We start from the raw sequence: 56,162 nt of genomic DNA on the forward strand, positions 1-56,162 counted from the left end.
TCCTGGTCCTCGACGAACTCGTTGAACTGCTCGTAGCGGTACAGCTTGCCCGCCCAGGTGTTGTCCTTGGCCGGCATCATGCGCGGGACGATGGCCGTGAGCGCCGCGTCCTGCGTCTGCAGGGTGCTGACGGCCGCCGTGGAGAAGGCGGTGTTGCGCGCGTTGATGTCATCCAGGATGGTGAGCATCACGCGCTTGAGCTCGCTGGTGCTGCGGGCCGCGAAGAACTTGCCGCCACCCAGCCGCGCCGTCTCTTGCAGCAGCTTGCTGTCCGTCACGTCCTCGGAGAAGCCGATGGTGTACGTGGCCACGCGCTGCTGGCCCGACATGTCGAAGCGCAGATCCTTGTTCCACAGGAACTTGGCCACCTTGTGCAGCTGGCTGTCCGAGCAGCCATCGCACGGCGTGTTATCGCTGGTGATGGCGGACGGGAGGGGAACCACCTTCTGCTCGCTGGAGGGCTCGCCGTCCGTCAGCAGGATGACGGCGTTGAAGCCGCACTCGAAGCAGACGCCATCCGCCGCGGTGAAGTTGGAGCTCGTCGGGTGGCTGCCCAGGTAGGAGGAGAAGGGCGTGGGGGAGGCCTTGGACTGGAAGAGGTAGCCCGCCGCGTAGAGCGCATCCGCCAGCGGCGTGTTGCAGTCATCCCAGTCGAGGCCGTTGCTGTTGTTGGTGTTGACGTTGGTGAGGTCGTTGAGCACCGAGTTGCGGTTGTTCTCCACCGAGCTGTTGTCCAGCGGGTAGGACTTGGCGCACGTCGGGCCCATGGGCTGCTGGATGCAGAGACACTGGGCGTTGGTGCCCTGCTTCTTGCCCCAGCACGTCTTGGCGGCGCGGGTCTGGAAGCCCATCACGCCGAAGCGCACCTCGCGCAGGTCGTGGATGACGTCGGCCATCACCTTCACGGCGCCCGAGTCACGCGGCGCGTAGAAGTTGAGGAAGTTGCCCTTCACCCGCCGCGTGGAGGCGTCGTGGATGTAGTAGCCCTGCGTGTCGAGGCACGTCTGACAGGTGTTCTGGTCCTTGGCGCCGATGGCGGTGATGGACTTGCACGCGTCGGCCGCCGTCGACCAGCTGGAGGTGTTCTGCGGGGCATTGCCGAAGATGACGCCGTACCCCTTGGTGGGCGCCTCGTAATACTTGGTGTTGGCGAACCAGTCGTTGGACTGGCTGCTGATGCCCGTCCACATCCGGTCGTACGGGGTGTCCTTGTTGTAGCCCAGCCCGTTGAGGAAGGAGTCCGAGCAGCCTCGCGGGGTGGTGGGCCAGTCCTTCGGCCAGGCATGCATCGACGAGGAGGTGTCGATGATGAAGAGGATGTTGGGAGGCCCACCCGGGCGCGAGAAGAACTTCTCGTCGCCGCCTCGGGTCGGGTTCATCAACGCGTCCAGCCGGGACGTGGTCGGCATGCAGCAGGCCGCCTGATCGATGGCGGCCGCCGTGTCCGCCCGCAACAACACCACCAGGAGGGCAACGAAGCTGAGCGTCAGCTTGCGGAACATGGCGCCTATCCTCACAGACCGTACCGGAAGAGGAACTCGACCTCGGACTCACGGCCCGAGGTCTCCTTGCACTTGACGACCACGCGGTAGTACTGGCCGCCCATGAAACCGCCCGAGGCGGGAACGGTATTGGCGATGTCGCGCACCTGGCGGCCGGACGCGCCCATCAGCACCGGATCCACGCCCACCACCGTGGCCTGCGCGGTGGTGTCCGTCTTCGAGGCGGAGTAGTGGCCGGTCATGATCCGCGTGCGCGCGTTCGGATCCGGATCATCGATGAGCTTCGTATCGAGGATCTGCAGCTCGCTGGTCGCGCGGAACAGCTTCAGGCGCGAGAGCAGGTGGCGGCGTGCCGCGTCAGCACACGCTCCGACCCGGTCTCCCCGCAGCTTCTCCGACGAGGCCTCGCGGTTGTAGTTGGTGAACTGGATGGCCCCCCCCACCAGCAGCAGCAGCACCGCCATGGCGATGACGGTCAGCATGAGGGCGTTGCCGCGCGGAGCCCTCTTCTTGAGGTGCATGGTGGATCAGCCTCCCCACACGTTGAGTCCGGAGGATTCATCACCCACCGGAGGATTGAAGGTCGAGCGCGACAGCATGTTGGGAACACGCACCGTCGTGGTCATGTTGGTCCGGTAGTAGCCGTCCGCCGGTCCCATCTCGCCCGAGTCCTCCAGGTCCTCGCGCTCGTAGGCGCGGCGCCCATTGGGCTCGGGGCTCGTCGAACGCATGCCGATGCTCAGGCGCACGGCGCGGATGTTGGCGGGGTGCCGGTTGTAGCGGGCCGGATCCTCGTAGGGCACCTTGAAGAGGGGCTCCGGCTCGGCCTCCGGATCCGGGATGCGGTCCGTGTCCGCGCTGCCAATGTCCCCCAGCACCCAGTTGGCCACCGGAGAGCTGAAGTCCACGGGCTGCACCGCCGCGTTGGGACTGTCCGGAGCCGGCCGGTTCATCACATACGCCACCTGGAAGGACTCCACGTCCGCGGCCAGCGGCACGGCGCTGGACATGTCCAGCTCGTCCAGGCCTTGGAAGGCCATCAGGAAGGGGCGGCCCTCCAGGTCCATGATGCGGATGCGCAGCTCGTGGATCAGCATGAGGTAGGGGGCGTTGTTCCCCTCCCTGGCCAGGCACGGGGCGTTGAGCGGCGCGGACGACAGGTGCTCGTCCAGGGTGAAGTTGGCGGACGTGTTGCTCTCTCCCGACACCCCCGCCTCGCCCACCCTCAGCACCACGTAGTCCTTGCCCCCCACGCACGACACGAGGAGCCGCTGGCCCTTGGTGAAGCTCATGCCGAACGTGCTCTTGGGGTCCTCCAGCACGACGGTGGCGCCCGCGAGGTGTCCCCGGCGCATCCACGCCGCGTCCCGGTAGCGGAAGGCCAGGTCATCCGTGACGGACTGGGGGACGGAGCCGCCGAACACCAGGGAGTAGTTGGACTTGGCGCCCGCCGGGAGCGCATCTCCGTCGAAGTCGAAGGCGAAGCGCGGATCCACGCCATAGCCCGCCAGGCGCAGCCGCTGCTCGATGAAGTTCGTCGCCGTGCGCAACCCCTCCACCGCCACCTTGACGCGCGACTCGCGCTGGAAGGCACCCTGCACCCCCACGAAGGCGGTGGCCACGGCCGCGAGGATGATCGTCGTCGTCGCCGCTCCCACCAGGAGCTCGACGAGCGTGAAGCCGCGCGGTGCGTGGGTCAGGGGGGAATTCGAATGGGCCATTGTTGACCGATCAGATCTCGACGTTGGTCTCGTTCCCGAAGGGACCGGAGTCGTAGAAGCTCACGTACTGCCGGACGTACCGGCGCTGGGCCAACTCCGTCCACGACACCACGATGATGACCTGGTGGATGGGCACGCCCGTGACCTCGTCCGGCTTCTCGATCATCGCCAGCACGCGCCGGTAGCGGCCGAAGTCCGCCTCCGCGTAGCCGGGCAGCAGCCGGTTGGCGCCCGTGGCCGAGCGCTCATAGGCGTCCAGGTCGAAGATGCAGTGGACGGACCAGACCTCGCCGGTGGCGGGCTTCAGCTTCTCCAGACCGTCGGTGAGCTCGGCCACCTCCGCGCCGGGAGCGCAGGCCGCGCCGGACAGCAGGCCGTCATACCCCGGCACGCCGATCACCCGATCCCGCCCCAGCGTGTCCAGCGCCCCGCGCACCTGCGAGGCGATGCCCGAGGCGCGGGTCGCCAGGTTGGCGCTCGAGTTCTGCCGGCTGGCCACGATGAGTCCCTGGAACACGCCCATCAACCCGATGAGCAGCACCACCGAGGCGGTCATTCCCTCGATCAGGGACACGCCACGCTGGGCGGCGCGGGGGCTGCGGACACGGCGGCGGGAAGTGGAGTCCACGGCGGTTCCTCCGTTCTAGGTCTTGTCCGGTGAGAAGGTGGCCATGTAGCCAGAGGGGCCCGAGATGGCGAACAGGTACTGGCCCTGGCCCTCCACGCCGCTGAAGGTCAGCGACTGGTTGTTGGTGGAGATCCACCGGCCCAGGCCATCCGCGAAGTGCGCGCTCCCATCCGGGTAGAAACCGATGGCGCCGCTCGGGCTGCCGGTGTCCGCGCAGAAGCTGCACGTGCGCACCTCGAGCCCCGTGAAGGGCGCGCCGTACAGGTCCGTGCGCCCGGGCGTCAGCGCCCCGAAGCGCACGCTCTGGCTGTAGTCGTCCAGGTAGTAGATCGCCGACACGGTGCCGGTGTTGCCCTTCACGTCCACCTTGAACGGCAGCGAGAAGAGCCGGACCGGGTTGCGCGCGTAGAGACTGTTGCGATCCTCCACCACCACGAACGCGCCGTTGCCAGCGCTCAGCGTCCCGCGGCCACCCTTCGGGTAGAAGACGACCCAGACCGGGTAGCCCGCCGACGAGGCCCGCGTGCGCGCCGTGCTCAGCACGCCCTGAAGATCGAACGCGGCGTTCTGCAGCGCCCCACGCCGCCCCACCGAGTCGTAGGCCACCATGGCCAGCATGGACAGCACGCCGATGATGGCCACCACCACCATGACCTCGATGAGGGTGAAGCCTCCCTGGCGCTGCTCCCTCTTCGCTGGATTTGCAAGGTAGCTCATGCCGCCATCTCTTAATGGGAGAACACGGTACTCCGGTTTACAAGAAAAGCAAACTATTCCCGGCCCATCAAAAGACCGGAAGCCGACACCGCCGCTGAAGGAATGGGTCCCAAGCTCCGGACCTGGGCCCGGTGCTGGGAAAATCACAAAAAATTCCGACGCCGTCGATTGACGGACGAACCAGCGCCCGGCCGCACGCGCCCTCTCGGGCCACTGGCTCGGAAAGACACACTGGCTTTCGGGCGGGCTGGAAAACTTGAAAGCGCCGGTTCACATACGAGCACCAAGCAATAGGCAGGCCGCCTGCCAACCCCCTGAAATGACAAGTGTCGGGAAGTCGTCAGCGCACGAGTTGCGGCCCGCCACCTCGCAAACTTTGCGAGGTTCGCAAAATGTAGCCGGGTCCGGGATTAACCGGACAGCTCGGACAGAATCTCCAGGTAGGCGGAGCGGGCCCGGGCGATGTCGCCGGCCTTGAAGCTGATGGCGGACACCACGGGGTGACCGCCGCCGCCGTAGCGCGAGGCGATGGCGGCCAGGTCATGCCGCCGCTCCTGGGGGCGCCACGGGTTGGAGCCGAGCGACACCTTGGCGCGCGAGGGCCCCTGTCCCACCCAGAGGGTGTAGCGGGCCTCGGGGTAGAGGGCGTAGGCGATGAACTTGTTGAGGCTGTCGACGCCCTCGTCCGCGAGGTCGAAGGAGACGACGCCCTTGTCGTACCGGGCCTTGGAGCGCACCAGGTCGATGTGGCCCCGGTGGCGCTCGAGCAGCGGCGCGAGCGGCCCGGCGATCAGCGGCGAGGCGGCGATGGACGCCAGCGACTCGGTCTGCATCCGCGCGATGACCTGGGGGATGAGGGCTGGGTCCTTGTTGGCCTCGAGCACCGTCATGATGCGCAGGGCCGGCTCCTCCAGCGCCACGGCCATTTCCGGGTTGGGGAAGAGCGCGCCGTCGATGATCTCCGCCCAGTGGAGGAGCTCGGCCATGGGCGACGGGTCCCACCCGAAGCGCTCACGCGCCACGTCCGCCAGGTAGCAGGTGCAGCTCTTGCGGTGGGCGTCGTGGAACTTGTGCCCACTGGTGTCGGCACGGAAATGGGCCTCGTCCCCCGGCTGCTGGAAGGCGGAGACGTGGTGGTCGAACCACCAGGTGAGCCGCGGATCCTGGCTGTAGCGGAAGTCGACGATGACGTTCTCGTCCCCGGAGAAGACGGCCGCGTCGATGGGCGCGCCTCCCGCCTGATGCGACAGCCCCCGGTAGGTGAAGGTGGCATCCGGCCGGACGCGCTCCCGGTAGAAGCGGGTGAAGACCGCCGCACTCGCGGCCCCGTCGAAGCAGCTGTCGTGGAAGAGAACCTGGACGTTCATGGGGTGGGCTTACCCTGACTCACCTGTCAGATGTGGACGAAAAGACTCAACGAAACGAGGCATGGGCCACTGGAAGATTGAACGAAGTTTGGAATCCCTCCCCAGGGTCTGAGACGAATGGCGACTACAAGTCCCTGATTTCCTGGAGAGGGCTGGCGGACGAGCCCTTGGCATGCCGCATGCAAACATACAAGCCGTATCAGTCCATCACCCCACGCGGTGCGGGCGGGAGGACACAATGGTCAAGACGGCGACACGCAAGCGCGGCTCAGTCCAACGCCAGGGGAGACGGGTCATGCCCGCCCCCCGGAGGGCCACCCAACGCAAGGTGACCCCGGCGCTGACGGTGGGAGAGCTCATCGCGGCGGCCTACGACACGGCCGGCGGGGAGAGCGTCGAGGTGCTCAAGCTCGTCACCTCGCCCCAGATGACGCGGGCCCTGGGCCGGCGCATCGTCCTGGTGGGCTGAGACTCCCCTTCCCCGGTGATGGGGGAACGAGGTGAGCCCGCGCGGAGGCGCTCAGGGCGCGTCCGTGACGGAGATGTACTGGTTTTTCGTCGGCTCCCCGGCCAGCAGCCGCGTGAAGTCCTCGGCGTTGTTGGGGTGCACGAGGAAGGTGCCCGCGGGCGTCTCCATGCGCACCGGCTCCGGCAGGACCTGGGAATCCCCCCCGGGGCCACCGCCGCCGGGCACGTCGACGAGGGCATTGGCGCCCCGTGACGGAACGGTCGCGCAGCCAGCGAGGGCCAGCAAGCAGAGCGCGGCGTGGAGCTTCATTCCGAGTCCTCCCAGGTGAAAGCGGCCCGCGAAGCGGGGGGCGCCTGCGTACGTCGCTTCGGGCTGGGAGGCAAGTCCTCGAGCGCGGTGGAGGGACCCAGGACTGTCCATGAGACGACGCCCGCGCCCCGAGCTTCCGGGACGCGGGCGCCGGGCCCTACCTCGCTCTACAAAGGACTACGGGCCGCGCGGCTGCCAGCGCGGGCGGTCGTCATCACCGCCGCCCGTCGAGACGGTGCTGCCAGTCCAGGTATGGATGATGGCGTCGCCCACCTTGAGCGAGGCCTCGTCCGTGGCCTCGGGGTTGATCCGCTGGACCCGCAGCCTGCCCCCGGAGGAGTAGGCGATGAAGCGCCCGTCTGGAGAGAACGACGGCAGGGTCGCCTCGTTCGCCAGCAGCAGCTCGCCGCCCGTGGGCTTTCCATCTGTCCCGATGCCCCGCACGTAGATGGCATTGCCCTGCCGCCCCCCGCAGTCAGCGGTACCACTGCAGATGACACCGCCCGCGGCCGTCTTGACGTAGAAGACCCGGACGTAGGCGACATGTGTCCCGCCCGGCGACCAGGTGTGGTTGGCGATGTACGTCCTGACCGGCCCGGCGGCATTCGTGGCATCCACCTCGGTGGTGGCCGCGATGAGCTCGGGCGTCCCGCCGCTGGCGGCGATGGTGTAGAGCTGGCTGAGCGGCACCGCGTCCGTGCCGAACTGCTCGGTCTGCTCCGCCGCCGGTTTGCTCGTGTCCACGGACAGGTAGAGCAGGATGTTGTTCGCCGCGTTGTGCAGCGGCTGCTCGCTCTGCGCGCCCGCGCCAGTGACGGGAGTGCTCGAGGTGGCACCGGCCGCCCGGGTCAACAGGCCCACGCCACCGGAGCTGTAGGCGAGGCTGCTGCCATCCGCCGACCACGAGGGGAACACGCCGGCGGTGGTGACCGTCTGCACGTCTCCGCCCGTCCCGAGGATGGTGGAGATGCCCGAGACGCTCGCCCCCGTCTGCGTCGCCCAGGCGATGGAGGCCGAGGGCGCCCACTCCATGTAGCGGAAGTCCGAGGTGCCGGCGGCGGTGGCCGTGGTCAGCTCGTTCTTCTGCGCCGCCACGAGCGGGATGTTCCGGGTGACGAGCGTCACGGTGTTGCCAGACGCATCCACGAAGGCCACCGCGGTGCCGTCCTTGTTCCAGCGCGGGGACCGGCTCTGGCCGGTGCCCTCGCTGAGCTTCGTCACGTCGGAAGTCCCGGTGGCCGGATTGCTGCCGGGGGTCTTGTAGCGCACGACCACCGCCTCGGTCGTGTTCGTGCCCGTCAGCTTTCTCGTCACCGCGATGTGGAGCGGCTGGCACGTCTTGGAGCCACCCGAGCCGTCGCAGTACAGGCCCGCCATGCAGCTGGTGGTGTTCGTGCAGGCCTCGCCCTCCTGGAGGGTCATCGTGCCCGCGTCCGTCTGCGTACCGGCATCCGTCTGCGTGCCCGCGTCCGTCTGCGTACCGGCATCCGTCTGCGTGCCCGCGTCCGTCTGCGTGCCCGCGTCCGTCTCCTCCTCGGGCGGAGTCGTGACGTCCCGGGCGACACACTTGTTGTCGACGCAGGCCCACTGCTTCCCCTGGCCCGGGGTCCCCTTCTCGCTGGTGCAGTCGAACTGATCGACACACTCCTCGGAACAACCCGTCGACACCACCATCAGCGCACCCACGAGTGCGCCAAGGACTCCACGCTTGGTCATATGATCCTCCGAAACATCGGCGTGCGTCGTATAGGTTCGCTTCGCGCCCACCGGAGGTGGCGCGTGGCACCCACACTGTTCCCGCTGTCGCGGGCTGAACGCCGGATGCACCGGGCACCGCCGGACCTTTCCGATGATTGACACCCATTGCCACCTCGACGCGACTCGCTTCGATCCGGACCGCCACGAAGTGCTCGACCGGGCCTGGGCCGCCGGGCTGCACGGCATCCTCGTGCCCGGCGTGGGCCCGGAGAACTGGGAGCCCCTGCTCGCCATGTCCCGCGCCGAGCCGCGCCTCCAGGTGGGGCTCGGCATCCACCCCCAGCTGCTCCCGGACCTCCCTCCCGAGCAGGATGAGGAGCACCTCGAGCGGCTGGACGCGCTGCTCGCCCGGGGCGGCGCCATCGCCGTGGGCGAGTGTGGATTGGACGGGCCCTCGGCCGCGGGCGCGCCCATGGAGCGGCAGGTGGCGGTGCTGAAGCGGCACCTGGAGCTGGCGCGCAAGCACGGCCTGCCCGTGCTGATGCACTGCTTCCGCGCGCACCCCGCCCTCATCGAGCTCTTCAAGCAGGAGCCCCTGCCCGAGGCCGGCGTGCTGATGCACAGCTACGGCGGGGGCGCGGATCTGGCGCGCTTCTACATCCAGAAAGGCTGCTACTTCTCCTTCGCGGGCCCCGTCACCTGGGCCGAGGCACGCAAGCCGCTGGACGCCCTGCGGGTCATCCCCCCCGACCGGCTCATGGCGGAGACGGACGCCCCGGATCAGGCCCCCACCCCCCACCGGGGACAGCGCTCGGAGCCGGGCTACCTGCCGCGCGTCATCGAGGGGATGGCCCGGGTGCTGGGGGAGCCGGTGGAGGCGCTCGCCCAGCGGACGACCGAGAATGCCCGCCGCCTGTTCCGGGAAGCCTTTCCCCCTCCTTCGCTGTAGGGGAGCGGTCGCGCTATAGAGGCACTCCATGAATCCGCAGCCCACTCCCCCAGAGAACGTCCCCGCCACCGCTGGCACCCCCGCCCCCTCGGAGGCCAGGCCCTTCAAGCTGCACCGGCGCTTCGACCGCACCGGACGCCTGCTCGGTGATTCGGCGATGGAGCGGCTGTCCAACGCCCGCGTGGTGGTGTTCGGCCTGGGCGGCGTGGGCAGCTATGCCGCCGAGGGCCTCGTGCGCAGCGGCATCGGGCACCTGACGCTGGTGGACTTCGACACCGTGTGCGTGACCAACGCCAACCGGCAGCTCCACGCCACCGCGAAGACGGTGGGCAAGCCCAAGGCGGAGCTGATGGCGCAGCGCTGCAAGGACATCAACCCCGACGCCAACATCGAGGGCCTGCGCGAGTTCTACCGTGACGAGCTGGCCGATCAGCTCCTCGCCCCGGGCAGCTATGACTACGTGGTGGACGCCATCGACAACGTGAAGGCGAAGCTGCACCTGCTCCACCGCTGCGTCAGCCTGGGCATCCCCGTGGTGAGCTCCATGGGCGCGGCGGGCCGGTTGGACCCGACGTCCATCCGCGTGGAGGACCTGTGCGAGACGCACATGGACCCCTTCGCCAAGGACATCCGCAAGCTGCTCAAGCGCAAGTACGGCGTGCCCACCGAGCGGCCCACGGGCATCACCGCCGTGTACTCCATCGAGGCGCGGAGGGATCCGGTCTCCCTGCGCTACGACTCGGACGACGGCTTCATGTGCGTGTGCCCCAACGAGAATGACTTCCACTCGTGCGAGCGCCGCACGCAGATCGACGGCAGCGTGGCCTTCGTCACCTCCGTGTTCGGCATGAACGCGGCGGGTGTCGTGGTGCGTCGCCTGTCGCTGGGGCGTTGATCTTCCCCGGGCGAGCCAGCCCCAGGAGGACCGGGTAGACTCCGGGGCCATGGACCCTCGTGCCCACCGGCTGCACCTGCTTCTCCTGCTGCTGTCCGGGCCGGGCCTGTCCGCGTGTCGCGGTGAGTCCGAGCAGGAGCGCCAGCAGAAGGCGCTCCAGAAGTCCGTCCAGCAACTGCTGACGACGCGGGAGTGCGCGGGCTGCGATCTCACGGGCGCCCAGCTCGAGGGGGCGGACCTGCAGGGAGCACGGCTGGCGGGTGCCAGGCTGGAGAACGCGAAGCTCTCCCGGGCCCGCCTGGGCAACGCCGACCTGAGCGGCGCTTCCCTGGGGGGCGCCGATGCACGGGGGGCCGACCTGCGCGGCGCGCGGGTGGACGGCGCTTCCTTCGGGGCCGCGCGGCTCCAGGGCGCCACCCTGGAGGGCGTCGATCTGCGCAAGGTGACGGAGCTGCCCTCGGCCAACTTCGAGGGGGCCAACCTCCGCGCCGTCAATCTGGAGGGATCAAGCCTCACGGGGACGGGCGGAACCTACCGTCGCAGCGAGCCCTCACACGCCTACTCCCTGTCGGCCGGAGGTGGGTGGCTCGCGCGCGCGGACTTCACCGGGGCGAAGCTCCGCTTCACCGTCCTGGCCCGGTGCAACCTCGAGGGGGCCATCTTCCGGGACGCCGATCTGCGCGACGCCGACCTGACGCACGCCAACCTGAAGAACGTGGAGCTCCAGGGGGCCCGGTTGTCGGACGCCATCTGGGAGGATGGGCGCACGTGCGCCGCCGGCTCCCAGGGCAGTTGCCGCCCCCGGTCCCGGTGAGGGAGCACCCGGCCCCGGCGCCCCTACTTCGCGAGGGTGGTGAATTGCTGCTTCAGCACCGTCTTCACCTCATCGTGGAGGGTCTGCCGGCTGGTGGAGTGCGTGACCCTCGTAGAAGGCGGGCTCGCCCTCGGCCCCGCATAGCCGGTTGGCGAGGTAGGCCCCGGAGATCGTCCGGGCCTGCACCGAGTTGTCGCCCGTCCAGCCGTGCGCCTCGAAGACGTGCAGGTTGGTGTACTGCTTGCGCAGCATCCGGAGCTCGTTGCGGAACTGCCAGTTCTCCTCCCAGTACCAGTTCTTGTCCTTCGCCTTCTTCGACTCGGACGCCGGCTTCTGGGCTGCCTTCTGCTTCGCGTCGGAGTCCTCCAGGGGCACGAGGCTGGGCGCGGGGTAGCTGACGGAGCGAAGCACCGGATCCAGGTTGACCGGATCGACGGTACCGCTCACCAACACCACGATGTTGATGACGTTCTCCTTCGGCATGACGGCCTCCGCCGGTGCGCACACGGCGCACGACTGTCGGAAGTCCAACGCACGCCGTCTTCCACGAGAAGCCAGGCCCCCGCCTGGGCTCAGGCCACCTTCGCCGCCGCCGCCTCGCGGCCACAGGGGCGGCGGAAGGCGCAGCGGGTGCACGAGGACAGGTCCTCCGTCTGGGGGAAGGCCGACTCGTCCTTCGGCGTGTTGGTGGCGGGGTTCACCAGCAGCTCGCGCATGCGCGCCACGCTCTGCGCGAAGCGGGCCTTGAAGCCCTCCACCGCGTCGCGGTCCACCTGCACCTCGTGCTCCACCCCGTCATTCAGGTACACCAGCGACGCGCGCACCTTCTCCAGCGGCAGCCGGTAGCGCTGGGACACGTACAGCGCGTAACCCAGCACTTGCTCGTCGTACCCGTCCCGCGCCTTGCCCGTCTTCCAGTCCACCACCACCGGCGAGCCGTCCGCGTCCACGTAGGCGAAGTCCGGAATGGCGAACACCTTCACTCCGTCCAGCGTGAAGGTGGAGAACTCGGCGCCCGCGTCCACCTCCAGCCACTGCGCCGGCTTGAGCCCCCGGGCCAGCGCCGGCCAGCGCGAGGCGAAGAACCACGCCAGCGCCGAGCGCACCGTCTCCGCGTTCTGCTTCCACGCGTCGTCCGGCACCGCCTCCTCGTACTCGTGCTCCACCAGGCCCGAGAACGTCTTGCGGTACTTCTGCGTCCGGTACCCCTTCTCGCGCGAATAGCGGAAGTCCTTGCGCATCAGCTCCAGCGCCCGCGCCTCCACCTTGGACGGCTCCACCTCGCGCCCCGCGCGCCAGTCCAGCAGCGCGTCCTTGATGGCGTCGTGCACCACGCTGCCCGCCCATGCGTAGCGGTTGCTCAGCTTCTTCAGCACGTACAGCTCGCGCACCTCGTTCGGCGCGCCCGACTCCCAACCGCCCCAGGAGCGGTAGTAATAGAAGTAATACGCCCGGGAGCACTCCTGGAGCTTCTCGTGGCGGCTCTTGGACCAGGAGAAGTCGTTGCTGAAGGTACGTGCCATGGCGGACGCGAATACTAGACGGGGGCTCGCTCCGCCAGAAGATGGACAGGCGAGCAGGCACTCCCCCACAGGTCCTTTTCCAGTACCGGCCAACCGCTAAGGTGCGCTCCGCCATGGCGACCAGAGACTTCCAGGAGAAGGTGGTGCTCATCACCGGTGCCTCCAGCGGCATCGGCCGCGCGGCGGCGAAGGCCTACGCCGCCCAGGGGGCCCACATCGTGCTCGCCGCCCGCCGGGAGTCCCAGTTGCTGGACGCCGCGCGCGAGGTGGAAGCACTCGGCGTGCGGGCACTCCCCGTGCGCTGCGACATCACCCGCGAGGAGGACGTGGTCCGTCTCGTGCGCGAGACGGAGGCCGCGTTCGGCGGGCTGGACATCCTCGTCAACAACGCGGGGCTCGGCCTCTACGGCCCCGTCGAGGGCTTCAGCGAGGAGCAGCTCCGCCAGGTGTTCGAGATCAACTTCTTCGGACTGGTGCGCGTCACCCGCGCCGCCCTGCCCCTGCTGCGCAAGCGCGCCCCGGGCTCGCAGGTGGTCAACGTCAGCTCCGTGCTGGGCCACCGGGGCCTGCCGCTGCTCGGCGGTTACGGCGCCTCCAAGGCCGCGGTGAACCTCCTCACCGAGTCCCTGCGCGCCGAGCTCTCCACCGAGGGCATCTCCGTGCTGCTCGTGTCCCCGGGCCTCACCGAGACCGAGTTCCGCGACGCCCGCCTCAACGCCGAGGGCTGGAAGCAGGACGCCATCCCCTTGAACGCGATGAGCTCCGAGGCCGTGGCCGCGGCCATGGTGCGCGCCAGCCGCCGCAAGCGCCGGGAGACCGTGCTCACCCTGCCCGGGCGAGTGATGGTGCTCGCCAACCGGTGGATGCCCGGCCTCTTCGACCGCGTGGCGCGCCGCATCGCGAATCCCGCGAAGACGCCATGAGCCCCCAGCGCAAGCGCAAGGAGCCCGCCTCCGCGCCCCTCGTCGAGCCCGGACGCCGCGCGTCCCTGCGCTCCCGGCTGCTCGAGTGGTACGACCGGCAGAAGCGGGACCTGCCCTGGCGCCGCACGCGCGACCCGTACGCCATCTGGCTCAGCGAGGTGATGCTGCAGCAGACGCAGGTGTCCACGGTGATTCCGTACTGGGAGCGCTTCCTCCAGCGCTTCCCCACGGTGGAGTCCCTCGCCGCCGCGCCATTGCCGGACGTGCTCGCCGCGTGGCGGGGGCTCGGCTACTACTCGCGCGCGCGCAACCTGCACCTCGCCGCCCAGGAAGTGGTGGCCCGCTTCGGCGGCAAGCTGCCCTCCACCGCCGCCGAGCTGCTCACCCTCCCCGGCTTCGGCCGCTACACCTCGGGCGCCGTGGCCTCCATCGCCTTCGGCGAGCCCGCGCCGCTGGTGGATGGCAACGTGGCCCGCGTCCTCTCCCGCATCTTCGAGGTGGAGGGCGCTCCCGGCGACCGCGTCCGCGAGGCCCGGCTGTGGGCGCTCGCCACGGAGCTCGTCCACGGCGAGCGGCCCGGAGACTTCAACCAGGCCCTCATGGAGCACGGCGCCACCGTGTGCCGCCCGGAGAGCCCCCTGTGCCTGCTGTGCCCCGTGCGCGAGGAGTGCCTCGCGTACCGCCACGGCCGCGTGGACGAATTGCCTCCCGCCCGGGTGCGCGCCGCGCCCAAGCGGATGACCCTCGCTGTGGCCGTCTGGGCCCACCAGGGCCGGCTGTTGCTCGCGCGGCGCGCGGAGAAGGGCCTCTTCGGTGGCCTCTGGGAGCTGCCCGCCGCCGAGGTGGAGGACGACATGCCCGACACCGGCTCCGCCGCGAAGCTCGCCGAGGCGCTCGGCGTGGACCTCGAGGTAGGAGAGCACCTCGGCACCGTGCGCCGGCAGCTCACCCACCGTGCGCTCTCACTCCGCCTGCTGCGCGTGACGGGGCCGGCGCGCCCCTCCCATGCGCCCGCCTTCCGTGAGCTGCGCTGGTGCACGCCCGACGAGGCCGCCTCGCTCGGAATGAGCACCGCCATGCACAAGGCCCTCGAGGCCGCCGTCACCGCGGGCGCCCTCGAGGGCTGAGCGCACTACTCGAACACCCCCGGCGCCGACAGGCTGACCCACCAGTTGTTGCGCAGGTTGAGGGCCCGCATCTCCACCGTCCCCTGGTTCCAGTCCCCCAGCAGCACGACGAGGTGCGGCCGGGCCACCACGCCGCCCTTCAACGCCTTCGCCGGACCGGCCGCCGCGTCCCGGATGCCGTAGTACATGAAGGCGTTGTTGGACCCGTCGCGGCTGAGCGGCGCGTTGAAGGGGACACCCGTGGCGGGGCCGGCGATCGCCGCGTACTTCGCCCCCTGGACGACGCTCGTGAACGTGTTCCCCCTGGAGCCGTCGCTGGCGACGTCGAAGTAGCCGAAGTCGACACCCTGCGCGGGAGCATTCATGGAGACATCGACGAACCGCACCCGGGCGTCCATCGCGTCCGCCGGGAAGCCTTCCGGGATGACGGTCAGCCGGGGCGCCAGGGCACCCGTCTGGCCCTGCTTGCCGTTCATCACCACCAGGTAGCGGCGCCCGGCCTCGAGCGGCCCGGTGGGGGCGGCGTCCAGCACCACCGTGCCGTCATCGCCATCCAGGGTCACCTTCAACGAGTGGCCCGTGGCGGTGACCGGTAGCTCGCCGATGGTCGGGTCGTACCCGTAGTAGATCTCCGCCGCGACCTTGCGATCGCCGTTGAGCACCTGCAGGGGCACGGGGTCGTTCCCGTCGACATCGGGCATGACGGCGTGGAGGAAGTAGAGGAGCGGATCCCTCTTCAGCCGGAGGAAGTCGCGCTTGCCTGCGGGAATGAGCAGCAGCGCGGCCTCGCCCTCGTCGGGGAGGGGGCGCCGGTCATCACCCGTCAGGATGGCGAACCAGGAGCCCGCCGAGGCCAGGGCCTGGCTCGGGAGGGAGAAGGACAGCCTGCCGCCCTGCGAGGGCACGTAACGATCCGGCGGGGGCGCGGAGACCACCAGCCGCTGCACGGACTTCGGCAGGGAGGCGCCCTGGGCCGAGTCGGCGGAGAAGGGAGCGAGGGTGACGAAAGGGGACTGCCCGTCCACCGCGAGCCGGCGCGTCTGATCCGAGGTGACCGCCCGGCCCGCGGTGACGAAGCGCAGCCGGACCGAGTCCTTGTCCGCGGCGGCGAACTCCTCATCCTTCAGCACCAGGAGCCTGGGCTTGTCGAAACGATCGTCGCCCGAGGCATGAAGGAATCCGACGCCCACCAGCGTGACATGGGCGTTCTCGGCGAGGGAGAGCACCTCCGAGATGGCCACGGGCGAAGCCGAGGCGGGAGCCTCCGTATCGCGCACCTCGAACCTGAAGCTCGTGCCCGCGGGCACCTCGACGTAGTCGGTCACGGCCTCATCACCCGCTTCCACCGACGCGGAGAACAGCTTCGTTCCCCCCTGGTACACATTGACCTTGAAGGGCTTCCACGGCGCGTCCTCGCTGTCACTGGGATTGTCCTTCAACCCGAGGAAGGCGTTGACGAAGCGCACGTGGGCCAAGGCAGTCCCCGCATCCCCACCGATATTGCCGGCGTCTGGATTTCCGGCGTCCGGATTGCCCGCATCAGGATTGCCAGCGTCTGGATTGCCACCCTGACCCGCGTCCACCGTGGGCTCGCCCGGCGGATTGTCGTCACACCCGGCGCCACCCACCAGGCACAGCCCCATCATCAATACCCATACACCCAACGCACGTCTCATCGAACATCCCCTCCAAAAGGAATCGCCGCGTCCGGACACGATCTCCGCTCCCGGACTCATCGCCTGTCGCACTCGCTGCGCAGCGGGTAGATGCGCCCCTGGGACAGCTCGTCCCGCAGGTAGAAGTAGGCCATCACCCCCGCGTTGAACTGCGCGCGCTGGAGCCACTCCGCGGTCGCGGCGGTGTCGGTTCCCTCGCGGATGGCATCGGTCAGCGGATTGTCGAGCGTGCAGATCCGCGTCCACATGGTCGTGCCGCCGATGGCCAGGATGTTGCCGCCATTGGGCTCGGCGGAGCCGGTGCCGAACTTGCCCACGCGGATGAGGTCGCACGCGCCCCGGGCCGCCCCGAGCATGTTGGCGCCCCAGCGCTCCCAGTCCTTGGGCTCGCTGGAGAAGTCGATGTCCACCTCGCCGTACTTCACCCAGGCCTGCATGAAGGCCTCGGAGAACTTCACCGGCGTCCCTCCCGAGGCCATCCACGCCAGGTAGCGCGCGGCACCGTGCTCGCCGAGCTCCGGCTCGAACATCTTGTAATGACCCTCGCCCGTGCTGGAGCGGCCGAACAGTCCGCTGACCAGGTTGGCCACGCGCGCCCCGTTGAGCGCGACCAGCGTCTTGGCGGCACCACTCTGCCCGTCTCCCGCGCGTCCATGACAGTTGGAGCAGATGCCCTGGAACACCGTCGCGCCGGGCGTGGACTCGTAGAGCTCGCCCCACGGTTGGATGGGGTCTCCCAGGTCATCCACCATCCAGCGCTCGACGGTGGCGGGCCTGGAGCGGGGCTCGAAGGAGCACCCGGGCTTGGGCCGCCAGAAGTTGGTCGGGAAGCGCTGGTGCGCCAGCTCCGCGTGCTGGCTCGTGATGGGGTAGCGCGTCAGGTACTCGAAGGGCCCGGAGCCGATGTTCGTCTTCCACGCCGTGTTGCGCGGCTCGTAGGGGACCTTGTCCGTGAAGTCCTCGGAGATCCACCGCACGTCCGGGGGATTCTGGCAGGTGGCGCCCACCACGGCCTCCGCCTTCCGGATGCGCTCGCGCCGGGCGGCCTCCTTCTGCTCCGGGGTGGAGCCGTCCGCCGGCCAGTCCAGCGAGCCGATCCACCGGGCCACCAGCAGGGTCAGGCGGCAATCCGTGCCAGGGACGTTGGCGGGCATGTGGATGTACTCCGCCGTCGTGTCCTGGGCGACGCGCTGGTAGAGCGTGCTCGCGGGCGAGCGGCTCTTCAAATCCAGCTCGAAGTCGGACACCTGGGTGTTGACGTAATACTTCAGCCCGTTGCTCTCCTTCAGGCGGGTGTCGAACTGGAACAGGATGCCGCCCGCGGAGAAGTCGAGGCTCGAGATCGCCGGGTTGCTCACCACGGCGAACCCCTTGGGGTTGTGGCACTGCGCGCAATTGCCAACCATGTAGGCTTGCAGCTCGAGCTCCTCCTTGTTGCGAGGCTTTCGCTCACCCGCCGAGGTCTCGAGCCTCGGCAGCTCCGCGCTCGAACCGATGCCCTTGAGCACGCCGTAGCGGATGAGCCGATCCACCTGCGAGAGCTCGTCCTCGAGGATGTCGACGTTCGCATCCAACCCGCCCTCACCCCTGGCGCGGCGGTTGACCTGAAGCGGGGTGAAGCCGAGGACAAAGTTCTGCCCCTCGGAGCCGGTGTGGCAGTCGATGCAGCGGTGGCGGCCCGGGATGGCGTAGTTGCGCGTGGCGCCGGTGGCCTCGTCCGTGCGGTAGACGAGCACCCGGTCCGAGAAGCGCGCGCCATCGCGGTAGCGCAGGTCATGCAGCTCCGCGACCGTCCCCGCCTCGTTCCAGATGTACGTCCCGAAGACCGCGTCCTGCCAGCGCGCCCGGGTGACGATGAGCCGCGTCTCGATGCGGCGGTAGCCCACGTTCCCCTGGGCATCCTTCACCGCCTTGAAGAAGGTCTTGTAGAAGCGGGTATTGGGCGGAATCACGAACCTGCCGCTGGCGCGGTCGTACTCGATGGCCTGTCCGGCCGGCACGTGCACCAGGCGCAGCTTCTTCGCGTGGTCCGAGAAGAGCTGATAGGTGGGCGCGAACGCGAAGGTGCCGTGCCGCGCCAGCTTCTCCGCGTCCAGGGTCATGATGTCGGTATCGGTCTCGGACAGGTAGCGGGGCAGCTCGGTCAGGCTGGCGAAGTACGCGTCCTTGTCCGGATCGCTCCCCAGGCCCTTCTCGGAGGGGATGCAGTTGCCGAGGTCCGTCATCGCCTCCGCGACGGCCGGGGTCACCTCCGTGGTCTCCCCGAGGGACGGGTCCTCCGTCACGGTGAAGCCGCCCTCCGGAGTGCCCTGCTCGATCCAGGACGAGAGCGCCCGGCCCAGGGCCACCGCCTGCTTGAGCTGCTCGGCCGAGGCCAGCGGAGGCATCGCGCCCTGGGAGGCCTGCCAGGCCATCCGCGCCCCCACCTCCTTCAGGCCCGCGTGGCTCGAGGTGTACTGGAATCCGCCCGTCGCCGCGGGCGCCTGGTGACAGGAACCACACTGCGCTTCGACCCGCACCAGCAGGTTGTCGAAGGTCTCCTGGGAGGTTTCCCGCGTGGCCGCCAGGCGCACGGGGAGCCGCTCATTCGAGCGCGCCGGGACGCAGACCACGGCCTCCGGCTCCGGAGCGGGCGGCTCCTGCTTCTTGGGTTCGCAGCCACTGGCCAGCCAGGCCAACACCATGCACAACGCTCGGCCCTGTCCAAGCCGAGGACGCATCATCCTCATTCCAGATTCCTCCCCACTCGAGTCGGGATCGACCACGCAATGCCAATCGCGCGGACGGAGTACCGGGCCAGGGAAGCGGTGGCTCCCCCAGCCCGGCGCGCCGTCAGCGCGGATATCGCAAGGGATTCAGGTGCTCAGATGCCCTGGCAGGCGCCGGCCTTCTTGCCGTCGTTGTTCGGGCCACCGCACTTGAGCGGACCGGTGGTGTCGCAGGAGATGAAGCCCTGGCCGGTGAGGAGGTTCTGGAAGGACTGCTTGTTGTTGTAGATCCAGTTGTAGAGCGTCGCCTCCTTGGGGTCCTTGGTGAAGTTGACGTTCTCGTTCAGGAAGAGCTTGCGCGCGAGCGGGTAGGCGGTGGCGGGCGCGGAGATGAGCTTGCGGACGTTGGCGGCGGTGGGCGCGATGCCGTCCACGCTCAGGGCCTTGTTGGCGGTGCCCTGCTTGGCCGAGTCACCGGCGTAGCCGATGGCATTGGCGCTCAGGGTGGTGTCGGTGCTGGCGGTGATCTTCCCGATGCAGGAGGTGGCGCTGTCGCTGGCCGAGCACGGGGTCGGGTGGGCCGGATCCGTGAAGAGGGCGGCGTTGGCGCCGTCGACGACCACCTTCACGTCCGGGCAGAACGCGGTGCAGCCGACCAGCGACTTGAAGGTATCCGTCGTGCCGGACGCGTCATCGCGGCGGTACTTGACCCAGGTGGTGGCCGCGCAGTTGAGACCGTCACCGGCGGGGCCACAGAAGAGCGCCTTCAGGTTGCTCTTGGTGAGGTTGGTGGTGGCGTTGGAGGCGCTCACCCAGGCGTTCACCGCGTCGAGCGCGATGACGTTGCTCTGCTCACCCGCGCAGCAGGCGCCGGTGGAGGCCGAGCCATTGGCACAGGTGCCCGCCTTGAAGTCCCGCGACATGGGGGAGATCGCCTGCTGGCGGCCCACGCAGCTGGTGCCGGAACCGGCGCGCATGCAGCCCTCGCCCACGCCCGAGCCCAGGCCCTGGATGGACAGGCCCGCGCTCGCGGCGGTGTTGGCTCCGATGAAGGCCGACTTCAGCGTGTCGGACCCGAACAGCTTGTTACCGTCGGTCAGCTCGGCCGCCACCCGCGCGGTCTCCGCCGACTCCAGCTCCTGACCTCCGCAACCCACCGCCCACACCGACACCATGGCCGCGGACATCACCCAGCTCATCTTCTTCATGAGGTGCTCCTCCGAATGGCAATTGATTGCTAGCGCTGCGTTCCACCCGGGCACTCCTCCCGGGCGAAATCCATGGCCCCACGCACGAGGGGTGGGCCGTCAACGCGCGGCAAGGTGCATCAAATGCACAGACGGTTGGTGCTCCAAAATCGTCAAATCCAGGCCAGCATCCGGTCACATTCCGTCGTTTGATAACGGAATGTGTCTGGAGCGACACGAGAGGGATTCCCGCGAAAGCGTGTCACCCAATGGACAGGAGCCGGGCCGTCATGTCGACACCCGGACGCAGGTCCCCGGGTCCAAGTTCCCTCGACCCGGGCACATGCCGATGCTGCGGGCCGCAGTTTCCACAACCACCAGAGGAGCCCCCTGATGGCACGCACCCAGTCCAAGACGAACCCCCCTTCGTCCCAGCAGACGCCGGAGTCCTCTCCACGCAATGGCGCGGCCTCGCGCAACACTCCCACCTCGGAGCAGATCGCCCGCCGCGCCTATGAGCTCTTCCTCTCTCGCGGTGGCCAGCACGGCTTCCACGAGCAGGACTGGAGCCAGGCCGAGCGGGAGCTGAGGCTCGGACGCTGAGTGCTCACTCCAGCCCCATCTCACGGACGACGGGGGTTACGACCGATGAGGACCCCCGCCGTGCGCGAGCAGCCCACCCGGGCTCCCATGCTCAGTCGATACGCGTCCAGGTCGTGCCATCGAAGGCCCTGATGTCCTTGGCTCCGAACGACCAGAGGACACCATCCGCGGTACCGAGGTGGTAGCAGGTCCGCGGGCTGTCATCCCCAAAGGCAACGGGAACCAGCTTGTTGGTGGGTCTCCGGTGAGCCTTGTGGCGTGGAGATCCTCTCTTCATTCTCCTTGCCGCCGCCGAACAGATTGACCTCACCGTCAGGAGAGAGCGCGATCATCTGCTCATGCGGGTGCTTGCATACGGCAATGCTGACCGTCGACCAGGTCACCGCACCGATGTAGCCGAGGTTGCCTCGGTCGATTCGAGGAAGGGGCCCTTCGAACCGTCGCCGTGCCTACGCCTCTCCGTAGGTCTCGATGAACTCGTCGATGACCTCGACGATGTGGGTGGAGAAGTCCCGGAAGCGCTCCGCATCCTCGCCGCCCAGGAGCTGGGGCAGCGCGAACGTCTCGTCGTGGTAGTAGGCCACCACGCCCAACTCCCCCTCCGGGCTCCGGTCGCGCGGATTGAAGCACCAGAAGTTCTCCACCGAGTCGGAGTCGATGCGCTGGAAGAACAGGGCCTCTTTGATGGCCTCCTCCACGTCGGGGTCATCTCCGTCCACCGCATCGGAAGACTCCGGCGCCGCCACATGCAGATAGTCCGGGCGCTCCATCCCGATGAGCTCCGCGCCGCCGTACATCACCGTGAAGGTGCCGTGGGTGCGGAGGAAGTGCACGTAGCTGGGCGGGAGCTTCAGCTTGTATTTCGCCTCCAGCTTCTGCACCTGCTCGGCGTCGAGGGGCGTCGAGAACTCCACCGACATGTCCTCCTTCTCGCTCGCGAATGCCTCGAGTCGCTTCACCGCCTCGGCCACCTCGCGCTCACCCAGCTTCCGCGGGCTCGCGCTCGACTTCGTCGACGACATGCACACTCCCTCTGCACCAGGGGGATACCTGGAGAAGCGCGGCACGTTAGCCCAGCGCGAGCACGGGCTCGCGAATTCTGTACACCGCGCACGGGTTCTCAACCCCAGGGGACGGATACCCTCACCCCCGTCCCCTCTCCCGGAGGGAGAGGGTGGTGGTGGTGGTGGGACTCAGCTCACGTAGGGGGGCCGGAGTGAAGGCAGCTCCGCCACCAACGCCTCCCGCAGCTTGCGCTGCGCTACCTTGAGCTGTTCGAGGACGCGCTCGGCGTCCACCACCGTGCGCATGGCCAGGCCACACGCCGGTGTCAGCAATACCTGCGAGCCCACCCGCGGGAACGAGTGTCCCGGCGGCAGCGCCGCCTTGAGCGACACCTCCACCGCGTCCACCAGTTCCCCCACCTGATACGTGGACGTCAGGTCCGTGGGGATGATGCCCAGGCTCAGCGTCGCCCCCGACTCCAGGAAGCGCGCGAACGCCACCGACTCCTCCAGCACCGCGTCCAGCGACAGCCGCACGTCCAGCGACAGCACGTCCAGCCCCGCGTCCAGCAGGCTCGTCCAGTGGGTGTTGCCACAGCAATGCACGCCCACCAGCGCGCCCTCCCGCTGAAGGGCCACCACCAGCAGCCTCAGCTCCTGCATGGCCAGCAGGTGCCGCGGGTTGGCGCGCTCGAAGGCGTACAGGCCCGGCTCGTCCAGGAAGAAGAGGGGCGTCGTCCCCGCCCGGCGCAGCGCCTTCACCATCGCCAGCGAGCGCGCCAGCACCAGCCGGAAGATGGCCTCGTCCAGCCCTGGCACGTCCAGCGTGGCATGCCCCTCGCTCGTGCGCGCCACCGAGCGCACCGTGAAGGGCCCCGCCATCTGCGCCTTCGCGAAGGCCAGCTTCCGGTTCTCCACCTCCCAGAGGAACGGCCGCCACGCCCGGCAGCCCTCCAGCGAGGGCTCGAAGGCCTCCAACGCGCCCGAGGACAGCGCCGTCTCCAGCCGCGCCTCGAAGTCCGCGCGCCCCGCCGCCCAGGCTCCGAGGTCCACCGTGCACATGCCCTCGTCGTCCCACCGCAGGCCCGGCAGCCCCTCGAGCGCCTGCGGAATCATGAACTCCGAGGGCCGCCCCACCGGCAGCTGGGGCAGGAAGGGAATGTCCAGCGCGAGCGCGGCCTGGAGGCCCAGCTCGAGCTGCGTGTGCGGAAGGCTCCCGATGCCCGTGGTGGCACAGGTGGGCAGGAGCTGGATGGCCCGGCGGATGTTCGGCGCGCTCATGCCACCAGTGTACTTCAGGAAGCGCGCGCCACCTTCGCTTCCGTCTCCAACGCGGCGCGTCCAGCACCGTCGAGCCACTTCTCCACGGTGGCGATGAATTCGTCCGGAATCTCCATCATCGGCGTGTGGCCGACGCCGGCGTACTCCACGTACGTCCAGTCCGGCCTCACCCGGGCCAGCTCGCGCGAGTTGGCCACCGGCACCAGCCGGTCCTCCGACCCCTGGACGAGCAGCGTGGGCACTCGAATCCCCCGCTCCATGGCGCGGAACGCCTTCTTGCGCAGCAGCAGGAACACCAGCGAGCGCGCCGCCTGCACGAAGGCCTCGTTGGCCCAGGGCATCCGCTCGTGCCGCTCGCGAGCCGCCTCCAGGTGCGCCCGCACCACCTCCGGCGGGAAGCGCTCCAGATCCCTACAGCACAGCTTGAGCATGCCCCGCGCCGTCCTCTCGGGTCCCAGGCGCTCCGCGCGACGCCTCACGAAGAACTCGCCCACGCCCGGAATCGCGTAGAGGGCGAACAGGGCGAACACCTCCCGCTCCATCCGGGTGTCCTCGGCGCTCGGCTGCGCGGGGTTCACCAACACCAGGCCGGACACCCGCTGGGGGTTGCGCGCCGTCTGCAGCACCGAGATGGCCCCGCCCATGGAGTTGCCCATCAGGAGGACGGGCTCGGAGGGGGAGATCGCCTGGATGAAGCGATCCAGCAGCGCCTGGTTGGCGTGCACGCTCGCCGAGCGCCCATCGAGCGGCGTCAGGCCGAAGCCCGTCAGGTCCACCGCCACCACCCGCGCATGCCGGGCCAGCTTCTCCCCCACCATCATCCAGTTGTGGTGCGAGCCGCCCAGTCCGTGGACGAGCACCATCGTCGGCCCGGAGCCGCCGTAGTCCATGTAGTGAACGGGTCCACCCAGGTCGAGCGTGCGAGAAATCATGGCCCCTTCCCTATCACCAGGTCACGTCGAGGTCGAAGTCCCGCGCGGCGCGCATCGACACCGTGACGGAGGGGACGATGCCCGTGCGGCGCAGGCCCGACTCGACGAGGCCCGCGAGGAGGTCCGGCTTGGCATCCGGATCGCTCCGGAAGCTGACGCGGTAGTGGTGCCAGCCGAGCTGCGTCACCGTCACGTCGTAGCGGAAGGTATCGAGCGCCACGAGGCTGGGAATGCGGGCGATGAGGCGCTCCGGGCCGAGCATCGGCAGGCCCATGTCCACCACCTTGCCCATCCAGGTCTTGAGGAAGCCCTCGCCCAGCTGGCGGCCCAGCTCGCGGTACGCGGACTCGCGGGACAGGCCGGGGTAGCAGTGGCGCCAGGCCACCTCGAGCGCCTCGTTCCAGACCTCGATGGGGTAGATGGCCCTGGTCTTGTTCACGTCGAAGCCACAGGCACGCAGCGCGTCCGCGAAGGACCCGCTCGCCTGGAGCGAGTGGATGAACAGGCCTTCGAAGAAACTGCCCTGTGTGACACGACCGGAAGGAGAGCCCTGCATGATGCGCGTGGGGACTGTACCGGAAGTCAGCTAGCGTCGCTCGCACGTATGCTCGAGCTTCCCGCCCTACCGCCATCTCTCGAACGCTGGCGCGAGCGCATCGAATCCGCCGTCGCGCCCTGCGTCCTCTTCACCGCACGGGACATGGAAGATTCCGACGTTCCCGGATGCCGTTACGGAGGACACCCGCTCGTGCCCGAGGGCACCGAGTGGCCCCGCTCTCCCGGCGGCCCGCTGCACTTCGTGGGTCAGCTCGATTTCGCCGAGCTGGCCGCGTGCCACGGTGAGGCCCTGCCGGACCTGCCTCGTGATGGCGTGCTCGCCCTCTTCTACGACGTGCAGGAGCAGCGCTGGGGGTATGACCCGAAGGACAGCGCCTTCTGGAAGCTCGTCTGGACGCCGCGCAGTGAGGAGGCGGTACCGCTCGCGCCTCCGGCGGAGCTGGTGGACGCGGGCCTGGCCTTCGACCTCCCCTTGAAGCTGACGCCCCGGCTCGGCATGACCCTGCCGGACCCGTGGGACCGCGGCGGGGGGATGATCGCGCAGGATTGGGGCGAGGCCGAGGCGGACGACTACGCGGTGCTGCGTGAGCGGCTCACGGGCGGCGAGCACACGCACCAGGTGGGCGGCCATCCCTGGTGGGTGCAGAACGACGCACGCCTGGAGGCGCAGCTCGTCTCGCATGGACAGTCTTGCGGCGACTCGCGCGGCTACGACTCGCCCCTGGCGCGCAAGCTGATGCCCGGTGCCTCCGAGTGGAACCTGCTGTGGCAGATCGGCTCGGACGACCAGACGGGCTTCTCGTGGGGCGACTACGGCAACCTGTATCTGCTCATCCGCGCTCGGGACCTGCGCGCCCGCCGTTTCGACAAGGTGTGGTTGGGTCTGCAGTGCAGATGATGCTCGGGTTGCGCATGCTCCCTCTCCCCCTGGGAGAGGGCGGGGGGTGAGGGTAGACCCCGGGCGAAGACCCTCACCCTAGCCCTCTCCCAGAGGGAGAGGGGACATACACGGACCTGTCAGGTCACCGAGAAGTAGCTCGCCTGCGGGTGGTGGAAGACGAGCGCGGATACGCTGGCCTCCGGCTCCATCATGCACCCGTCCGTCAGCTGCACGCCGATCTCCTCCGGCCTCAGCGCCTGGAACAGCAGCGTCTGGTCCTCCAACCTCGGGCACGCCGGGTAGCCGAACGAGTAGCGCTTGCCCTGGTACTCCGCCCGGAAGCGCTCCAGCATCGTCATGTCCGGCTTGTCCGGGAAGCCCCACATGCTGCGCAGTTGCGTGTGCAGCATCTCCGCGTACGCCTCGGCCGTCTCCAACGCGAGCGCCTGCACCGCGTGCATCTTCAGGAACTCGCCCTTCGCCTTGTACTCCTCACTCAGCTCGCGAATCCCCTGCCCCGCCGTCACCACGAACATGGCCAGGTTGTCCCGCGGCTCCCCGCCCTCCAGCGGCCTCACGAAGTCCGCCAGGCACAGCCCGCCCTGCTTCTCCTGCCGGGGGAACTCGAACACCACCCGCTGCTCACCCGTCTGCCCATCGAAGAGGGTGATGCGGTTGCCGTCGCTGGCCGCCTTGAAGAACTGGAACACCGCCTTGGCCTGCATCCGCCCGTCGCGCAGCGAGCCCTTGATCAGCTCCACCTGCTCCTTCAACGCGAGCGCCTTGCGGCCCTCCTCCGTCTTCGCCAGCTCCGCCTCGGCCGCCGTGCCCAGCGCGCGCGACGCCGTGCGCAGGCCCAGGTGCCGCCCGTACAGCATCACCGGGTTGATGAAGCGCCAGATGGTGTCCAGCGGCGTGTTCGTCAGCACGTGCCGCACGTAGTCCGGCGCCGGTGGCACCTGCTCCAGGATGGGGATCTCCGGGCTGCGCGCCGCGGACACCACGACGCTCGGCTTGGGCCGATCCTTGTCCTGCTGTGACAGCTTCGTCCGGCGCTCGGCCAGCTCGCCCTTCAGCTTCTCGTGCGCCGCCGGATCGACGATCTGCTTGGCCAGCTCCAGGCCGCTCATCGCGTCCTGCGCGTAGGCCACCGTGCCGCCCCCGTAGGCCGGCGCGATGTTCCGGTCCACGAAGTTGCGGCTCAGCGCGGCGCCGCCCACCAGGATCGGCACGTCCACGCCCTGGCGCTTCAGATCCTCCGCCGTGGCCACCATCTGGTGCGCGCTCTTCACCAGCAGGCCGCTCAGGCCCACGATGTCCGGGTTGTGCTCACGCACCGCCCTCACCAGCTGCTCGGGCGGCACCTTGATGCCCAGGTTCACCACGTGGAAGCCGTTGTTGGCGAGGATGATCTCCACCAGGTTCTTCCCGATGTCGTGCACGTCTCCCTTCACCGTGGCGAGCACGATCTTCCCGCGCGAGGCCGCCTGGGCCTTGCTCATCCTCGGCTCCAGGTAGCTCACCGCCGCCTTCATCGCCTCGGCGCTCTGGAGCACCTCGGCCACGATGAGCTCGTTGGCACCGAAGAGCCGGCCCACCTCGTCCATGCCCTTCATCAGCGGGCCGTTGATGATCTCCAGCGGCGCGTACTTCTCCATCGCCAGGTCCAGGTCCGCGTGGAGGCCGTCGCGGCTGCCCTCGATGATGTAGCGCTGCAGCCGCTCCTCCAGCGGCAGCGTGCTCACGTCCGCCTTCTTCGGCTTGCGCTCGCGGAAGTGCGCGGCGAAGGGCGTCACCGGATCTCCTCCCCGGTTGTAGAGCAGGTCCTCGGACAGCTGGCGCTCCTCGGCGGGCAGCGACGGGTAGCGCTCCAGCTTCTCCGAGTTGACCAGCGCCATGTCCAGGCCCGCCTGGACGCAGTGGTAGAGGAACACCGAGTTGAGCACCTCGCGGCCCGCGGTGGGCAGGCCGAAGGACACGTTGGAGATGCCCAGCACCGTCTTGCACTGGGGGAAGCGCTGCTTGATGAGCCGCACGCCCTCGATGGTCTCCACCGCGCTGCCCGTGTACTGCACGTCACCCGAGGCGCACGGGAACACGAGCGGATCGAAATACAGGTCCTCCGCCTTCATCCCGTACTTGCGGGTGAGCAGCTCGAAGGAGCGCTCGGCCACCTCCAGCTTGCGCTGGCGCGTGACGGCCATTCCCTTCTCGTCGATGCAGCCCACCACCAGCGCCGCGCCGTACTGGCGCGCCAGCGGCACCACCTTCTCGAAGCGCTCCTCGCCGTCCTCCAGGTTCACCGAGTTGATGATGGCCTTGCCCTGCGAGTACGTGAGCGCCATCGCGATGACGCGCTCGTCCGTGGAGTCGATCATCAAGGGCACGCGCACCTTCTTGACGACCACCTCCAGGAACTGGCGCATGTCCTCGAGCTCGTCCCGGTCCGGGTTGGCCAGACACACGTCGATGACCTGCGCGCCGCGCTTCACCTGGGCGCGGGCGACCTCCGAGGCGTCCTCGAGCTGCCCCGCGACGATGAGCTCCTTGAACTTCTTGCTGCCGATGACGTTGGTGCGCTCGCCGACGATGACGGGACGCTCCTCGTCGCGCACCTCCAGGAAGTCCACGCCGGACAGGGTGGAGCGCGACGGCGGCACGTCGCGGCGCGGCACCAGGCCCTTCACCGCCTGGGCGATGGCGCTCACGTGGCCGGTGTGCGTGCCACAACAGCCACCCACCACGTTGAGCCAGCCCTGCTCACAGAAGCGGCGCAGCGAGCGCGCCAACATCTCCGGCGACTCCAGGTAGTGCCCGTTCTCGTCCGGCAGGCCCGCGTTGGGCACGCACGACACCGCGAAGGGGCTCATCGCCGCCAGCGAGCGGATGTGGTCCGTCATGAACTCGGGGCCCGTGGCGCAGTTGAGCCCCAGGTAGAGCAGCTCCACGTGCTCCAGCGACGCCGCCAGCGCCTCCACGGACTGGCCCGCCAGCATGGTGCCCATGGGCTCGATGGTGCCGGACACCGCCACCGGCAGCTTCCACCCCAGCTTGCGGAAGGCCCGCTCGCACCCGAGCAGCGCCGCCTTCACGTTGCGCGTGTCCTGGCACGTTTCGATCAGCAGGTAGTCCGAGCCGCCCAGCGCGAGCCCCTCCGCCTGCGCGGCGAAGTTGTCCACCAGCTCCTCGAAGGTGATGCCGCCCGTCACGCTGATGGCCTTGGTGGTGGGACCGATGGAGCCGGCCACCCAGCGCATCCGCCCGTCCTTCGCCTCGGCGGCCTCGGCGGCGTTGCGCGCCAGCTTCGACGAGGCGATGTTGATCTCCATCGCCTTGTGCGACAGGCCGAACTCGCCCAGCACCAGCGGCGTGCCGCCGAAGCTGTCCGTCTCCGTCACGTCCGCGCCCGCGGCGAAGTAGGCCGCGTGGATGCTCTCGATGATGTCCGGGCGCGTGAGCACGAGGTACTCGTTGCAGCCCTCGTACTCGGGCCCGCCGAAGTCCGCGGCCTTGAGGTTCCTCGCCTGCAGCTGCGTGCCCATGGCGCCATCCAGCACCAGCACGCGCTCGCGCATGGCGGCACGCAGGGCCTCGACACGACGACCGTTCTCACCCGGGGGCGGAGGAAGAGGGGCGGGAAGATGGCTGCTCATCGCTGTTTGACTCCGGTGAGGAGAAAGACGCGGAAGGGGTTCGCCCCCTCGCGTGCATGCGTTTCGCGCGTGAGGACGTCGAAGCCCACCTCGCGCAGTGAAGTCTCGAGCGTCTCCGGCGCGAAGCCGAGGTGCCGGTGGCCCAACCGCTCCAACACCCAGCGCTCGTCGTGGGGCATCAGCTCCAACACCACCAGCTTGCCCCCGGGCTTGAGGATGCGGGAGGCCTCGGCCAGCACCGCCGGTGGGGACTCCACGTGGTGGAGACTCTGGGAGATGACGACCAGGTCGCGCTCGCCCGCCGGCAGGGACAGCCGCCCCAGGTCCTCGCGCAGGAAGGTGATGTTGGAGAGGCCCTCGCGGGAGGCGCGCTCGCGGGCCTGCGTCAGCGCCGCCTCGTTCTGGTCGATGGCCCACACGCGCGAGGCCCACCGCGCCATGGACACCGAGAGCAGGCCCGTGCCGCACCCGAAGTCCGCCACGTCCAGCGCCGGCAGCAGCGAGGCCAGGGCCCCGGCCCAGAGGAACCAGGACTGTCCCGGCTCCAGCAGCCGCTCGTTGAGCGCCTGCCGGTCCGCGCGCATCCGCAGCAGGTCCTCGAGTCGCGCCAGGTCGCCCTCCTCGTCCTCCGCCTCGCGGGCCAGGCGGATGAGCGGCCAGCGCGCGTCCACCGGCCCCAGCGCCAGCGAGTAGTAGGTGAAGCCGGCCTGCCGCTCCTCGCGGATGAGCCCCAGTCCCTTCAGCTTGCCCAGGTGGTGCGACACCGAGGACTGCGCCACCCCCACCAGGGACACCAGCTCCGACACGTTCAGCGGCGCCCGCGCCACCAGGCGCAGGATTCGCAGACGCGTCGGGTCCCCCAGGGCCCGAAAGGATTGGGACAGCTCCTCCATATCGGTGAATCTACATATATCGATGCGCGACGAAAAACCAGAGAAGACCGACAGGCCGACGCGGCGCGTTGCCATGTGGGGAAGGGTCGTCTAGAGACGGGCCATGCCCGCTCCCACCCTGCACCAGCTCCTCGAAGGCAAACGTTTCGGACTCGTTCTCTCCGCCGGGTACTTCGGCTTCTACGGACACGCCGGCTTCCTCAAGGGGCTGACGGGCGCGGGGCTGAAGCCCGCGGCGTACGCGGGGACGAGCGCTGGAGGGCTGATCGCCGCCTATGCGGCCGCAGGGGCGAGCGTGCACTCCATCGAGGAGCTGGTGCTCAAGCAGACGCGGCAGGCGTTCTGGGATCCGGACCCCATCGGGGCGGTGATCAACGGCCTGCCCGCCGAGGGCCACGGAGCCACCGGCCTGCTCAAGGGTGAGCGCTTCCGCCGGTTGCTGGAGGAGACGCTGCCGGTGCACAGCTTCGAGGAGCTGCCCTACCCGCTGCTGCTGGCGAGCGCCAACCTGACGCAGGGCACGCACGAGGTCTTCACCTCGGGCGAGCTGGCGCCACGGGTGCACGCCACGTGCGCCTACCCGGGCCTGTTCCGCGCGGTGCGCCTGGGGAGGGACCTGTATTGGGACGGAGGGCTGGTGGACAAGGCGCCCGCGCTGTCGATGCGGGAGAGCGCGTTCGGCAAGGACCTGGACGCCATCCTCGTGCACTTCCTGCCGAGCCGCACGCGCACGATGCTGGGCGGGCCCATGGCGTACGCGCAGGGCATCGCGGCGGGCTCGGCGGCGCTGCGGCACGACCACTTCCGACTGCAGCTGGCGCTGCTCAAGGAGCGCGGCTTCCCCGTCCACGTGGTGGTGTCCACCCTGCCGCCGGTGTCCCCGTCCCAGATGGAGCGCGGCTTCGATGCGCTGCACCAGGCGAAGCTGAGCGCCGAGCGCGCCCTGGCCCGGCCTCCCGTGCCCTTCGAGCAGGTGTGAGCTAACCGGTGGAGCGCTCCGCGTAGCAACCCTGGAGCTTGAAGTGCGCGCGAACGCGCCGGGCGTGAAGCGACAGCCCTTCCGCTTCGAGCCGCCCGGCCGCCCAGCCCACCGCCTCGTGGAGGCCGGGGGCGACGAAGTACGGCACGGGCAGCGGCTTGACGTGCAGGAAGGCCCTCATCGACAGGAGGAAGAAGGGTGAGGGGAAGATGAAGGCGCAGCCCATCGTCAGCGCTCGAAGGGGCGACTCGTACGCCTCGAGCCAGCCGATGTGCTGCTTGCGCCTGTTGGGCAAGCTCTGACCGCGAGCGAGCCTGGCATCCAGGATACAGACGTGCCGCTCTCCCCGGCGGAGAGAGAGCTCCGAGCCGCGGAGGAACTCGTCGGTCTGAGCCTGACTGACCTCCCCCGAGAACCGGACGACGAGCAACGGCCACAGTGACTCATCGAAGAAGACACTGGAGGAAGGCTGTCGTCGCATGGGGCGGCACACTAGCGGGGTTGAGGGCGGAGATTCACGCCCTCCAACCCCTCACACCTTCTTGGAATCCGAGGCGTTCAGCGCCCGTAGCGCCGGTGGTCCACCATCAGGCAACGGTCCTGCACGACCTTGATGCCCGCGCGGGCCAGCTTCTCGGCCGCGGCGTCGTTGCGGATGCCCGACTGGAACCACACCGCCTTCGGCTTCTTGGCGAGGATGTCGTCCACGTGCTGGTCGATGTCCTGCGGCCGCCGGAACACGTCCACCAGGTCGAGGTCCCCGGGGATGTCCACCAGCCTCCGGAACACCGGCTTGCCGAGGATGTGCGTCACCTCCGGGTAGTAGACGGGCACTGGCACCACGTCCACGCCCGCCTGGGACAGGTACTCCGGCACGTAGAAGGCCGGCTGCCCCGAATGCTGCTCCGTCTTGATGCCGAGCACCGCCACCCGCTTGCTGCCCTGCACCACCGCGCGGATGCCCGCCTCGTCCTCGATGAGGTTCTCCACGTAGCCCATCACTGCTCCTCCTCGGGCGCCCGCGGCGACTCCAGCGCCGACTGCGTCGCCCACGTCCAGGTGTCACCGTCCAACGGCGCCCGTAGAGTGAACTCTCGTTTCACTGGCAGGAAGCGGCCCTTTCCGAGCAACTGTTCTCCCTCGCACTGAACCTCGGGTGTGAGCGTGGGGTTTCCCGCCAGGCGCAGCGTGTCGCGAACATCCGGGGGCGCGGCGTCTCCCGGAGCGTCCAGGCAGCGCAGCGAGAACACCCAGGCCTCACCGTGCTCGGTGAGCAGCGTCCCGACCACGGTGCGCTCCAGCAGGTACGTCACCTCGCGTCCGCCCAACGACACCGTGCCCACCGCGTGGGAGCGATGCCCCAGCTCCAGTCCCCTGCCGTGGAGACCGCCGTACTTCACCTGCCACTCGTTCCGGGTGCTCGCCTCCAGCGCCTCCGGCGAGAAGAAGCGCTCCAGGGGCGTGATATCCAACCCGGCCGGTGCCACCTCCTTCAGTGCCGCCAGCGCGGCCTCAGGCTCGACCACCTGCACATAGGTGCCATCCGCCGCGAGCCGCACGCGCAGGGCGAAGCGCGTGAGGACGTCGTCCACCAGCGTGTCCACCGGGGCTCCATCCATGGAGTAGCTCGCACGCGTCACGCGCTGGGTGAGGAGCCATCCGTCCCGCTCGGGAGTGAAGCCCGTGACGGTGGTCATCTCCGCCTCCCGCGTGCCTGACGAACCGCCGCTCAACGTGCTCTTCACCGTCTCGGTGAGGGCCGAGTCCACGGAGGGCCGGAACTCGAGTCGTGAAGGAGGCGACGCGGTCGGCTCGGGTATCAGGGAGGGAACGTTGCGCTTGCACGCGGCGGTCACGACCACGAGGAACAGCAGGGAGCACGAACGGAAGGTGCGCATGACGGCCGCGAACGCTCGCAGAAAGCCCCGCGGAAGTCGCGGCTCGGGACTACCTCATCCAAGAAGTTGGCTCATCCGAGATGACGGCGGAAGTGGTTTTGCGCTTGCTCCGGCGGGAGCGCCTCCCCTACCCTGACCGCCTGCCCGTGTGAGGACTCGCGTGCGTCCTGGTCCTTGGATCCTCCTTCCGTGGTTCCTGCTCTCCATCCCGGCTACCGCTCAGGAACACCCTGCTGGGCAGACGTTCCAGCGGCGAACACTCGTGGTCCCCGCCCGACCCGGAGAGGTGCCTCCCGTGGAGCTGCACGTGGCGGTGGACGTGGCCACCCTCGTGCAGTTCGAAGCGCCGCTGAAGCCCGGGGCCCCGAAGCTCCCGGAGCACGAGGAGCGCATCCAGCTCGGTCCGACGAGCGATGACTCGATGGTCATCCTCCTCACCAGGCCCCTGGCCGACGGCGAGCGGGTGACGCTCACCCTGGACGCCGGACCCGGCGCTGCCCCCCTCCGCTTCGTGCTCGTCACCCGGCACGACGTGGTGGACGCGAGGGTGCGAGTAGTGCACGCCTGGGGCTCCACCGACGAGGACGGCGCGGAGTACATGGCCCGGAGCCTCCTCGGCGCGCCGGACGCCCGCGCCACTCTCGACGTCCCCCAGGAAGCAGTGAAATACAACACACAGGTCTCGCGCGGTCGGGTCAAGTCCATGCTTTGGGTGGGCCGACGCCTCTTCGCCACCGTGACCGTGCGAAGCCGCAAGCAGGGCACCCCGCCCTGGAAGCTGGTGCAAGCACGGCTGCGGGCGACACTCGCGGACGGCGTCCTGCTGGAGTGGCCTGCCCACCTGCTCTCGGGAGCGGCAAACCCCACACGCCAGCAACATGTCCTTACCAGCCTGGTTCCGGAAGGGGCCTCACAGGTAGAGCTGGCACTGGATGGAGAGGACTCGCCCGGAGTCTTCCGGCCGCTCTCCCTGGAAGAGGAACCGGTGCGCCCATGAGCCCGCCCCTGCACCCCAACCAACTGCGCGCGGGGGACATGGTGCGGGACTTCCGCATCGTGCGTCGACTGGGCGTCGGCGGCTTCTCCTTCGTCTATCTGACGGAGCGCGCGGGCAGCAGCTACTCATTGAAGATGGCGGCCCGGCCCGTCTCCGCCGAGGACGAGGACCAGGTGGATGCCTGGATGCGCCGCGAGGTGGCCTCGCTGGAGCACCTGGAGCACCCGAACCTGCTGCCCGTGCTCGAATGGGGTCGGTGGCCCGACCCTGAAACAGGCTACGCCTGGTTCGTCACTCCGTATGTCTCCGCGAGCACCTTCCACGAATGGCGCTGGAGCGAGCGTGCTTCCCTTCACCGCTCCGTGAGAGTGCTGTGTGAGGCATTGAAGCCCCTGGAATCAATGCACGAGCGCGGCATGTGTCACCGGGACCTCAAGGCCGACAACCTGCTGGTGCGAAAGGGCGATGACAAACCCTTCCTCATCGACCTCGGGTCGGTACACCTGCCGTGTGCCCGCACTCTGACGGACGGACTGGCACCGGGTACGCTGCATTGCCAGCCACCCGAGGTCGTCTCCTTCCTGGTATCCGAGGCCATGCACAAGGGCTCACGACTGAAGGCCCAGTCCAGTGCCGACCTGTATGCCTTTGGCGTGCTGCTGTACGAGACACTCACCAACTGCCGTCCCTTCAGCACCCGGCTGTCACTGGAGCAACTGCTGGTGGCCATCGCCACGGTGTCGCCCCTGGAGCCCGGGCAGCTCGCGCCCGACGCTCCCGCCTCACTGTCCGCGCTGACCCTGCGGCTGCTGGCCAAGGAGCCGGAACAGCGCCCCCCGAGCGCCCGCGCCGTACGCGAGGAGTTGGAGCTGTTGCTTCGGGAAGAAGGACATACCGCCCCCTGGCAGGCCCCGGCGGAACGGCCCTCCGAGTGCTCACGGCTGCGGGAGTCGTTCCCAGATGTGGACGTGATGGAGGAGGTACAAGAGGCCCCGTCGGCTCCAGAGGAAACTCCCGCCGGGCGCACGCAGCGGGCCGGAACACGATGGTCGCGGTGGCTCATCGCGCTGGCCCTCGGACTGGGACTGCTCGGGTTAGGGTGGACACTCCTCCGCGTGACAATGGCCCCTCCCCGGGAGGACGGCTCACGCGCGGAGTCCACCGCGCCAGCCACTCTGGTGCCCCCCGAGAAAGGAACCCAGTCCGTGCCATCCTCTACCCCTCCCGACACCACCCTCAGAGATTCCACCGAGTCGGTCCAGGCGCCCTCGCGCTTGTGCGCACTGCTCACCAGCCTGCTGGGAGCGGCCGTCGCACAGCTCGCCGGATGCGCCACCACTCCCGTGCGGCCGGATCCCATCGGCTACCTCGCCAGTTGCTCCCCCGAGGCCCGCGCTACCCCCGTCACGCTGGGCATCAAGCCGGATGAGCAGGGCTCCTTCCTGAAGACCGGCACCCCGGCGTCGGACAGATCCATTGAGGACGGAGGCTCCCTCAACCTCAAGCCCGGTCCCGTCACCGCTGACATGCTCGTGGTGATGAAGGGGCAGGAGCTGTACCTGAAGATCACGGGCGAGGCGGTGACGACCCCCAACCGTGTCTACATCCAGTTCGACCGCCTCTACCTGCCGGATGGCACCTTGATGCCCATCTGCGGCGTGGCTGTGGACGACCTGAGCCAATACGGCATCCCGACCTACGCGAAGCTGCCCATCGAGGGCGGCAAGGTGGACCCGGCGATGGTGGACAAGAGCCCCGGCAGCGTGGTGCTCAACGACCCGGCCTTCGAAACGGTGTTGCAGGGGCCCAAGGGCTACTACGTCCCCCGCGTCAACATGGCCCCACCGGACTGGCGCTGAGTCATTCCTCTCAAGACGGGTGAGACAGCGGCGCTCTGTGCGCCGCGTGTCTCCAGGAAGAAGACCGAACGCCGGGCACGAGCCTCATTCGTCGAAGTCGAACACGCACAATCCCGGGTGGTCCTCGCTCAACCCCACACACTCCTCCATCGGCCCGCAGGTGCCTGGCGCATTCGAGTTGCAGCGTTGGATACAGCGGCCACTCATGCACGAGAACCCTTCGGGGCACGGTCGTGCCTGCGTGTCACATGAACGCATGCACTTCATCCACACGCCATTCTGGAGTTTTCGGGCCGCAGCCTCGCACACCAGATCCTCCGGGCAGGGATTGAGCTGGCAATCCATTCCATGCACCCGCGCGCAAATCGATACTCCATGTTCCAGTGCCACGCATCGTTGCCCATCGGGACACGAGCGCCCCTCACAGGTTGGCAGACACACGGGGCCTTTCACATCCGCGGTACTACAGAAGAAACCCTCCGGACAACTCCGGGGCTCCTGGGGCTGACAGGGGCGGCGGCATTCCTTGTGGGTGCACACCAGGCCCGGCGCACAAGCCATGTTCCGTTTGACGGGCAGTTCCATACAAAACGCCCCTTCTGTCGCCATGCCTGGGGCCCCGCACATGCGGACCACACGTTCGCCTGCTGCAATTGAATGGCAGGAAAGACCCTCGTTGCAGTCCACGTCCGTCGCACAAGTGCTCGCCACGCACGCCTTCTTCAACATGAACTGGCTGCGCAGGCAGACGAGTGGGGCATCGCAGTCCTCGTTTCTCTGACAGGACCGCTCAAAGGTGGGCAACCGTCTCGTCTCGTCGGGCGGAAGTATGGGGACGATCCTGCTGCCATCCTCGTGCGTTTCGGACGCATTCAGTCCACCCAGCAGCAGCGTACTCGAGACCCAAATCAATGGGATCGGCAGCAGAAATCCCAGCATGATGGCAAGCCGAGCACGCCACTTCATCTTCGGGCCTTCCTCTTCATCTCCTCCTTACATGCAGCCATGCACCCCTCGAAACGGTCGGGCCCACACTCGTCCCAGAGGTCTGCCTCTGGGCAACTGTCTTCGGCAAATTTCTCGATGGTGTCCCTGAGCATGGCTTGATGGAGCACCCCCGCTCCGCCGCCCACGGGACATCCCGTCCCGAGCACCAGCATCGCGGCCACCGCGCACACGCGTGTCATCAATCCGGCCCCCTGGATCCTCTGAGACCCGAGCATACAGGCTGAACCGTGGGGACTCCAGCTAGCTACTATGCCCCGCATCAATCTGGCCCCGCCAGACTGGCGCTGACTCATTCCTCACGAGATGGGTGAAACAGCGGCGCTCCGTACGCCGCGTGCCTCCGGCGCGTGCCTCACTTCTTCTCGGTGTCGAAAATGCAGATACCGGGGGAATGCTCCGAGAATCCCGCGCACGTCTCCATCGGACCACAAGAGCCCGGCGCATCCGAGCTGCACTGCTGTCGGCAGTGATCGACCATGCACGAATAGCCCTCGGGACACGGTTTCCTCTGCTCGTCACATGAAGGCGCACACTTCATCCACACAGCACCTTGTGATTCCAGGGCCGAGATGTGGCACACTTGGTCCACCGGGCAGGGATTGAGCTGACAATCCGTTCCATGCACCTGCGCGCAGATGGAGATTCCGCGCTCTCTTGCCACACAGCGCTGCCCCTCGGGACAAGAGCGTCCCTCGCAGGTCGGAAGACACACAGGGCCTTTCGTATCCGCGGTACTACAGAAAAATCCCTCCGGACAACTCCGGGGCTCCTTTGGCTCACAGGGGCGGCGGCAATACCTGTAGGTACACAGCAGGCCCGGCGCGCACCCCAGGCTCCGACTGCGGGGCAATTCCATGCAAAACTCCCCCGCGGCCAATTCACCTGGGGCACCACACCTGCGCAACACACGTTCGCCTGCTGTGATTGAATGGCAGGAGAGGCCCTGGGCGCAGTCCGCATCCGTCGTACAAGTGCTCGCCACGCAGGCACTCTTCCACATCAACTGGTTGCTCAGGCAGACGAGCGGGGCCTCACATTCCTCATCCTCCTGGCAGTCTTTCTCAAAGGTGAGCAATCGTCTCGTTTCGTCTGGCGCAAGTATGGGAACGAACCTGTTGCCATCATCGTGCGGTCTAGAGGCATTCAACCCCGGAAGCAACAAGCCGCTCATGGTCCAAATCAGCGGTACCGGCAGGAGAAATCCCAGCAAAATGGCGAACCGAGCATGCCATTTCATTTCCGGGCCCTCCTTTTCATTTCCTCCAGACATGATGCCCTGCATGCCTCGAAATCGGGCCCACACGCCTTCTTGATAGCCGCCGGCTGGCAACTGTCTTTCGCCAGTCTCTGGATTTCGTCCATGAGCATGGCCTGATGAAGTACCCCTTCTTCCCCGCCCACGGGGCACCCCGTCCCAAGCACCAGCATTGCTGCCACCGCGCACACGCGAGTCATCATTCCGGCCCCCCGAAACCTCGAAGGATCGAGTGTACAGACCGAAGAGTGGGGACTCCATCGTGCGCCGGAAAAACCGAGCGCCCGCGAGTACCGGCCCTCCCTGGCCGGCGCCCGCGAGCGCCTCATCGCTCAACCTCATTGCTCAACTGGTGCTCAGCACCTCGCCACTACGGATGCCGCGAGTTCCCGTCGGGAGCGTTCTCCACCAGGTCGCGGCCGATGTTGCGCCGGTCCCTGTCCACCCCGTCATCGTCCCGCAGACCCCCGCTCGCGAAACGCCGCGCCGCCTCCGCCAGGTCGCGCATCACGTCTTCCCGGGACTGGTACTCCTCCCGCGGTAACGACTTGAGGACGTTGATGATGTCCACGTACGCGCCGTTGTCCGCCGCGGCCGAGACGAGCTGCTCTCTCGTGACCGGGTAGTCCACGGAGTCCAGGTGCGGCGTGATCGAGAGCGCCGGGTTCTCCGCAAATCCGAATGCCATCGTGCCATCTGCCTTTCCGCCCGGGACCGCCTCCGCTCCCGGGGCTTTGCCTCAAGCTGGGGATGGAATGTCCGGGGGGCTACTTCGACCTCGCACCGCCCGCCATGCCTCCCGGGCAACCAACCAGCCAGGGGCCAGGGTAGATTGGTGCTCCCCTGTCCCCGGGGTTACTGCACCCGGGCGAGGAGACACGTGCGATGACGGAAGAGACCGGGTGGGAGATGCTGGAGATTGCCGGCAAGCTCTTCGAACGGATGATTTCCCAGCAGCAGGCCAAGGTCCTCCGCCTGGCCCGCGAGGTCGTCCCCAACATCACCCCGGAGGAGCTCCGCAACCCCCACGATTTCCCGCAACTCAAGCAACACCCGACTTTTGAGTTCGAGGACGGGCTCCTGTCGGGGCTCATCTCCGCCCAGGTGGCGATGAACGCCGAAATCAAGGGCCGGCTGTTGCCCCCCGAACCCCCGGGGAGCTGACTGCCTGCCTGCCTTTGCCGTCCGCCCCCGCCTGGGTTAGTCCTTCCCGCCGTGAGCATCACCTCGACCTTCAGCCCGTCCGTAGCCCGCGAACGCCTCGTGTCCGCGCTCGCGGCCGACCCTCCGCGGTTGGACCTGGCGGCGCTGGCCATCGCCACCATCAACCGGCCGTCCCTGGATGCCTCGGCCTACCTGCACACCCTGGACGCGCTGGCCGCCCGGGTGCAGCTGGAGATGGAGCGGGACGCGGGCCACGGCGAGGTGCTCGCCGGCCTCACCGCGCTGCGTCACGTGCTGGCGGACATCGAGGGCTTCCGCGGCAACGAGGACGACTACCAGGCCCCGGAGAACAGCTTCCTGGACCAGGTGCTGGAGCGGAAGGTGGGCCTGCCCATCACCCTCTCCGTGGTGTACCTGGAGGTGGCCCGGCGCGCCGGCATCCCCCTCTATGGTGTCCCCTTCCCCGGCCACTTCCTGGTGGCCTGCGAGACGGGGGACGACCACAAGCTGGTGGTGGACCCGTTCCACTGCGGCGAAATCCTCACCGAGGAGGGCTGCCGGGAGCTGCTGCAGCGCGTGGCGCCGCAGCTCAAGTTCAACCCCTCCATGCTGGCCCCAGCGCCCGTGGAGCTCATCACCTACCGCATGCTGTCCAACCTGCGGCGGGTGTACCTGGAGCGCGACGAGGGCGAGCGCGGCCTGGCCGTGGTGGACCTGCTGCTGATGCTGGCCCCCAACCATCCGGGCGAGCTGCGGACCCGGGCGGCGCTGCTCGCCAACCTGGGAGCCTACCGGGCGGCCCTCAAGGACGTGGAGCGCTGCCTGGAGCTGTCGCCGGACGCACCGGACAGGGATCGGCTGGAATGGACGGCTCGGGAGTTGCGCGAGCGCGCCGCGCTGTTGAACTGAGCCGATGAACCCCATCCAACCGTGGCCCCGCCTGCGCCGGGGCCTCGAGCACGACTACCGCGTCATCAAGGTCCGCCAGGACGTGGTGGCCGACCCCCGCACCGGCCACGAGCACCCCCGGGTCGTCATCGACAGCCCGGACTGGGTGAACATCATCGCGGTGACGAAGGACGAGCAGCTGGTGCTCATCCGCCAGTACCGCTTCGGCATCACCGAGACGACGCTGGAGATTCCGGGCGGCATGGTGGAGCCCGGAGAGGACCCCGCGGAGGCCGCCGCGCGCGAGCTGGAGGAGGAGACGGGGTACGTGCCGGGCCGCGTGGTGAGGCTCGGGCAGGTGCACCCCAACCCCGCCATCCAGAGCAACCGGTGCCACAGCTATCTGGCGCTCGACTGCGTGAAGGCGCACGAGGGCAGGCAGGACGCGGGCGAGGACATCGCAGTGGAGCTGCATCCCCGCTCGGCGGTGCCCCAGCTCATCCTCGGCGGCGCCATCAGCCACTCGCTGGTGGTGGTGGCCTTCTTCCTGGAGCACCTGAACGCCGGGGCCACGAGCACCCGCTGAAATTGTCGGCTGGTCAGCCGCGTTCGACCCGGACTCCCGTGACACGCATTCGGGGTGGGATTAGCCTCCTACCCCGAGGAGAGCACGCCATGGCCGAAAGCCTGACGCACCCACTCGAGGAGCCCTCGCCGCGGCTTCCCGTGGCTCCAACCCCCGACGCCGGCCCCGCGGCCGCGCACTCCCCCGAGAGCGCCCCCGGCCTCGTCTCGCTCCACGACATCCTCCCCGAGGAGGACGTGTTCGCCTACGTGACACGCCTGCGCGGCGCCTTCGAGCACCGGCTCTACCAGCAGGTCGTTGGTGCCGCAAATGAGTTCAAGGAGGGGGATGCCTCCATCGGGGTCGCCGCGGCCGACGAGGTGTCGCGCCGCAACGCCCGGGCCCTGCTCGCGCGCACGCGCATCGGGGATCTGGACGCGCACCCGCTGGTGGAGGAGCGGCTCTACTCCTACATGCAGGGCGCGCTCGACACCGAGGCCCAGGCGCGCACCGCGAGCTGGACGCTGGGCGAGCTCAAGTCCTTCCTGCTCTCCGCGAGCGAGGAGGACATCCACGAGCTCAAGGACGGGCTGAGCAGCGACACCATCGGCTGCGTGGTGAAGCTCCTGTCCAACGAGGAGCTGGCCGCCGTGGGGCGCAAGGTCTTCAACCCGCTCCCCGGCAGCAAGGTGGGCGCCAGGGGTTACCTGGGCGCGCGCATCCAGCCCAACTCGCCCACGGACCACCCGGACGACATCCGCTGGCAGGTGTTCAACGGCTGGGCCTTCGCCGTGGGGGACGTGGTGCTCGGCACCAACCCGGTGTCCTCGGCGCCCGAGTCCGTGGCCGCCGTGGAGTCCGCCCTGCACGAGATTCTGGTGACGTTCAAGCTCCAGGACGTCATGCCCCACTGCGTGCTGTCCCACGTGGACGTGCAGGCGGTGGTGGAGGCCATGCAGCCGGGCACCACCGGCATCTGGTTCCAGAGCCTGGGCAGCACCGAGGCCGCCAACCGCACCTTCGACGTCACCCTGGAGAAGATGGAGGCCCACACCGCCTCGCGCACCGGGCGCTGGGGCATGTACTTCGAGACGGGCCAGGGCGCCGACGCCACCAACGGCCATGCCGCCGGCGCGGACATGGTGGTGCACGAGTCGCGCAAGTACGGCTTCTCCCGCGCCCTCACCCAACGCGTCGCCGCCGCGCAGGCCCGCGCCGGACTCGAGCCCGCCCCCTGGGTGCACGTCAACGACGTGGCCGGCTTCATCGGCCCCGAGGTGTTCCGCACCCGCGAGCAGCTGGTGCGCTGCTGCCTCGAGGACATCGTCATGGGCAAGCTGCACGGCCTGACGATCGGCCTGGACGTCTGCTCCACCCTGCACATGGACGTGTCGCTGGACGACCTGGAGTGGTGCCAGGAGCAGCTCATGCCGGCCAACCCCGGCTACCTCATGGCCCTGCCCACCCGGAACGATCCGATGCTCAGCTACCTGACCACGGCGTTCCAGGACCACGTCCGCCTGCGCGAGAAGCACGGCTACAAGGTGGATGACCGGATGTGGGCCTTCTTCCAGCGGCTCGGCGTCATCGACGCACAGGGCCGGCCCACCGAGCACTTCGGAGACCCCGCCTGGGTGTACCTGCAGTACCGCCGCCACCAGGGCGACACACGCCCGGACGCCGACGTGCTCGCCGAGGCCTCGCGGCAGATGGCCGACGTGCGCGCCCGGGGCGTCCCCCTCGCCGTGGGCCATGGCGAGCACCCGTGGGCGCTGGAGCCCACGCTCGACCGGGAGCTGCGCCAGCTCTACGACGACGCCAAGACCGGCCTGTGGACCGACTTCTCCGCGGACTTCGTCGCGACGATTCCCGACGCCGTGCGCCTGCGCACCCGCGCCGCGGACCGCCGCGACTACATCCTCCACCCGCCCTCGGGCGAGCAGCTGGAGCCCTCCTCCGAGCGCGTGCTGGAGGCGCTGCGCGCGCGCCACGCGGGCCGCTTCAACGTGCAGCTGGCCATCTCGGACGGGCTGGACGCGCGCTCGCTCATGGACGAGGGCCACCTGCGCCCCTTCCTCACCGCGCTGCGCACCCGGCTGGAGACCGCTGGCTACCGCGTGGCCCCCGAGCACCTCGTGCTGAGCCTGGGGCGCGTGCGGGCCGGCTACCGCGCGGCGGAGCTGCTCTTCGGGGACGCGGCCCTGGAAGCCCCCCGGGCCCTCATCCACGTCGTCGGCGAGCGCCCGGGCTCCGGGCACCACAGCTTCTCCGCCTACGTCACCGCGCCCCCGGCCCGCCTCTGGGCCCGGCCGGGAGCGGTGGACCACAACATCACCCGCGTGGTGGCCGGCATCTCCGACACCAGCCTGCGGCCCGAGGCCGCGGCGGTGGAGGTGGTGCGCTTCCTCGGCGAGCTCACCTCCGCTTCCTGAGCCTCACCGCGTCACGAGGCGCAGCCACGCGTCGATCCCCGCCCAGCTCCGCTCCCGGGTGGAGTGGCCGTTGACGGCGTGCCCGGTGTCCGGGAGCGTCCGCACCACCACCCAGGGGGAGTTGGGGTAGGCCTTCGCCTCCTGGTGGGCATAGGCCGCCGACGCCAGCAGGTCCTTCTCCCCGAGCTGCACCAGCAGCGGCACGGTGATGCCCTGCACGGGGATGGACTCCGGCGAGCCCAGGACGGTCAGCAGGTCCAGGAACTGGCCGCGCGGCACGGTGTCCGCCACCTGGTTGTCGTAGGCGACGACCGACGGGTCCGTGTGCTGCGCGTCATAGAAGAGGCCTCCGCGCAGCTCGCCGGGGATGGTGATGTAGGGGCCCTGCTCCGCGAGCGCGATGAGGAGCGCGGGATCCACCGGCACCTCGTGGAGGGTGTTCAGCCAGCCCGTCATCACCACCGCCTGCGCGTCGTGGTACTGCGCCTGCGCGACGGTGGAGATGAGCGCCCCGTTGGAGTGCCCCACGTAGATGAGCGTCTCGAAGGTGTTCTTCTCCGCCGTGGCCCGCAGCCGCTGGGCCACCTGGTGCAGGGCGCTCGCCGACTGCTCCAGGTCGATGAAGTCCCCCTGCGGCCTGTCACTCTCCCCCACCCCCGGCAGGTCCAACGCGAGCACCGCGTAGTGCTGGCGGGCCATGTACCGCGCGTACGAGTAGTCCTCGCCGTTGATCTCCGGCAGGTCCCAGTACTCGTGGTTGTAGGTGATGCCGTGGGTGAGGATCTGCACCGGGCGGTTCTTCAGACTGCCCTGGTAGTAGAGGTAGCCCACCACCGTGTACGTGTGCCCGTCGGACAGCCGCACCGGGAACTCCCGCCGCTCCACCTTCACGCCCTGGGACGGCTTCGCCTCCGCCGTGCCCGGAAGCGCCAGTGCCGCCCACACTCCCAACAGCAGGGCTCCCCAGACCGCGGTGAAACGATTCGTCCTCATGTCCGACCTCCCAGTACTTCCTCGCTGCAAAGCTTGACTCCCGTGGAATTCTTGGAATCTCCAGATATTCGCGGCTGTCCGAGATATCCAATGAAAATAACTTTTCTAAGAAAACACAATGTGCGGGGAAGTATCAGGCCACATGGACGCCCATGGGGGCGGGATATCTGACACGATGGCGCGCCTCGAACCCGGAGGGGGCGTGAAGCAAGAGGACTCGGTGCAGGCCCGGTTGGATCGGATGGAGCTGCCGTTCAACGCGTACGGGGTGGACCCCTACGGCGTGTCCAAGTGGCACCTGCGCATCGTCTTCGAGGCGATGAGCTTCTTCTACCGGCAGTACTTCCGGGTGCGCTGTCACGGAATCGAAAACGTGCCGGCGCGCGGGCGGGCCATGCTGGTGGGCAACCACTCGGGCGGGGTGGCGGTGGACGGGGCGATGATCGTCACCTCGTGCTTCCTGGAGATGGAGCCGCCGAGGCTGGCGCAGGGCATGGCGGAGAAGTTCATCAACGCCATGCCGGTGGCCTCGACGTGGACGAGCCGCTGCGGCCAGTTCCCCGGCCTGCCAGAGCACGCGGTGCGGCTGCTGGAGGAGGACCGGCTGCTGATGGTCTTCCCGGAAGGCGCGCGCGGCACCGCGAAGCTCTACCCGCACCGCTACGACCTGGTGGATTTCGGCACGGGCTTCATGCGCCTGGCGCTCAAGACGCGCTCGCCCATCGTCCCGTTCGGCTTCCTGGGGGGCGGGGCCGCCATCCCCACGGTGGCCAACCTCTACGGGCTGGGACGGCTCCTCGGGGTGCCCTACGTCCCCGTGACGCCCTACCTGCTGCCACTTCCCCTCCCCGTGCCCCTGGAGATCCACTATGGCGAGCCCATGGTCTTCGAGGGCACGGGCAACGAGGATGACGTGGTCATCCAGGGCTACGTGGAGCAGGTGAAGAGCCGCATCGCGGGCATCATCGAGCAGCGCCGTCACGAGCGCTGGGAGGGGCGTTGAGCCATGAGGGTCCTCATCCTCGGCATTGGTGGAGCGGTGGCACAGCGGGTGGCGCTGGCGCTGCGGGACAAGGGGCACACGGTGCTCGGCATCGACACGCGACCGTGGGAGGACGCGCCGTCGGACATCGAGCTGCACGCGGTGGATCTGCGCAAGCGGGCGGCGGAGGACGTCTTCCGCACGCGGCGGCCCGAGGCGGTGGTGCACATGGCCACGGTGACGTCGCTGCGCGTGCAGGGCGAGGAGCGCCACCGCATCAACCTGGGCGGCACGCGCGTGGTGTTCGAGCACTGCCGGGCCTACGGGGTGAAGCACGCCGTCTTCGTGGGCCGGCACACCTTCTACGGGGCGGCGCCGGACTCGGCGCTGTACCACACGGAGGACGAGCCGCCGAAGGAGCTGGCCTCCTTCCCGGAGCTGGCGGACCTGGTGGCCGCGGACCTGTATGCGTCCACGGCGCTGTGGCGCTACCCGGAGCTGACCACGTCGGTGCTGCGCGTGTGCTACACGCTGGGGCCCTCGGCGCAGGGCACGCTGGCCACCTTCCTCCGAGGCCGGCGCGTGCCCATGGTGGCGGGGTATGATCCGCTCTTCCAGTTCATGCACGAGGACGACGTGGCGGCGGCCATCGCGCTCACGGTGGAGAAGCGCGTGCGCGGCGTCTTCAACATCGCGGGTCCGCAACCGCTGCCGCTGTCCGTCATCATCCGCCAGGCCCAGCGCCAGCCGGTGCCGCTGCCCATGATGGTGCTGCGCCAGCTCCTCGGCCGCTTCGGGCTGCCGAGGCTGCCCCCCGGAGCGCTCTACCACCTGCAATACCCCATCGTGGTGGACGCTCGCGCCTTCAAGGAGGCCACGGGCTTCGCCTACCGCTCCGACGAGGTGCAGACCATCCAGTCCTTCCTGGAGGCGCATCCCCCCCCGCGTCCACGACGGGAGGAACTCTTCGACCGGCTCGAAGCCCTGGGGGTGCTGCGATAGTCGTCAGGAGTGCTCCAGACACGCCTCCTCGTACTCCCAGTGCTCGGAGGCATCCCCCGCTTCGAGCAGGTGCCTCACCGCATCCAGGGAGACGGATGGGGGGACATCGACAGCGAACAGGTTCGGAATGTGGCTCTGCTCGGTGTCGCACCCGAGCGCCTCCAGCTGGCGCCGCAGCTCAGGGGCCTTGGAATCCTCATAGGCGATGACCCGCAGCGTGCTGTGCCCGGAGGGGCGCACGACCTCGACGAAGCCGAGCGTGCCATCGTCACGAGGCACCGCCGAGACGACGTCCTCGTAGGCGACTCCACGAGCGAAGAAGGGGATGTTGCCGAGCCGGTAGAGCCCATCGCCCAGGGGCGTGGCCCACATGCTCTCGCACGTCACGGGCGGATAACCATCCTCATCCTGCTGTAGTTCGAAGAAGACCTTGACCGAGTGCTCGGAAGCATCACCAGCCATTTCGCACCCTCATTCCTGCTTGTCGCCTTTCTTGATGTTGCAGTCACGGCATAGAACCTGGCCGTTCTCGGGGTCACCCTTACCGCCCTTGGCTTTTGGGATGACGTGGTCGACCTGTGCCTCGTTGGGCGGAGGAGTGGTGTCCTTGGTGTGCTTCTGACCTGGAACTGTCTCCACCTTGCAGTTCTCGCAGATGATCTTTCCGTCGTTCTGCGTGGCGTTCTTCTCCTTGACGAGCGACTTCCCCTTCTTCGTGAACGGAAGGCGGCTTCGATCCTTGCCGGCAATTGCTTCGACCGTGGGGTGCTGCTCCAGGCCGTCCGTCCCCGTCTCTGGCAACGATGGCCAGGAGCAAACCAGAGCACACGAAGGAATCGTATGGGTCTGGTCGGGAGCGGGGGCGAGCACCCGCACCTCGATTGAGCCCAACAGGGTGAGCAGGGCGAGCAGAAGAGACTGAATCATGGGTGGACCATAACGCACCGCATTCCGCTGTCCTGGGGGCTCGCGGTCAGGCCCCCATCCCGGCTAGCCTCCCGGTCCAGTCTCGACCGAGGGGGATTCGATGGTCGTCGTACCGTCCGTTCTGGATGCGGTCACCGTCCACGCCGAGGGCGCGCTCTGCACGCGGCTGGCGTCGGTTCCGTCCGACAACGGGAGATTTCCCGTGCAGGTGCGCATCGCCGGCCTGCCGCTGGGTCTGCGCACCGGCTCGCTCCGCGCCTCCGTGCTGAAGGGCCCCCACGGGCTCCGCGTCCGTGACATCCGCCCCGCCTTCGACGTGCGGCTGCCTCCGGAGACGGACATCCCCGCCGCGCAGCGCGCCCTGGAGGAGGCCCAGGAGAAGCTCGCCGTTGTCTCCGCCGAGCTGGAGCGGGTGCAGCGCGACATCGCGGCCCTGCAGAAGCTCAAGCCCTCCTTCCCGCCCCGCAAGAAGGAGGAGCCCTCGGAGCCGCGCGAGGCGTCGCTCACGGCCATCCTCTCGCTCGCGGGCTTCGTCGACACGGAGCTCGCCGCGCTGAACGCCCGGCATTTCGAGCTGGAGCGCCAGCAGCGTGACGCCATGGAGGAGGTGGAGCTGCGCCGGCAGCGGCTGGAGGAGGGCTCGTCCGCGGTGCGCGGTCAGCGCGCGCAGCTCTTCCGCGCGGCAGTCATCACGCTCTCGGACGTGGGCCAGACGACCGAGGGCGCGCAGCTCGCGCTCGAGTACGCGGTGCAGGGCGCCCGCTGGGTGCCGGGCTATGACCTGCGGATGCCTCGCACGCTCGATGGAGGCACGCTGCGCATGCGCGCCTCCATCATCCAGCTCACCGGCGAGGACTGGAGCAACGTGCGGCTGTCCCTCTCCACCGCGCAGCTGGAGCGGCGCGCAGAGGTGCCCGAGCTGAAGGCGCTGCGCATCGGCCGGCGCCAGCCGCCCCCGGCCCGCTCGGGCTGGCGCGAGCCTCCGCCGGGCCTCGATGAGCTCTTCGCCGGCTACGACACGGCCCGGCCCTCGGGTCCCTCTTCCCTCCCTCCGTCCGTGAAGCGCGAGCGCTCCGAGGCGCGTGAGTTCGCCATGCCTCCACCGGCCGAGCCCATGCCACGGGATGAGCGCACCACGGGCTCGATGCCCGCGCTTCCTTCCAAGCCCCAGGCCGCGCCCGCGCCACTCCGTGCGTCGCAGGCCATGCCCGCGGTGAGCGCCGCGCCCGCCCCGGGCAGACCCTCGCCCACCATGGCCGTCGGGAGGGCCTCCGCGCCCCCTCCGCCTCCGGGTGCGCCACCTGCCCGGGCGAAGTCGAGTCCCAACCTGATGAAGCGCCGCCATGTCGCGGACGAAGCGCCCATGGAGATGCTGGAGGAGGCCGAGGCGGAGGCTCCATCGCTCGACATGGGTTACGACGATGACGAGGGAGCGATGGCCGGCGGCGGCGGTGGTGCCTTCGGTGGCATGCAGCCCCCGCCCCAGCCCGCCGGGATGGAGCCGATGGTCGACCTGCTCGACTACGGCAACCTGGCGCTGGGCGCCGCCGACCAGCCCGCACGACGCGGACGCCTGATGCCCCAGCCCGAGGGCCTGTCCCGCGAGCTGCTCGTGCTGATGGGCGTACACGTGCAGGTGGACTTCTTCGCGCTCGTGGCCCAGTACGAGCGCACGGTGGCCTCCGTCCAACAGGTGGCGCCGCCCGCCTGGTCCGTGCCACCCCGTCAGTCCTCGCCACACTTCGACTACCGCTTCGACGTGGAGACGCGCGCCGAGGTGCCCTCGGATGGCGTGTGGCACACCGTGCCGGTGTTCTCCGCCCCCGTGGGGCTGAGCGCCGAGTACGTCTGCGTGCCCTCGATGGAGCCGCGCGCCTTCCGCACCGTGAAGGTGGAGAACCGCACGCCGCACGCGCTGCTCGCCGGCCCGGTGGACGTCACGCTCGGTGACGAGTTCCTCATGACCTCTCCCCTCCCCACGCTCGCGCCCGGCGCCACGCAGCGGTTGGGCCTGGGCGTCGAGGAGTCCATCAAGGTGTCGCGCAACACGCGCTTCGACGAGGCCTCCGGCGGCGTGTTCGGCGGCTCCAACGTGCTCACCCACCATGTCTGCGTCGAGCTGGCCAACCGGACGGCGCAGCGCATCTCCGTGGAGGTGCTGGAGCGCATGCCCGCCATACCCTCGGCGGAGAAGGACATCAAGGTGGAGGAGTCCGAGGTGAAGCCCGCCTGGAGCAAGCGCTCGCTCCTGCCCGGCGAGACGCCCGTGGAGGGCGAGCGGGCCTGGAAGGTGACGCTGCAGCCGGGTGAGACGCAGGCGCTGAACGCGACATGGGTCGTACGGATTCCCTCGAGCAAGATGCTCGTGGGCGGAAACCGGAGGACGTGATGAGCACCCCCATCCATCTCCCCGTCATCAAGGTCACCGTCCTCGAGGACCGCGCGTTGGTGGAGCGCGGCGGAGACGTGGTGCTGCCCGCCGGACCCCAGCGGCTGCGCGTGGAAGGGCTCTCGCCGCTCGCGGTGGACCGGTCCCTCCAGGCCCAGCTCACCGGCGGCACCGTGGCGCAGGCCCGCGTGAGCCGCATCTGGAAGGAGAAGCCCCGCGAGGGCGCTCGCGAGCGGAAGACGGAGCTGCGCCGCCGGGTGGAGGACCTGGAGGCGGAGTGGAAGCGCGCCCAGGCGGACATGCAACGGCTGCGCGCCCGGCTCGAGGTGGTGAACGTGGCCCATGAGGACGTGCTGCGCGCCATCGCCGAGCTCTCGGGTGTCGGCCGCGCGAAGCCGGAGTCCTGGCACGAGCAGCTCGAAACGGTGCGCAAGGAGTCGGCCTCCACCGAGGAGGCACTGCGCCAGTCACGCAAGCACGTGGAGGTGACGAGGCAGCGGCTGGTGGAGGCCCAGGCCACGCTCGCCCAGGGGGAGTTGCCGGAGCCGCAGCTCCTCACCTCCGCGGAGCTGGAGGCGAACCACCCCTCGGGCGGCACCGTGTCGCTGCGCGTGACGTACCTGGTGCCCTGCGCCGTGTGGCGGCCGGCGTACCGCGCCACGCTCGCCCCTTCCGAGAACGGTGAGACGGTGGCGCTCGAGTGCGAGGCCGTGGTGTGGCAGCGCACGGAGGAGGAGTGGAAGGACGTGGAGCTGCTGTTCTCCACGTCCCGCCCCACCCTGGGCGCCTCGCCTCCACGGCTGGTGGAGGACTGGCTGCGGCTGCGCGACAAGAGCGAGCAGGAGAAGCACACGGTGGAGGTGTCCGTGCGCGAGGAGGTCATCCAGACCACCGGCGAGGGCGGCGCCAGCCAGACGGAGTCCATGCCGGGCCTGGACGACGGCGGCGAGGCGCTGACGCTGCGGGCGCCCCACCGGGTGACGGTCCCCTGTGATGGCGAGCCCCACCGCGTGCCGCTGTTCCAGTTCCGCGCTCCGGCCACATCCGAGCTCATCGGCTACCCGGAGCACTCGCCGCTGGTGCACCGGGTGGCGCGCTTCGACAACACGGGGCCCTCGGTGCTGCTGGCGGGCCCGGTGGACCTGGTGCGCTCGAGCGGCTACGTGGGCCGCGCCCAGCTCAAGTTCACCGGCGTGGGCGAGCGGCTCAAGCTGGGCTTCGGCAGCGAGGACACCCTGCGAGTCGCACGGCTGGTGGACTCGAAGCAGGACACCCAGCGAATCACGGGCCGGCGCACCCGCACACACCAGGTGAAGCTCTTCCTCTCCAACACCGGCACCCGCTCCGAGAAGGTCGTCCTCGAGGAGCGCATGCCCGTCTCCGAAGTCGAGGCCGTGGAGGTCAAGCTGCTCCAGGACCAGACGAAACCCGCCCCCGCGAAGGTGAGCGAGGACGGCATCGTGCGCTTCGAGCTGGCCACCCCACCCCGCTCGCAACAGGAGCTGGCCTTCGCCTACTCTGTGGCCAGCTCCGCCAAGGTGGCGGGGCTCTGAGCCCGGGCCGCTGGCACATGCCGCGGCCCGGGAGGACACACCACACATGAACCGCTTCATCGCCGCTGCCTCGTTCTTCGTCGCCGCCCAGTCGCTCGCCGCCGAGCCTTCCGCCAGTGCCCAGGTGGAGCCGAAGGCCGCCTTCGAGCGGCTCAAGTCGCTCGCGGGTGACTGGCAGGGACAGGCGGGCCATGGGGACAAGTCGTTCCCCGCGGTCGTGACGTACAAGCTCGCGTCCAACGGCACGGTCGTGATGGAAACCCTCATGCCGGGCACGCCGCACGAGATGATCTCCATGTACCACCTCGATGGTGGCGAGCTCGTGATGACGCACTACTGCGCCGCCGGCAACCAGCCCCGGATGAAGCTGGACACCGCCGCCTCCACCAAGGACGAGCTGAAGTTCGCCTTCGTGGGCGGCACGAACCTGGATCCGGCGAAGGATGGCCACATCCACTCCGGCACGCTGAAGTTCGACGGCGCGGCGCTGCGCGCCGACTGGTCCTTCTGGGCGGGCGGCAAGGAGCAGGGTCACAACCTCTTCGACCTCAAGCGCTCCAATGCCGCCGCGGCCAGCGCTACGCCCCCGGCCGCTCCCGCCCGTCCTCAGTCGCCGGAGAAGAAGAAGTAGTCAGCAGGCCCATGACGTGCGGCTGCCCATCCTCGGACCGCACGCGGTAGGCGACACCGCCGGACGGTGCCTTCACCGTCTGGAACACCACCTTCGAGGGCAGCAGCAGCGGGCGGCGGAACTCCGACGTGAGGGTGAGGGAGGGAGCCTCCGCCGCCTCGCCCATCTCCGCCACGCAGCGGCCCACCGTCCACATGCCGTGCGCGATGGCACGCGGGAACCCGAACGGGCGCGCCGTGAGGCCGTACAGGTGGATGGGGTTGTAGTCCCCGGAGGCACGCGCATACCGCCGGCCGGTGTCCTCGGGCACCGACCAGCGCGCGGGGCGGCTGCTGGCGAAGAGCTCCTCCTCCTGGGCCAAGGCCGCCTTGGCCTCCGCGGACCGCTCCTCGCGCGGGCGCTCCTCGTTGCCCGGCAGCCGGCGCAGCATGGTCGTCACGGCCTCCCAGACGAGCACGCCCTCCGCCTCCACGCGGGTGTGCAGATCCAGCTCGCGGCCGAGCCTCACCTCGCGCTGACCCTCCACCCACGCGAGCACGGAGAGCGTGGCCCCCTCCTCCAACCGGCGGTATTGGCGGATGTGGTTGCGCACGTGAATCATCCCGAGCAGTCGATAGGGGAACTCGGGACGGTTGAGCAGCGCGAGGTGGAGCGGCGCGGCGAGCACCTGGGGATAGGCCAGTGGCAGGTGACCGTCCTCGGGGAAGCCGCACACCTCGCGGTAGAGCGCGAGCCGCCGCGGGTCCGGAGGGAGCTGACGCACGCGCACTTCCAGCCGAGGCACCTCGCCGGGGCGCGCGGGGCGGCGGGCCACGGCGGCGCGCAGGAGCTCCACGGGGAGTGGCGGAGGTTCGGCGAGCTCGAGGGCAGGCGGAGAGCTGGACACGGGAGTGACTCCTGGGGACCGCGAAGTGGAACTCAAGCGCCCGGACGCAGGACCAGGCGGATGGGATTTCCTTCCTTCTTGATGAGCCGCTCGACGCCCAGGGGGGCATCGCGCAGGGGAAGAATGTCCGAAACGGAGGAGGAGAAGTCGAGCCGGCGGAAGCGCGAGAGGTTCACCACCTGATGCAGGTGGTGCGGGAAGTAACCGTAATGGCCGCGCACCTGCAGCATGGCGTAGCAGAAGGGAACGTCCTGGCCGAGCGTCAGAGGGGCTCCGGCGAGTCCCACGAGCACCATCCGGCCCATGGGAGCGAGCACCGACTGAGCCTGCTCCCGCACCTGAGGCACGCCCGCGAGATCCAGGGCGACATCGAGACCGCGGCGGCCCGTCAGCTCCTTGATGCGCTCGCGGAAATCCGGCTGCTGGGGATCCAATGCCGCATCGGCTCCGAGCTTCAAGGCGCGCTCCCGCGCATCGGGCAGCGGGTCGATCGCCACGATGGGCGCCGCGCCGAAGGCCCGGCACAGCTGGACGGCATGCGCGCCAAGTCCACCGACACCCCAGATGCCCACGGCCTCGGCGGGCCTGAGATGGGCCGTCTCGACGATGGCGGCGTACGGCGTGGACACCGCGTCGGGAAGAATGGCCGCCTGTTCGAAGGGAAGCCCGTCGGGGACGGACACCAGCGTGTCGAAGCGCGCCAGCGCATACTCCGCCCAGCCGCCGTCGTAATCCACGCCGCGCGTCAGGATCTTCAGACACCGGCCCGTGCGGCCCACGCAGGCGGGACACCTGCCGCAGCTCTGCCCCGCCTGCAGCAGGACCCTCATGCCTGGCTGCCACATGGGAGGCACCGCCGAGCCCAGCTTCTCGATGACGCCGGAGACCTCGTGCCCCAGGGTGACGCTCGTGAAGCCCTCACGCGGCTCCAGGCGCAACGTGCCGTCGATCAGATGGATGTCCGACAGGCAGATGCCGGCGGCGTGGACCTTGATGCGCACCTCGTCCGGGCCGGGCTCCGGAATGGCCACGGTCTCCATTGCGAACTTCCGGGTCGTGAGGTCGAGACGTCCTGCGAGCATGGTGGATGGCATGACACCCTCCTTTAGCAGGCTGTCACGAGGATTCGCGCGGCCGTAATGGCCCCGTTACGGTCCTGTCTCCACGGAGTCCTCCACGGGCACGGCATGGGGCTTCCCGCGCCCCAGGCCATGACGCCGCGCGGCCACCTCGACGATGTGCTGGATGAGCTTCGGGTAGGACAGGCCGATCTCCCGGGCGCCGAGCGCCACCTCGCACTGGGCCTCGAGATACGGATTGGGGTTCACCTCGAGCAGGTAGGGCTCGTTGGTGTGCTTGGACACGCGGAAGTCGATGCGCGCGTAGTCGCGCAACTTGAGCGCGCGAAAGGCCGTCACCGCGGCCCGCTCGATGCGGCCCCGCAGCTCGTCCGACAGGTCATGCGGCATGACGAGCCGGGGACTGCCGGGCGCCTCCGGCGCGAACTTCACCTCCCGGTCGGCGATCTTCATCCGCTTGCGGCTCCACTTCTTCCCGAAGTCCAGCTCCACCGGCGGGAGCACCTGGGGATGGGCATGGTCGCCCAGCACCCCCACGTAGATCTCCCGCCCCTCGATGAACTCCTCCGCGAGCGCCTCGTCGTCGTACTCCTCGTGGATCTTCCGCACCCGGCGCGCCAGCCCCTCCATGTCCTTCTCCACGCCCAGGCCCATGGAGGCATCCGAGCGGGCCGGCTTCACGATGAGCGGGAAGGACAGGTCCCCACTCGTCTGGAACGAGGAGCCATCGAAGGTGGCGAAGCGCGGGGTGAGCACCCCGTGGAACTGGAGGAGCTGCTTGGCCAGGATCTTGTCCTGCGCGAGCAGCAGGCCCGCCGTCGCCGAGCCGGTGAAGGGCACGCGCGCCAGTTCCAGCACGGCGGCGACGTTCACCTCCAGCCGGTAGTCCTCCGCGAAGGTCTCGCAGATGTTGAAGACGAGGTCGCATCGGGACCGGGTCACCTGCCGCACCAGGTCCGTGATGCTCTCGTCCACGGCGATGCCCACCGGGGTGTGCCCGGCATCCTGGAGCGCGGCGCTCACCTGGGCCACCACGGGGTCGGGCGGTTCGCCCTGGGGCTGGTAGTGGAGAACCGCGATGCGCAAGGGTCGCAGGGCCATGGTTCAGTCCTCGAAGAAGCGGTCGGTGTAGAGGTAGTTCATGGCCAGTACCGTCACGAGCGAAGTGAGCTGGACGGCCGCCTCCCGGCTGTCATCGGGATGGAGGGTGAGGCCGAGCGCCGCGGTCCGTTCGGCCAGGTGGTCGAGCAGCGCGCGCACGGCGCCCCGGCTCACGCCCGAGTACTGGCTCACCGAGGAGAGCAGACGCTGGCGCTCGGCCTGGATGAGCGTCTCCGCGCGTACGGGCGCCTCCCCCGGGCCATAGAAGATGTCCGCCAGGATGTGGTCGAAGGCGTTGCGCAGCTCGACATCCACCTTCTCGTCCAGCTCGCGCTGGCGGTAGTGGTCGAGGACGGTGCCCTCCATCTCCTCGGTGGTGAAGTCCGGCTCGGCGAGCTGCACGAGGGGCGGCTTCCGGCCGAGCCGCGCCATGGTCTCCTCCACGTACTGGAGTTTCCGGAGGGCGCCCCAGCCCTGGTACTGCTTGCGCCAGTCGATGTTGGGGGTGAGCCACACCGCGAAGGTCTCGGCGAAGTCCTCGTCCGGGTGCTTCTGGGCGTACCAGCCGGAGATGTGCAGCACGTAGCGGCGCGAGAAGGGCTGCGGCTTGTAGTTGTCGCGGTAGGGCCGCGAGTAGTCGCCGAACACGCGCAGCCACTCGTCCGTCTCGTAGAGCCGGTAGGCGTAGTTGATGGCGTGGCCCGCCTCGTGACGGAGGTACATGAGGATCTCCGCCTCGCTCTCCACGCCTCCGCCCAGCTCCGCCTCGATGGAGTGCAAGCCCGGGTCCGCCAGGTAGAACGGCAGGCCGATGACCGGGACGCCCGAGGGGCAGCCCCACTCGTCCGACAGGTAGCACTGGGGTTTGAAGGAGATGCCCTTCGCCTCGAGCTCCGCGTGGAGCTGCGCGATGTGCCGCTCGAGCGGCGTGCCCGCCAGACGCAGCGAGAGATCCTTGATGCGCGCCTGGAGCAGTGCCTCGCGCTGGGAGGAGAGCTTCCCGCGACCCTCACCGTGCTCGGTGGGGTGCTTCTCTCGCATCACCAGCAGGTCGGACTGGGGTGGTTGCATCATGACCTTCCTAGGTAAGAACCGCGTCCCAGGAAGGACAGACGTCACGGCCGTAGGACCAGGCGGCGGAGCGAGCGCCCGGGTGTCCCCTCGCGGTTCGGCACCGCTTGGAACAGCCCGGACGCTTCAGCCCACCCCGGTCAACCCGCGGCGTAGATGCGGCGGTGCTCGCGGATCTCCGCGAGGCGGAACTCGCCCGGTGCCGGGGCCAGCTGCTCCGGCGCGTCCGAGGACAGCCGCATGATGCGCTCGTACTCCTCCACGGAGACGCGCTCGCGGCGCGCGAGCACCGCCTCCACGTCCGTCTGGGCCATCCGCCGCGCGGCGCCCTCGCCCACCACGCCCGAGTAGAACTCCGCGGCGCAGCCACTGCCGTAGGACAGCAGACCGATGCGCTTGCCGGCCAGCGCGGCGCTCTCGCCGTTCAACAGGCCCGCGAGCGCCAGGTACAGCGAGGCGGTGTACACGTTGCCGATGCGGGCGTTG

General features: G+C 68.9%; 51 protein-coding genes (2 of these 51 only partly in view). 20 read left to right on the plus strand and 31 right to left on the minus strand.

Features of this window, described 5'->3' with window-relative positions:
• From JRI60_RS37905 to JRI60_RS37930, 6 genes are all read right to left on the minus strand, one after another.
• A protein-coding gene (locus JRI60_RS37905) for a pilus assembly protein (protein ID WP_204220904.1) crosses the window boundary here: on the minus strand, nt 1–1,502 show its beginning. It extends 3,052 nt beyond the left edge of the window; only the first 1,502 of its 4,554 coding nucleotides appear in the window; its start codon is at nt 1,500–1,502; its stop codon lies off the left edge, out of view.
• Between the two features lie 11 nt (nt 1,503–1,513).
• Nucleotides 1,514–2,023 (minus strand): hypothetical protein, encoded by a 510-nt coding sequence (locus JRI60_RS37910; protein WP_204220905.1) that lies wholly within the window; start codon nt 2,021–2,023, stop codon nt 1,514–1,516.
• Between the two features lie 6 nt (nt 2,024–2,029).
• Nucleotides 2,030–3,223 carry a prepilin-type N-terminal cleavage/methylation domain-containing protein gene (locus JRI60_RS37915; RefSeq protein WP_204220906.1) on the minus strand — a complete coding sequence of 398 codons (1,194 nt, stop codon included), beginning with the start codon at nt 3,221–3,223 and terminating at the stop codon, nt 2,030–2,032.
• Between the two features lie 10 nt (nt 3,224–3,233).
• Nucleotides 3,234–3,851, minus strand: coding sequence for a type IV pilus modification PilV family protein (locus JRI60_RS37920; RefSeq protein ID WP_204220907.1), 618 nt, complete (start codon nt 3,849–3,851; stop codon nt 3,234–3,236).
• 15 nt (nt 3,852–3,866) lie between these two features.
• On the minus strand, nt 3,867–4,568 hold the full coding sequence (locus JRI60_RS37925) for a prepilin-type N-terminal cleavage/methylation domain-containing protein (protein ID WP_204220908.1): 702 nt from the start codon (nt 4,566–4,568) through the stop codon (nt 3,867–3,869).
• Between the two features lie 410 nt (nt 4,569–4,978).
• Nucleotides 4,979–5,935 carry a DHH family phosphoesterase gene (locus JRI60_RS37930; RefSeq protein WP_204220909.1) on the minus strand — a complete coding sequence of 319 codons (957 nt, stop codon included), beginning with the start codon at nt 5,933–5,935 and terminating at the stop codon, nt 4,979–4,981.
• A 295-nt stretch (nt 5,936–6,230) separates the two neighbouring features.
• Between JRI60_RS37930 and JRI60_RS37935 the strand changes: the two genes are divergently transcribed.
• Nucleotides 6,231–6,404 (plus strand): hypothetical protein, encoded by a 174-nt coding sequence (locus JRI60_RS37935; protein ID WP_239469954.1) that lies wholly within the window; start codon nt 6,231–6,233, stop codon nt 6,402–6,404.
• Between the two features lie 51 nt (nt 6,405–6,455).
• Here the strand turns inward: JRI60_RS37935 and JRI60_RS37940 are convergent, their stop codons facing one another.
• Both JRI60_RS37940 and JRI60_RS37945 read right to left on the minus strand, forming a co-directional pair.
• The gene (locus JRI60_RS37940) at nt 6,456–6,713 is read right to left on the minus strand and encodes a hypothetical protein (RefSeq protein ID WP_204229493.1); all 258 of its coding nucleotides are present in this window, start codon (nt 6,711–6,713) and stop codon (nt 6,456–6,458) included.
• Nucleotides 6,714–6,890: 177 nt separating this feature from the next.
• A complete protein-coding gene (locus JRI60_RS37945; protein ID WP_204220911.1) occupies nt 6,891–8,429 on the minus strand; it encodes a PD40 domain-containing protein in 1,539 nt (512 codons plus the stop codon).
• Between the two features lie 133 nt (nt 8,430–8,562).
• Here JRI60_RS37945 and JRI60_RS37950 point away from each other — a divergent pair, with 133 nt between their 5' ends.
• From JRI60_RS37950 to JRI60_RS37960, 3 genes are read left to right on the plus strand one after another with little or no spacing between them, the layout of a single operon-like run.
• Entirely contained in the window at nt 8,563–9,360 is a 798-nt protein-coding gene (locus JRI60_RS37950) for a TatD family hydrolase (protein WP_204220912.1), read from the plus strand.
• 28 nt (nt 9,361–9,388) lie between these two features.
• Nucleotides 9,389–10,255, plus strand: a complete 867-nt coding sequence (locus tag JRI60_RS37955) for a tRNA threonylcarbamoyladenosine dehydratase (protein WP_204220913.1) — start codon at nt 9,389–9,391, stop codon at nt 10,253–10,255.
• A gap of 49 nt (nt 10,256–10,304) precedes the next feature.
• Nucleotides 10,305–11,069, plus strand: coding sequence for a pentapeptide repeat-containing protein (locus JRI60_RS37960; RefSeq protein ID WP_204220914.1), 765 nt, complete (start codon nt 10,305–10,307; stop codon nt 11,067–11,069).
• Between the two features lie 69 nt (nt 11,070–11,138).
• Here JRI60_RS37960 and JRI60_RS37965 read toward each other — a convergent pair whose 3' ends face one another.
• Nucleotides 11,139–11,552 (minus strand): hypothetical protein, encoded by a 414-nt coding sequence (locus JRI60_RS37965; RefSeq protein WP_204220915.1) that lies wholly within the window; start codon nt 11,550–11,552, stop codon nt 11,139–11,141.
• Nucleotides 11,553–11,641: 89 nt separating this feature from the next.
• Nucleotides 11,642–12,592: a RecB family exonuclease gene (locus JRI60_RS37970; RefSeq protein WP_204220916.1), complete on the minus strand. Its 951-nt coding sequence runs from the start codon at nt 12,590–12,592 to the stop codon at nt 11,642–11,644.
• A gap of 113 nt (nt 12,593–12,705) precedes the next feature.
• Here JRI60_RS37970 and JRI60_RS37975 point away from each other — a divergent pair, with 113 nt between their 5' ends.
• Together JRI60_RS37975 and mutY are read left to right on the plus strand one after the other, a co-directional pair.
• The gene (locus tag JRI60_RS37975) at nt 12,706–13,515 is read left to right on the plus strand and encodes an SDR family oxidoreductase (RefSeq protein WP_204220917.1); all 810 of its coding nucleotides are present in this window, start codon (nt 12,706–12,708) and stop codon (nt 13,513–13,515) included.
• Nucleotides 13,512–14,642: an A/G-specific adenine glycosylase gene (mutY, locus tag JRI60_RS37980; protein WP_204220918.1), complete on the plus strand. Its 1,131-nt coding sequence runs from the start codon at nt 13,512–13,514 to the stop codon at nt 14,640–14,642. The genes JRI60_RS37975 and mutY overlap by 4 nt, the downstream gene beginning before the upstream one ends.
• A gap of 5 nt (nt 14,643–14,647) precedes the next feature.
• On the opposite strand, the gene JRI60_RS37985 is transcribed toward mutY, so the two are convergent.
• From JRI60_RS37985 to JRI60_RS37995, 3 genes are all read right to left on the minus strand, one after another.
• The gene (locus JRI60_RS37985) at nt 14,648–16,318 is read right to left on the minus strand and encodes a DUF4397 domain-containing protein (protein ID WP_204229494.1); all 1,671 of its coding nucleotides are present in this window, start codon (nt 16,316–16,318) and stop codon (nt 14,648–14,650) included.
• Between the two features lie 56 nt (nt 16,319–16,374).
• On the minus strand, nt 16,375–19,038 hold the full coding sequence (locus JRI60_RS37990) for a hypothetical protein (protein WP_239469956.1): 2,664 nt from the start codon (nt 19,036–19,038) through the stop codon (nt 16,375–16,377).
• 143 nt (nt 19,039–19,181) lie between these two features.
• Nucleotides 19,182–20,234, minus strand: a complete 1,053-nt coding sequence (locus JRI60_RS37995) for a substrate-binding domain-containing protein (RefSeq protein ID WP_204220920.1) — start codon at nt 20,232–20,234, stop codon at nt 19,182–19,184.
• Between the two features lie 372 nt (nt 20,235–20,606).
• Between JRI60_RS37995 and JRI60_RS38000 the strand changes: the two genes are divergently transcribed.
• On the plus strand, nt 20,607–20,816 hold the full coding sequence (locus JRI60_RS38000; RefSeq protein WP_204220921.1) for a DUF2934 domain-containing protein: 210 nt from the start codon (nt 20,607–20,609) through the stop codon (nt 20,814–20,816).
• 449 nt (nt 20,817–21,265) lie between these two features.
• Here JRI60_RS38000 and JRI60_RS38005 read toward each other — a convergent pair whose 3' ends face one another.
• From JRI60_RS38005 to JRI60_RS38020, 4 genes are all read right to left on the minus strand, one after another.
• Complete coding sequence (locus JRI60_RS38005) at nt 21,266–21,838, minus strand: SMI1/KNR4 family protein (protein ID WP_204220922.1); 573 nt, start codon at nt 21,836–21,838, stop codon at nt 21,266–21,268.
• Between the two features lie 171 nt (nt 21,839–22,009).
• Nucleotides 22,010–23,101 carry a hypothetical protein gene (locus JRI60_RS38010; RefSeq protein ID WP_204220923.1) on the minus strand — a complete coding sequence of 364 codons (1,092 nt, stop codon included), beginning with the start codon at nt 23,099–23,101 and terminating at the stop codon, nt 22,010–22,012.
• A gap of 14 nt (nt 23,102–23,115) precedes the next feature.
• Nucleotides 23,116–24,033: an alpha/beta fold hydrolase gene (locus JRI60_RS38015; RefSeq protein WP_204220924.1), complete on the minus strand. Its 918-nt coding sequence runs from the start codon at nt 24,031–24,033 to the stop codon at nt 23,116–23,118.
• Nucleotides 24,034–24,046: 13 nt separating this feature from the next.
• Nucleotides 24,047–24,589, minus strand: coding sequence for a DUF2378 family protein (locus JRI60_RS38020; protein WP_204220925.1), 543 nt, complete (start codon nt 24,587–24,589; stop codon nt 24,047–24,049).
• A 48-nt stretch (nt 24,590–24,637) separates the two neighbouring features.
• Here JRI60_RS38020 and JRI60_RS38025 point away from each other — a divergent pair, with 48 nt between their 5' ends.
• The gene (locus tag JRI60_RS38025; RefSeq protein ID WP_204220926.1) at nt 24,638–25,489 is read left to right on the plus strand and encodes a YwqG family protein; all 852 of its coding nucleotides are present in this window, start codon (nt 24,638–24,640) and stop codon (nt 25,487–25,489) included.
• A 119-nt stretch (nt 25,490–25,608) separates the two neighbouring features.
• Here JRI60_RS38025 and metH read toward each other — a convergent pair whose 3' ends face one another.
• Both metH and JRI60_RS38035 read right to left on the minus strand, forming a co-directional pair.
• Complete coding sequence (gene metH, locus JRI60_RS38030; RefSeq protein WP_204220927.1) at nt 25,609–29,124, minus strand: methionine synthase; 3,516 nt, start codon at nt 29,122–29,124, stop codon at nt 25,609–25,611.
• Nucleotides 29,121–30,017: an ArsR/SmtB family transcription factor gene (locus JRI60_RS38035; protein WP_204220928.1), complete on the minus strand. Its 897-nt coding sequence runs from the start codon at nt 30,015–30,017 to the stop codon at nt 29,121–29,123. Before JRI60_RS38035 ends, metH begins: the two co-directional genes overlap by 4 nt.
• 103 nt (nt 30,018–30,120) lie before the next feature.
• On the opposite strand from JRI60_RS38035, the gene JRI60_RS38040 reads away from it, so the two are divergent.
• Entirely contained in the window at nt 30,121–30,996 is an 876-nt protein-coding gene (locus JRI60_RS38040; RefSeq protein ID WP_204220929.1) for a patatin-like phospholipase family protein, read from the plus strand.
• A 1-nt stretch (nt 30,997) separates the two neighbouring features.
• Here JRI60_RS38040 and JRI60_RS38045 read toward each other — a convergent pair whose 3' ends face one another.
• From JRI60_RS38045 to JRI60_RS38055, 3 genes are all read right to left on the minus strand, one after another.
• Nucleotides 30,998–31,477, minus strand: a complete 480-nt coding sequence (locus JRI60_RS38045; RefSeq protein ID WP_204220930.1) for a hypothetical protein — start codon at nt 31,475–31,477, stop codon at nt 30,998–31,000.
• A gap of 77 nt (nt 31,478–31,554) precedes the next feature.
• Nucleotides 31,555–31,995 (minus strand): CoA-binding protein, encoded by a 441-nt coding sequence (locus tag JRI60_RS38050; protein ID WP_204220931.1) that lies wholly within the window; start codon nt 31,993–31,995, stop codon nt 31,555–31,557.
• Nucleotides 31,995–32,894, minus strand: a complete 900-nt coding sequence (locus JRI60_RS38055) for a hypothetical protein (RefSeq protein ID WP_204220932.1) — start codon at nt 32,892–32,894, stop codon at nt 31,995–31,997. Before JRI60_RS38055 ends, JRI60_RS38050 begins: the two co-directional genes overlap by 1 nt.
• Nucleotides 32,895–33,054: 160 nt before the next feature.
• Here JRI60_RS38055 and JRI60_RS38060 point away from each other — a divergent pair, with 160 nt between their 5' ends.
• Nucleotides 33,055–33,891, plus strand: a complete 837-nt coding sequence (locus JRI60_RS38060) for a DUF2381 family protein (RefSeq protein WP_204220933.1) — start codon at nt 33,055–33,057, stop codon at nt 33,889–33,891.
• On the plus strand, nt 33,888–35,750 hold the full coding sequence (locus tag JRI60_RS38065) for a serine/threonine protein kinase (RefSeq protein ID WP_204220934.1): 1,863 nt from the start codon (nt 33,888–33,890) through the stop codon (nt 35,748–35,750). Before JRI60_RS38060 ends, JRI60_RS38065 begins: the two co-directional genes overlap by 4 nt.
• Nucleotides 35,751–38,383: 2,633 nt before the next feature.
• Here JRI60_RS38065 and JRI60_RS38070 read toward each other — a convergent pair.
• On the minus strand, nt 38,384–38,701 hold the full coding sequence (locus tag JRI60_RS38070) for a DUF2795 domain-containing protein (RefSeq protein WP_204220935.1): 318 nt from the start codon (nt 38,699–38,701) through the stop codon (nt 38,384–38,386).
• Nucleotides 38,702–38,898: 197 nt separating this feature from the next.
• On the opposite strand from JRI60_RS38070, the gene JRI60_RS38075 reads away from it, so the two are divergent.
• From JRI60_RS38075 to eutB, 4 genes are all read left to right on the plus strand, one after another.
• Complete coding sequence (locus JRI60_RS38075; RefSeq protein WP_204220936.1) at nt 38,899–39,177, plus strand: hypothetical protein; 279 nt, start codon at nt 38,899–38,901, stop codon at nt 39,175–39,177.
• A gap of 51 nt (nt 39,178–39,228) precedes the next feature.
• Complete coding sequence (locus JRI60_RS38080) at nt 39,229–40,086, plus strand: SirB1 family protein (RefSeq protein WP_204220937.1); 858 nt, start codon at nt 39,229–39,231, stop codon at nt 40,084–40,086.
• A 4-nt stretch (nt 40,087–40,090) separates the two neighbouring features.
• Nucleotides 40,091–40,651, plus strand: coding sequence for an NUDIX hydrolase (locus JRI60_RS38085; protein ID WP_204220938.1), 561 nt, complete (start codon nt 40,091–40,093; stop codon nt 40,649–40,651).
• Nucleotides 40,652–40,740: 89 nt separating this feature from the next.
• On the plus strand, nt 40,741–43,062 hold the full coding sequence (gene eutB, locus JRI60_RS38090; RefSeq protein WP_204220939.1) for an ethanolamine ammonia-lyase subunit EutB: 2,322 nt from the start codon (nt 40,741–40,743) through the stop codon (nt 43,060–43,062).
• A 3-nt stretch (nt 43,063–43,065) separates the two neighbouring features.
• Here the strand turns inward: eutB and JRI60_RS38095 are convergent, their stop codons facing one another.
• Nucleotides 43,066–44,055: an alpha/beta hydrolase gene (locus JRI60_RS38095; RefSeq protein WP_204220940.1), complete on the minus strand. Its 990-nt coding sequence runs from the start codon at nt 44,053–44,055 to the stop codon at nt 43,066–43,068.
• Nucleotides 44,056–44,296: 241 nt separating this feature from the next.
• On the opposite strand from JRI60_RS38095, the gene JRI60_RS38100 reads away from it, so the two are divergent.
• Nucleotides 44,297–45,058, plus strand: a complete 762-nt coding sequence (locus tag JRI60_RS38100; protein ID WP_204229264.1) for a lysophospholipid acyltransferase family protein — start codon at nt 44,297–44,299, stop codon at nt 45,056–45,058.
• Nucleotides 45,059–45,061: 3 nt separating this feature from the next.
• A complete protein-coding gene (locus tag JRI60_RS38105) occupies nt 45,062–46,039 on the plus strand; it encodes an SDR family oxidoreductase (RefSeq protein WP_204220941.1) in 978 nt (325 codons plus the stop codon).
• Between the two features lie 3 nt (nt 46,040–46,042).
• Here JRI60_RS38105 and JRI60_RS38110 read toward each other — a convergent pair whose 3' ends face one another.
• The gene (locus tag JRI60_RS38110; protein ID WP_204220942.1) at nt 46,043–46,501 is read right to left on the minus strand and encodes a DUF4265 domain-containing protein; all 459 of its coding nucleotides are present in this window, start codon (nt 46,499–46,501) and stop codon (nt 46,043–46,045) included.
• Between the two features lie 9 nt (nt 46,502–46,510).
• On the minus strand, nt 46,511–46,966 hold the full coding sequence (locus JRI60_RS38115) for an HNH endonuclease (protein ID WP_204220943.1): 456 nt from the start codon (nt 46,964–46,966) through the stop codon (nt 46,511–46,513).
• A 100-nt stretch (nt 46,967–47,066) separates the two neighbouring features.
• On the opposite strand from JRI60_RS38115, the gene JRI60_RS38120 reads away from it, so the two are divergent.
• From JRI60_RS38120 to JRI60_RS38130, 3 genes are read left to right on the plus strand one after another with little or no spacing between them, the layout of a single operon-like run.
• Entirely contained in the window at nt 47,067–49,355 is a 2,289-nt protein-coding gene (locus JRI60_RS38120) for a DUF4139 domain-containing protein (protein ID WP_204220944.1), read from the plus strand.
• The gene (locus JRI60_RS38125) at nt 49,355–50,908 is read left to right on the plus strand and encodes a DUF4139 domain-containing protein (RefSeq protein WP_204220945.1); all 1,554 of its coding nucleotides are present in this window, start codon (nt 49,355–49,357) and stop codon (nt 50,906–50,908) included. Before JRI60_RS38120 ends, JRI60_RS38125 begins: the two co-directional genes overlap by 1 nt.
• A gap of 46 nt (nt 50,909–50,954) precedes the next feature.
• Nucleotides 50,955–51,539 (plus strand): hypothetical protein, encoded by a 585-nt coding sequence (locus tag JRI60_RS38130; RefSeq protein ID WP_204220946.1) that lies wholly within the window; start codon nt 50,955–50,957, stop codon nt 51,537–51,539.
• On the opposite strand, the gene JRI60_RS38135 is transcribed toward JRI60_RS38130, so the two are convergent.
• The 5 genes from JRI60_RS38135 to JRI60_RS38155 form a co-directional block, all read right to left on the minus strand.
• Nucleotides 51,487–52,425, minus strand: coding sequence for a MaoC family dehydratase (locus JRI60_RS38135; protein WP_204220947.1), 939 nt, complete (start codon nt 52,423–52,425; stop codon nt 51,487–51,489). The genes JRI60_RS38130 and JRI60_RS38135 overlap by 53 nt on opposite strands.
• A 32-nt stretch (nt 52,426–52,457) precedes the next feature.
• Complete coding sequence (locus JRI60_RS38140; protein WP_204220948.1) at nt 52,458–53,519, minus strand: zinc-binding dehydrogenase; 1,062 nt, start codon at nt 53,517–53,519, stop codon at nt 52,458–52,460.
• A gap of 54 nt (nt 53,520–53,573) precedes the next feature.
• The gene (locus JRI60_RS38145) at nt 53,574–54,605 is read right to left on the minus strand and encodes a D-alanine--D-alanine ligase family protein (protein WP_204220949.1); all 1,032 of its coding nucleotides are present in this window, start codon (nt 54,603–54,605) and stop codon (nt 53,574–53,576) included.
• 3 nt (nt 54,606–54,608) lie between these two features.
• Nucleotides 54,609–55,679 (minus strand): putative zinc-binding metallopeptidase, encoded by a 1,071-nt coding sequence (locus JRI60_RS38150; RefSeq protein ID WP_239469960.1) that lies wholly within the window; start codon nt 55,677–55,679, stop codon nt 54,609–54,611.
• Between the two features lie 137 nt (nt 55,680–55,816).
• Nucleotides 55,817–56,162, minus strand: the 3' end of a protein-coding gene (locus JRI60_RS38155) for a hydroxymethylglutaryl-CoA synthase family protein (protein WP_204220950.1). 908 nt of this gene lie beyond the right edge of the window; the window shows 346 of its 1,254 coding nt (coding positions 909–1,254); its start codon lies beyond the right edge, outside the window; the stop codon is at nt 55,817–55,819.

Origin of the sequence: Archangium violaceum (assembly GCF_016887565.1) — a bacterium.
In the GTDB taxonomy this organism is placed as follows: Bacteria; Myxococcota; Myxococcia; order Myxococcales; family Myxococcaceae; genus Archangium; species Archangium violaceum_B.

Coding starts and splice junctions, on each gene's coding strand:
- JRI60_RS37910 (WP_204220905.1), bottom strand. CDS start 2,023: ATGCACCTCAAGAAGAGGGCTCCGCGCGGCAACGCCCTCATGCTGACC.
- JRI60_RS37915 (WP_204220906.1), bottom strand. CDS start 3,223: ATGGCCCATTCGAATTCCCCCCTGACCCACGCACCGCGCGGCTTCACG.
- JRI60_RS37925 (WP_204220908.1), bottom strand. CDS start 4,568: ATGAGCTACCTTGCAAATCCAGCGAAGAGGGAGCAGCGCCAGGGAGGC.
- JRI60_RS37930 (WP_204220909.1), bottom strand. CDS start 5,935: ATGAACGTCCAGGTTCTCTTCCACGACAGCTGCTTCGACGGGGCCGCG.
- JRI60_RS37935 (WP_239469954.1), top strand. CDS start 6,231: ATGCCCGCCCCCCGGAGGGCCACCCAACGCAAGGTGACCCCGGCGCTG.
- JRI60_RS37940 (WP_204229493.1), bottom strand. CDS start 6,713: ATGAAGCTCCACGCCGCGCTCTGCTTGCTGGCCCTCGCTGGCTGCGCG.
- JRI60_RS37945 (WP_204220911.1), bottom strand. CDS start 8,429: ATGACCAAGCGTGGAGTCCTTGGCGCACTCGTGGGTGCGCTGATGGTG.
- JRI60_RS37950 (WP_204220912.1), top strand. CDS start 8,563: ATGATTGACACCCATTGCCACCTCGACGCGACTCGCTTCGATCCGGAC.
- JRI60_RS37955 (WP_204220913.1), top strand. CDS start 9,389: ATGAATCCGCAGCCCACTCCCCCAGAGAACGTCCCCGCCACCGCTGGC.
- JRI60_RS37960 (WP_204220914.1), top strand. CDS start 10,305: ATGGACCCTCGTGCCCACCGGCTGCACCTGCTTCTCCTGCTGCTGTCC.
- JRI60_RS37965 (WP_204220915.1), bottom strand. CDS start 11,552: ATGCCGAAGGAGAACGTCATCAACATCGTGGTGTTGGTGAGCGGTACC.
- JRI60_RS37970 (WP_204220916.1), bottom strand. CDS start 12,592: ATGGCACGTACCTTCAGCAACGACTTCTCCTGGTCCAAGAGCCGCCAC.
- JRI60_RS37975 (WP_204220917.1), top strand. CDS start 12,706: ATGGCGACCAGAGACTTCCAGGAGAAGGTGGTGCTCATCACCGGTGCC.
- mutY (WP_204220918.1), top strand. CDS start 13,512: ATGAGCCCCCAGCGCAAGCGCAAGGAGCCCGCCTCCGCGCCCCTCGTC.
- JRI60_RS37985 (WP_204229494.1), bottom strand. CDS start 16,318: ATGAGACGTGCGTTGGGTGTATGGGTATTGATGATGGGGCTGTGCCTG.
- JRI60_RS37990 (WP_239469956.1), bottom strand. CDS start 19,038: ATGCGTCCTCGGCTTGGACAGGGCCGAGCGTTGTGCATGGTGTTGGCC.
- JRI60_RS37995 (WP_204220920.1), bottom strand. CDS start 20,234: ATGAAGAAGATGAGCTGGGTGATGTCCGCGGCCATGGTGTCGGTGTGG.
- JRI60_RS38000 (WP_204220921.1), top strand. CDS start 20,607: ATGGCACGCACCCAGTCCAAGACGAACCCCCCTTCGTCCCAGCAGACG.
- JRI60_RS38005 (WP_204220922.1), bottom strand. CDS start 21,838: ATGTCGTCGACGAAGTCGAGCGCGAGCCCGCGGAAGCTGGGTGAGCGC.
- JRI60_RS38010 (WP_204220923.1), bottom strand. CDS start 23,101: ATGAGCGCGCCGAACATCCGCCGGGCCATCCAGCTCCTGCCCACCTGT.
- JRI60_RS38015 (WP_204220924.1), bottom strand. CDS start 24,033: ATGATTTCTCGCACGCTCGACCTGGGTGGACCCGTTCACTACATGGAC.
- JRI60_RS38020 (WP_204220925.1), bottom strand. CDS start 24,589: ATGCAGGGCTCTCCTTCCGGTCGTGTCACACAGGGCAGTTTCTTCGAA.
- JRI60_RS38025 (WP_204220926.1), top strand. CDS start 24,638: ATGCTCGAGCTTCCCGCCCTACCGCCATCTCTCGAACGCTGGCGCGAG.
- metH (WP_204220927.1), bottom strand. CDS start 29,124: ATGAGCAGCCATCTTCCCGCCCCTCTTCCTCCGCCCCCGGGTGAGAAC.
- JRI60_RS38035 (WP_204220928.1), bottom strand. CDS start 30,017: ATGGAGGAGCTGTCCCAATCCTTTCGGGCCCTGGGGGACCCGACGCGT.
- JRI60_RS38040 (WP_204220929.1), top strand. CDS start 30,121: ATGCCCGCTCCCACCCTGCACCAGCTCCTCGAAGGCAAACGTTTCGGA.
- JRI60_RS38045 (WP_204220930.1), bottom strand. CDS start 31,477: ATGCGACGACAGCCTTCCTCCAGTGTCTTCTTCGATGAGTCACTGTGG.
- JRI60_RS38050 (WP_204220931.1), bottom strand. CDS start 31,995: ATGGGCTACGTGGAGAACCTCATCGAGGACGAGGCGGGCATCCGCGCG.
- JRI60_RS38055 (WP_204220932.1), bottom strand. CDS start 32,894: ATGCGCACCTTCCGTTCGTGCTCCCTGCTGTTCCTCGTGGTCGTGACC.
- JRI60_RS38065 (WP_204220934.1), top strand. CDS start 33,888: ATGAGCCCGCCCCTGCACCCCAACCAACTGCGCGCGGGGGACATGGTG.
- JRI60_RS38070 (WP_204220935.1), bottom strand. CDS start 38,701: ATGGCATTCGGATTTGCGGAGAACCCGGCGCTCTCGATCACGCCGCAC.
- JRI60_RS38075 (WP_204220936.1), top strand. CDS start 38,899: ATGACGGAAGAGACCGGGTGGGAGATGCTGGAGATTGCCGGCAAGCTC.
- JRI60_RS38085 (WP_204220938.1), top strand. CDS start 40,091: ATGAACCCCATCCAACCGTGGCCCCGCCTGCGCCGGGGCCTCGAGCAC.
- eutB (WP_204220939.1), top strand. CDS start 40,741: ATGGCCGAAAGCCTGACGCACCCACTCGAGGAGCCCTCGCCGCGGCTT.
- JRI60_RS38095 (WP_204220940.1), bottom strand. CDS start 44,055: ATGAGGACGAATCGTTTCACCGCGGTCTGGGGAGCCCTGCTGTTGGGA.
- JRI60_RS38100 (WP_204229264.1), top strand. CDS start 44,297: ATGGAGCTGCCGTTCAACGCGTACGGGGTGGACCCCTACGGCGTGTCC.
- JRI60_RS38105 (WP_204220941.1), top strand. CDS start 45,062: ATGAGGGTCCTCATCCTCGGCATTGGTGGAGCGGTGGCACAGCGGGTG.
- JRI60_RS38110 (WP_204220942.1), bottom strand. CDS start 46,501: ATGGCTGGTGATGCTTCCGAGCACTCGGTCAAGGTCTTCTTCGAACTA.
- JRI60_RS38115 (WP_204220943.1), bottom strand. CDS start 46,966: ATGATTCAGTCTCTTCTGCTCGCCCTGCTCACCCTGTTGGGCTCAATC.
- JRI60_RS38120 (WP_204220944.1), top strand. CDS start 47,067: ATGGTCGTCGTACCGTCCGTTCTGGATGCGGTCACCGTCCACGCCGAG.
- JRI60_RS38125 (WP_204220945.1), top strand. CDS start 49,355: ATGAGCACCCCCATCCATCTCCCCGTCATCAAGGTCACCGTCCTCGAG.
- JRI60_RS38130 (WP_204220946.1), top strand. CDS start 50,955: ATGAACCGCTTCATCGCCGCTGCCTCGTTCTTCGTCGCCGCCCAGTCG.
- JRI60_RS38140 (WP_204220948.1), bottom strand. CDS start 53,519: ATGCCATCCACCATGCTCGCAGGACGTCTCGACCTCACGACCCGGAAG.
- JRI60_RS38145 (WP_204220949.1), bottom strand. CDS start 54,605: ATGGCCCTGCGACCCTTGCGCATCGCGGTTCTCCACTACCAGCCCCAG.
- JRI60_RS38150 (WP_239469960.1), bottom strand. CDS start 55,679: ATGATGCAACCACCCCAGTCCGACCTGCTGGTGATGCGAGAGAAGCAC.